The 54,791-nt window shown below is 64.1% G+C and carries 56 protein-coding genes and 1 tRNA gene (1 of these 57 only partly in view); 32 read left to right on the top strand and 25 right to left on the bottom strand.

Features of this window, described 5'->3' with window-relative positions; genetic code table 11:
- The first annotated feature begins 1,238 nt into the window (after positions 1–1,238).
- From DWB23_RS17925 to DWB23_RS17940, 5 genes are all read left to right on the top strand, one after another.
- Positions 1,239–1,877, top strand: coding sequence for an Era-like GTP-binding protein (locus DWB23_RS17925; RefSeq protein WP_121744138.1), 639 nt, complete (start codon positions 1,239–1,241; stop codon positions 1,875–1,877).
- A 6-nt stretch (positions 1,878–1,883) separates the two neighbouring features.
- Positions 1,884–2,288: a DUF2073 domain-containing protein gene (locus DWB23_RS17930; RefSeq protein WP_121744139.1), complete on the top strand. Its 405-nt coding sequence runs from the start codon at positions 1,884–1,886 to the stop codon at positions 2,286–2,288.
- Positions 2,288–3,307: an OapC/ArvC family zinc-ribbon domain-containing protein gene (locus tag DWB23_RS17935; RefSeq protein ID WP_121744140.1), complete on the top strand. Its 1,020-nt coding sequence runs from the start codon at positions 2,288–2,290 to the stop codon at positions 3,305–3,307. Before DWB23_RS17930 ends, DWB23_RS17935 begins: the two co-directional genes overlap by 1 nt.
- Before the next feature lie 435 nt (positions 3,308–3,742).
- A complete protein-coding gene (locus DWB23_RS24145) occupies positions 3,743–3,832 on the top strand; it encodes a hypothetical protein (protein ID WP_455429441.1) in 90 nt (29 codons plus the stop codon).
- The gene (locus DWB23_RS17940) at positions 3,832–4,614 is read left to right on the top strand and encodes a DUF7089 family protein (RefSeq protein WP_121744141.1); all 783 of its coding nucleotides are present in this window, start codon (positions 3,832–3,834) and stop codon (positions 4,612–4,614) included. Before DWB23_RS24145 ends, DWB23_RS17940 begins: the two co-directional genes overlap by 1 nt.
- A gap of 147 nt (positions 4,615–4,761) precedes the next feature.
- Here the strand turns inward: DWB23_RS17940 and DWB23_RS17945 are convergent, their stop codons facing one another.
- A complete protein-coding gene (locus tag DWB23_RS17945) occupies positions 4,762–5,340 on the bottom strand; it encodes a DUF7090 family protein (RefSeq protein WP_121744142.1) in 579 nt (192 codons plus the stop codon).
- 491 nt (positions 5,341–5,831) lie between these two features.
- Here DWB23_RS17945 and DWB23_RS17950 point away from each other — a divergent pair, with 491 nt between their 5' ends.
- Complete coding sequence (locus DWB23_RS17950) at positions 5,832–6,512, top strand: class I SAM-dependent methyltransferase (RefSeq protein ID WP_121744334.1); 681 nt, start codon at positions 5,832–5,834, stop codon at positions 6,510–6,512.
- Between the two features lie 358 nt (positions 6,513–6,870).
- Here DWB23_RS17950 and DWB23_RS17955 read toward each other — a convergent pair whose 3' ends face one another.
- Positions 6,871–7,455, bottom strand: a complete 585-nt coding sequence (locus DWB23_RS17955; protein ID WP_121744143.1) for a DUF1684 domain-containing protein — start codon at positions 7,453–7,455, stop codon at positions 6,871–6,873.
- 84 nt (positions 7,456–7,539) lie between these two features.
- The gene (locus DWB23_RS17960; RefSeq protein WP_121744144.1) at positions 7,540–7,782 is read right to left on the bottom strand and encodes a DUF7127 family protein; all 243 of its coding nucleotides are present in this window, start codon (positions 7,780–7,782) and stop codon (positions 7,540–7,542) included.
- 224 nt (positions 7,783–8,006) lie between these two features.
- Between DWB23_RS17960 and DWB23_RS17965 the strand changes: the two genes are divergently transcribed.
- Entirely contained in the window at positions 8,007–10,409 is a 2,403-nt protein-coding gene (locus DWB23_RS17965; protein WP_121744145.1) for an ATP-dependent DNA helicase, read from the top strand.
- Positions 10,410–10,491: 82 nt separating this feature from the next.
- Here DWB23_RS17965 and DWB23_RS17970 read toward each other — a convergent pair whose 3' ends face one another.
- Positions 10,492–11,631, bottom strand: coding sequence for a thiamine ABC transporter substrate-binding protein (locus DWB23_RS17970; protein ID WP_121744146.1), 1,140 nt, complete (start codon positions 11,629–11,631; stop codon positions 10,492–10,494).
- Positions 11,632–11,800: 169 nt separating this feature from the next.
- Between DWB23_RS17970 and DWB23_RS17975 the strand changes: the two genes are divergently transcribed.
- Together DWB23_RS17975 and DWB23_RS17980 are read left to right on the top strand one after the other, a co-directional pair.
- Entirely contained in the window at positions 11,801–12,919 is a 1,119-nt protein-coding gene (locus DWB23_RS17975; protein WP_121744147.1) for an AI-2E family transporter, read from the top strand.
- 105 nt (positions 12,920–13,024) lie between these two features.
- Positions 13,025–13,627, top strand: coding sequence for a DUF5518 domain-containing protein (locus DWB23_RS17980; RefSeq protein WP_121744148.1), 603 nt, complete (start codon positions 13,025–13,027; stop codon positions 13,625–13,627).
- Positions 13,628–13,666: 39 nt separating this feature from the next.
- Here DWB23_RS17980 and DWB23_RS17985 read toward each other — a convergent pair whose 3' ends face one another.
- The 4 genes from DWB23_RS17985 to DWB23_RS18000 form a co-directional block, all read right to left on the bottom strand.
- Positions 13,667–15,004 (bottom strand): ABC transporter permease, encoded by a 1,338-nt coding sequence (locus DWB23_RS17985; RefSeq protein ID WP_121744149.1) that lies wholly within the window; start codon positions 15,002–15,004, stop codon positions 13,667–13,669.
- Complete coding sequence (locus DWB23_RS17990; RefSeq protein WP_121744150.1) at positions 15,004–15,780, bottom strand: ABC transporter ATP-binding protein; 777 nt, start codon at positions 15,778–15,780, stop codon at positions 15,004–15,006. Before DWB23_RS17990 ends, DWB23_RS17985 begins: the two co-directional genes overlap by 1 nt.
- A 182-nt stretch (positions 15,781–15,962) precedes the next feature.
- Positions 15,963–16,391, bottom strand: a complete 429-nt coding sequence (locus DWB23_RS17995; RefSeq protein WP_121744151.1) for a DUF5788 family protein — start codon at positions 16,389–16,391, stop codon at positions 15,963–15,965.
- A 36-nt stretch (positions 16,392–16,427) separates the two neighbouring features.
- A complete protein-coding gene (locus tag DWB23_RS18000; RefSeq protein ID WP_121744152.1) occupies positions 16,428–16,727 on the bottom strand; it encodes a hypothetical protein in 300 nt (99 codons plus the stop codon).
- Between the two features lie 321 nt (positions 16,728–17,048).
- Here DWB23_RS18000 and DWB23_RS18005 point away from each other — a divergent pair, with 321 nt between their 5' ends.
- From DWB23_RS18005 to rpiA, 3 genes are all read left to right on the top strand, one after another.
- Positions 17,049–17,978, top strand: coding sequence for an ABC transporter ATP-binding protein (locus DWB23_RS18005; RefSeq protein ID WP_121744153.1), 930 nt, complete (start codon positions 17,049–17,051; stop codon positions 17,976–17,978).
- Positions 17,975–18,826: an ABC transporter permease gene (locus DWB23_RS18010; protein WP_121744154.1), complete on the top strand. Its 852-nt coding sequence runs from the start codon at positions 17,975–17,977 to the stop codon at positions 18,824–18,826. Before DWB23_RS18005 ends, DWB23_RS18010 begins: the two co-directional genes overlap by 4 nt.
- Before the next feature lie 164 nt (positions 18,827–18,990).
- On the top strand, positions 18,991–19,707 hold the full coding sequence (rpiA, locus tag DWB23_RS18015) for a ribose-5-phosphate isomerase RpiA (protein WP_121744155.1): 717 nt from the start codon (positions 18,991–18,993) through the stop codon (positions 19,705–19,707).
- 3 nt (positions 19,708–19,710) lie between these two features.
- On the opposite strand, the gene DWB23_RS18020 is transcribed toward rpiA, so the two are convergent.
- Both DWB23_RS18020 and DWB23_RS18025 read right to left on the bottom strand, forming a co-directional pair.
- Positions 19,711–20,133, bottom strand: coding sequence for a hypothetical protein (locus DWB23_RS18020; RefSeq protein ID WP_121744156.1), 423 nt, complete (start codon positions 20,131–20,133; stop codon positions 19,711–19,713).
- A 91-nt stretch (positions 20,134–20,224) separates the two neighbouring features.
- Complete coding sequence (locus DWB23_RS18025; RefSeq protein WP_121744157.1) at positions 20,225–20,659, bottom strand: hypothetical protein; 435 nt, start codon at positions 20,657–20,659, stop codon at positions 20,225–20,227.
- A gap of 126 nt (positions 20,660–20,785) precedes the next feature.
- On the opposite strand from DWB23_RS18025, the gene fni reads away from it, so the two are divergent.
- Complete coding sequence (fni, locus tag DWB23_RS18030) at positions 20,786–21,847, top strand: type 2 isopentenyl-diphosphate Delta-isomerase (protein ID WP_121744158.1); 1,062 nt, start codon at positions 20,786–20,788, stop codon at positions 21,845–21,847.
- A gap of 98 nt (positions 21,848–21,945) precedes the next feature.
- Here the strand turns inward: fni and DWB23_RS18035 are convergent, their stop codons facing one another.
- Positions 21,946–22,113 (bottom strand): DUF1931 family protein, encoded by a 168-nt coding sequence (locus tag DWB23_RS18035; RefSeq protein ID WP_005578700.1) that lies wholly within the window; start codon positions 22,111–22,113, stop codon positions 21,946–21,948.
- A 341-nt stretch (positions 22,114–22,454) separates the two neighbouring features.
- Between DWB23_RS18035 and larB the strand changes: the two genes are divergently transcribed.
- The 4 genes from larB (at position 22,455) to DWB23_RS18050 (ending at position 24,882) form a co-directional block, all read left to right on the top strand.
- Entirely contained in the window at positions 22,455–23,213 is a 759-nt protein-coding gene (larB, locus tag DWB23_RS18040; protein WP_121744159.1) for a nickel pincer cofactor biosynthesis protein LarB, read from the top strand.
- 128 nt (positions 23,214–23,341) lie between these two features.
- Positions 23,342–23,491 carry a DUF7563 family protein gene (locus DWB23_RS23140; RefSeq protein ID WP_162989864.1) on the top strand — a complete coding sequence of 50 codons (150 nt, stop codon included), beginning with the start codon at positions 23,342–23,344 and terminating at the stop codon, positions 23,489–23,491.
- A gap of 79 nt (positions 23,492–23,570) precedes the next feature.
- Positions 23,571–23,819 carry a GIY-YIG nuclease family protein gene (locus DWB23_RS18045; protein WP_121744160.1) on the top strand — a complete coding sequence of 83 codons (249 nt, stop codon included), beginning with the start codon at positions 23,571–23,573 and terminating at the stop codon, positions 23,817–23,819.
- A 94-nt stretch (positions 23,820–23,913) separates the two neighbouring features.
- Positions 23,914–24,882 (top strand): hypothetical protein, encoded by a 969-nt coding sequence (locus DWB23_RS18050; RefSeq protein WP_121744335.1) that lies wholly within the window; start codon positions 23,914–23,916, stop codon positions 24,880–24,882.
- Between the two features lie 116 nt (positions 24,883–24,998).
- Here DWB23_RS18050 and DWB23_RS18055 read toward each other — a convergent pair whose 3' ends face one another.
- Positions 24,999–25,592: an NADPH-dependent FMN reductase gene (locus tag DWB23_RS18055; RefSeq protein ID WP_121744161.1), complete on the bottom strand. Its 594-nt coding sequence runs from the start codon at positions 25,590–25,592 to the stop codon at positions 24,999–25,001.
- Between the two features lie 142 nt (positions 25,593–25,734).
- Between DWB23_RS18055 and DWB23_RS18060 the strand changes: the two genes are divergently transcribed.
- Together DWB23_RS18060 and DWB23_RS18065 are read left to right on the top strand one after the other, a co-directional pair.
- On the top strand, positions 25,735–27,135 hold the full coding sequence (locus DWB23_RS18060) for a phosphoglucomutase/phosphomannomutase family protein (protein WP_121744162.1): 1,401 nt from the start codon (positions 25,735–25,737) through the stop codon (positions 27,133–27,135).
- A gap of 70 nt (positions 27,136–27,205) precedes the next feature.
- Complete coding sequence (locus DWB23_RS18065) at positions 27,206–27,577, top strand: hypothetical protein (RefSeq protein ID WP_121744163.1); 372 nt, start codon at positions 27,206–27,208, stop codon at positions 27,575–27,577.
- 110 nt (positions 27,578–27,687) lie between these two features.
- Here the strand turns inward: DWB23_RS18065 and cysE are convergent, their stop codons facing one another.
- The 3 genes from cysE to DWB23_RS18080 form a co-directional block, all read right to left on the bottom strand.
- Positions 27,688–28,206, bottom strand: a complete 519-nt coding sequence (gene cysE / locus DWB23_RS18070; protein ID WP_121744164.1) for a serine O-acetyltransferase — start codon at positions 28,204–28,206, stop codon at positions 27,688–27,690.
- A gap of 226 nt (positions 28,207–28,432) precedes the next feature.
- Entirely contained in the window at positions 28,433–29,101 is a 669-nt protein-coding gene (locus DWB23_RS18075; RefSeq protein ID WP_121744165.1) for a metallophosphoesterase family protein, read from the bottom strand.
- A gap of 289 nt (positions 29,102–29,390) precedes the next feature.
- Positions 29,391–29,981 (bottom strand): IMP cyclohydrolase, encoded by a 591-nt coding sequence (locus DWB23_RS18080; RefSeq protein WP_121744166.1) that lies wholly within the window; start codon positions 29,979–29,981, stop codon positions 29,391–29,393.
- Between the two features lie 317 nt (positions 29,982–30,298).
- Here DWB23_RS18080 and DWB23_RS18090 point away from each other — a divergent pair.
- Positions 30,299–30,371, top strand: a tRNA-Gln gene (locus DWB23_RS18090).
- Positions 30,372–30,499: 128 nt separating this feature from the next.
- Positions 30,500–31,249 (top strand): rhodanese-like domain-containing protein, encoded by a 750-nt coding sequence (locus tag DWB23_RS18095; RefSeq protein WP_121744167.1) that lies wholly within the window; start codon positions 30,500–30,502, stop codon positions 31,247–31,249.
- A 20-nt stretch (positions 31,250–31,269) separates the two neighbouring features.
- On the opposite strand, the gene DWB23_RS18100 is transcribed toward DWB23_RS18095, so the two are convergent.
- Positions 31,270–32,628 carry an oxidoreductase gene (locus DWB23_RS18100; protein ID WP_121744168.1) on the bottom strand — a complete coding sequence of 453 codons (1,359 nt, stop codon included), beginning with the start codon at positions 32,626–32,628 and terminating at the stop codon, positions 31,270–31,272.
- A gap of 104 nt (positions 32,629–32,732) precedes the next feature.
- Entirely contained in the window at positions 32,733–33,776 is a 1,044-nt protein-coding gene (locus DWB23_RS18105) for an NAD(P)-dependent alcohol dehydrogenase (RefSeq protein WP_121744169.1), read from the bottom strand.
- 185 nt (positions 33,777–33,961) lie between these two features.
- On the opposite strand from DWB23_RS18105, the gene DWB23_RS18110 reads away from it, so the two are divergent.
- Complete coding sequence (locus DWB23_RS18110; RefSeq protein ID WP_121744170.1) at positions 33,962–35,026, top strand: amidohydrolase family protein; 1,065 nt, start codon at positions 33,962–33,964, stop codon at positions 35,024–35,026.
- Entirely contained in the window at positions 35,026–35,847 is an 822-nt protein-coding gene (locus DWB23_RS18115; protein ID WP_121744171.1) for an iron-sulfur cluster assembly protein, read from the top strand. Before DWB23_RS18110 ends, DWB23_RS18115 begins: the two co-directional genes overlap by 1 nt.
- Before the next feature lie 25 nt (positions 35,848–35,872).
- Here DWB23_RS18115 and cgi121 read toward each other — a convergent pair whose 3' ends face one another.
- Genes cgi121 through DWB23_RS18130 form a run of 3 tightly spaced genes read right to left on the bottom strand, consistent with a single transcriptional unit; the run spans position 35,873 to position 39,909 of the window.
- Positions 35,873–36,400 (bottom strand): KEOPS complex subunit Cgi121, encoded by a 528-nt coding sequence (gene cgi121 / locus DWB23_RS18120; RefSeq protein WP_121744172.1) that lies wholly within the window; start codon positions 36,398–36,400, stop codon positions 35,873–35,875.
- A complete protein-coding gene (locus DWB23_RS18125) occupies positions 36,400–38,793 on the bottom strand; it encodes an ATP-dependent DNA helicase (RefSeq protein WP_121744173.1) in 2,394 nt (797 codons plus the stop codon). The genes cgi121 and DWB23_RS18125 overlap by 1 nt, the downstream gene beginning before the upstream one ends.
- Positions 38,794–38,853: 60 nt before the next feature.
- Positions 38,854–39,909, bottom strand: coding sequence for a poly-gamma-glutamate hydrolase family protein (locus DWB23_RS18130; protein ID WP_121744174.1), 1,056 nt, complete (start codon positions 39,907–39,909; stop codon positions 38,854–38,856).
- 131 nt (positions 39,910–40,040) lie between these two features.
- On the opposite strand from DWB23_RS18130, the gene DWB23_RS18135 reads away from it, so the two are divergent.
- A complete protein-coding gene (locus DWB23_RS18135) occupies positions 40,041–40,286 on the top strand; it encodes a ferredoxin (protein ID WP_121744336.1) in 246 nt (81 codons plus the stop codon).
- A 184-nt stretch (positions 40,287–40,470) separates the two neighbouring features.
- Here the strand turns inward: DWB23_RS18135 and mdh are convergent, their stop codons facing one another.
- Positions 40,471–41,385: a malate dehydrogenase gene (gene mdh, locus DWB23_RS18145; protein WP_121744175.1), complete on the bottom strand. Its 915-nt coding sequence runs from the start codon at positions 41,383–41,385 to the stop codon at positions 40,471–40,473.
- A 190-nt stretch (positions 41,386–41,575) separates the two neighbouring features.
- On the opposite strand from mdh, the gene DWB23_RS18150 reads away from it, so the two are divergent.
- From DWB23_RS18150 to DWB23_RS18170, 4 genes are all read left to right on the top strand, one after another.
- Complete coding sequence (locus DWB23_RS18150; protein ID WP_121744176.1) at positions 41,576–42,040, top strand: TIGR00725 family protein; 465 nt, start codon at positions 41,576–41,578, stop codon at positions 42,038–42,040.
- Positions 42,041–42,203: 163 nt separating this feature from the next.
- Complete coding sequence (locus DWB23_RS18155) at positions 42,204–42,929, top strand: Sjogren's syndrome/scleroderma autoantigen 1 family protein (protein WP_121744177.1); 726 nt, start codon at positions 42,204–42,206, stop codon at positions 42,927–42,929.
- A 294-nt stretch (positions 42,930–43,223) separates the two neighbouring features.
- On the top strand, positions 43,224–44,081 hold the full coding sequence (locus tag DWB23_RS18165) for a phosphatase PAP2 family protein (protein WP_121744179.1): 858 nt from the start codon (positions 43,224–43,226) through the stop codon (positions 44,079–44,081).
- 340 nt (positions 44,082–44,421) lie between these two features.
- Positions 44,422–45,990: an HTTM domain-containing protein gene (locus DWB23_RS18170; protein ID WP_121744180.1), complete on the top strand. Its 1,569-nt coding sequence runs from the start codon at positions 44,422–44,424 to the stop codon at positions 45,988–45,990.
- A 49-nt stretch (positions 45,991–46,039) separates the two neighbouring features.
- Here DWB23_RS18170 and DWB23_RS18175 read toward each other — a convergent pair whose 3' ends face one another.
- Positions 46,040–48,532: a DEAD/DEAH box helicase gene (locus DWB23_RS18175; protein WP_121744181.1), complete on the bottom strand. Its 2,493-nt coding sequence runs from the start codon at positions 48,530–48,532 to the stop codon at positions 46,040–46,042.
- A 146-nt stretch (positions 48,533–48,678) separates the two neighbouring features.
- Between DWB23_RS18175 and DWB23_RS18180 the strand changes: the two genes are divergently transcribed.
- On the top strand, positions 48,679–49,185 hold the full coding sequence (locus tag DWB23_RS18180) for a TspO/MBR family protein (RefSeq protein ID WP_121744337.1): 507 nt from the start codon (positions 48,679–48,681) through the stop codon (positions 49,183–49,185).
- 26 nt (positions 49,186–49,211) lie between these two features.
- Here DWB23_RS18180 and DWB23_RS18185 read toward each other — a convergent pair whose 3' ends face one another.
- The gene (locus tag DWB23_RS18185) at positions 49,212–50,393 is read right to left on the bottom strand and encodes an MFS transporter (RefSeq protein ID WP_121744338.1); all 1,182 of its coding nucleotides are present in this window, start codon (positions 50,391–50,393) and stop codon (positions 49,212–49,214) included.
- A gap of 167 nt (positions 50,394–50,560) precedes the next feature.
- Here DWB23_RS18185 and DWB23_RS18190 point away from each other — a divergent pair, with 167 nt between their 5' ends.
- On the top strand, positions 50,561–51,496 hold the full coding sequence (locus DWB23_RS18190) for an ABC transporter ATP-binding protein (RefSeq protein WP_121744182.1): 936 nt from the start codon (positions 50,561–50,563) through the stop codon (positions 51,494–51,496).
- Entirely contained in the window at positions 51,493–52,323 is an 831-nt protein-coding gene (locus tag DWB23_RS18195) for an ABC transporter permease subunit (protein WP_121744183.1), read from the top strand. Before DWB23_RS18190 ends, DWB23_RS18195 begins: the two co-directional genes overlap by 4 nt.
- Positions 52,324–52,349: 26 nt before the next feature.
- On the opposite strand, the gene DWB23_RS18200 is transcribed toward DWB23_RS18195, so the two are convergent.
- Positions 52,350–52,940 (bottom strand): diacylglycerol/polyprenol kinase family protein, encoded by a 591-nt coding sequence (locus DWB23_RS18200; RefSeq protein WP_121744184.1) that lies wholly within the window; start codon positions 52,938–52,940, stop codon positions 52,350–52,352.
- A gap of 174 nt (positions 52,941–53,114) precedes the next feature.
- On the opposite strand from DWB23_RS18200, the gene DWB23_RS18205 reads away from it, so the two are divergent.
- Entirely contained in the window at positions 53,115–53,513 is a 399-nt protein-coding gene (locus DWB23_RS18205; RefSeq protein ID WP_121744185.1) for a hypothetical protein, read from the top strand.
- 127 nt (positions 53,514–53,640) lie between these two features.
- On the opposite strand, the gene glyS is transcribed toward DWB23_RS18205, so the two are convergent.
- Positions 53,641–54,791, bottom strand: partial view of a glycine--tRNA ligase gene (gene glyS / locus DWB23_RS18210; RefSeq protein WP_121744186.1) — the 3' portion only. It continues 688 nt past the right edge of the window; 1,151 of the gene's 1,839 nt are visible here — the last part of the coding sequence; its start codon lies off the right edge, out of view; its stop codon occupies positions 53,641–53,643.

A 54,791-nucleotide genomic window follows, 5' to 3' on the forward strand; every position in this document is an offset into this window, starting at 1 on the left:
TTCATGCAGCCGGCGCGGGTCCAGTTGATGCAAACGAAACAGAGGAAAACCATCGTATTAAATTCTTCCCTTCGTTCGACGGATCGGGTCAGTTCGATACTCGGTTAGGGCGTGTGATACCCTGAGAACGGGTGATTGGCGAAATACGAGCAGTTATCACGAGTCGTGACAGTGGACCCACGTCCGTTTCGAGTCGATTACGAGACGTAGTGGTGTACTACTGGTCGGTGCCGTCGGCGGGTCGCCGGTGAGAGTTGATAGATGTCGGATATCCAACAGCGGATCGCTGGCGAATAGTCCGCCCGCGGGCAATCCAGTACGAGTTCGGGAGAAAGAACTCGAGAAACGGATACGAGTTCACCGGTCGAGTGGCGTGAGCCCGCGAGTGAAAGTACGCTGGATCGGTGTGTTACCATCAGACAGCATCGAGTGGACGACATCGATCGACTACGTCCGGTGTGAGAACGTGCTCGGGAGTGTGAGTACAAGAACCGAGAAGAAAGAAAGGGATTGCCGCCAACCCCCCACCCCTTCGTTTCAGGTGGAACGTGACGAGAGAGGGGGAGGGGGGATGAGAGGTCTGTGGGATGGGAAGTTTTATTACCATGGCTGAGAAATTCGGTCCGTAGCACTAGCAAAACAGATATTTTACTAGAGATTGGTGTTACAGTTACTAGGACCTACTAGAAACGTCTCTATAAGCGACTCGAGTTACTAGAATGACTCTCGTTACCGAATTCGATCGGCTAACACCCTTCTCTATCCTTTTCTCGGTAGTAAAGAGACGATCTTTCCCCGATCCCAGCCGATTCCGTCGGTTCATCCACCCACCGGCTCGTCCATCTCCACTCGAAACGAAGGGGTGGGGGTCTCTCTTGTGGTGTGCTACTAGAACACATCTAATGAAAACTCATAAATTTGTTCCCATAATCAACCCTACTCATTTTCACATCCGATCACACCCATATTCTTCCAGTCTCCTCTTCACATCGTGATCGTCTCCCTTGATTGTCTCCCCTGGCCGTCTTCCCATAATCGTCTCTTCTGATCATCTCTCTTGACTGCCCCCTCCTCATCGTTGGTCATCGTTCTCTCCGCAATTTCGTTCAGCAGTTCGTGTCTTCGACCGGAACGAGGAACTCTCTCTCGTTGAATTGTCTACACGTCTGACGTAGGCTTAAGTGAGTTCAGTTTGTAGTACGCGCAACTGCACCCCGCGGTGCTGGAGGCCCCCAAGGATGGGACTGTTCACAGAACTCAAAGATAATATCTCTCGGGTTACGGATCGCCTGTTTTCCGAACAGGAGCCCAAACGAATCGGCATCTACGGTCCGCCGAACGCCGGAAAGACAACGCTCGCCAATCGTATCGCTCGCGACTGGACCGGTGACGCCATCGGCGCGGAGAGTCACATTCCCCACGAAACGCGTCGCGCACGAAGAAAAGAAGGCGTCGAGATCGAACGCGACGGCAAGTCGGTAACCATCGACATCGTCGACACGCCCGGTGTAACGACGAAAGTCGACTACGAGGAGTTCACCGACGAGATGGAAGAAGACGATGCGATCCGTCGGTCCCGCGAGGCGACCGAAGGCGTCGCGGAAGCGATGCACTGGCTGCGCGAGGACGTCGACGGCGTCATTTACGTCCTCGACAGCGCCAAGGATCCGATCACGCAGGTCAATACGATGCTGATCGGCATCATCGAATCCCGGGATCTCCCCGTTCTCATCTTCGCGAACAAGATCGACCTCGACGACTCGAGCGTCAAGCGGATCGAGGACGCCTTCCCACAGCACAAGACCGTCCCGCTGTCGGCGAAAGAAGGCGAGAACATGGACGAAGTGTACGAAAACATCGCGGAGTACTTCGGGTGAGAGAGAATGCCAAAAGCAACTAACGCGGACGACTCGGATGCTCCCGACGGCGTTCAGATCGATCTGATCAGCGGCGAGCGGATGGACGGGATGGCGACGATGGAGAAGATTCGGATGATCCTCGACGGCGTCCACGACGGGAACATCGTCATCTTAGAAGAGGGACTGACCCCCGACGAGGAGAGCCGACTCATCGAGGTAACGATGGCCGAGATCAGCCCCGACGAGTTCAACGGGATCGAGATCGAGACCTACCCGAAATCCGATACGCGTGATTCCTCGCTGCTCGGTCGCATCATGGGCGGCGGCGACGAGTCGGCGGCGAAACTGACGGTCATCGGGCCGGCGAACCAGATCGAAACGCTTCACAAGGACGAAACGCTCATCAGTGCGCTCGTGTCTCGAGACTAATGCCCCACGAATGTACGAACTGTGGCCGGACGTTCCCCGACGGCTCCAAGGAGATGCTGTCTGGATGTCCCGACTGCGGCGGGAACAAGTTTCAGTTCGCGCCCTCCGGACGGGCCGCGACCGGACCGGCCGACTCTGCTCCACAGGAAGCGACCGACTCGGCTGGCGACCCTGGCACCGACTCGACCGGTGACACCGGAACCGTCGAGCGCGCCGCAGAAACAGTTCGTGGATGGGTCTCATCCGACTCGACACAGTCGGACGAACTCGTGCAATCGGTAGACACCACCGCGGTCGACGCGAATCGCCACGACGGATCGGAGCAATCCTGGCCCTCGGACGACGAGACTCCCGAGACCGACTCGACGGCGGACTCGAGCGATGAAACCGGGGAGTTCACGGAATGGCCGGATACGGCGCGTCGACCCGAAGACCGAACGACCGCACCGGAGCAGGGCCGCGACGAACACGAGGGCTCTCGATCCGCATCCGACGCGGAGCCCGAATCTGAAATAACCGAACCGACGAACGCCGGAACGGACTCCACACACGCGAGCCCCGCGTCTTCGTCCGGGGCGTCCGCTGCCGGCGACGCTGCAACCGACTCAGCGGAATCGATCAGTGCCGTCTCGAGTTCGGACGACAGCGAAAACACGGCCCAGGCCGACGCTCGAAGCGACGTCGTTTCGGCGGACGAACTCCCAACTGGAGAGCAGCGTACTCCGGAGACCGTCGCTGACGCGGGTACCCGGGCGGACGGTCCGGAACCGGGAGCGGGCGACCAGCCACCGGAACACGGCCGGGTCGTCAGCGAACCGTCCGGTGACCAGCCCTCTATCGAAGAGCTCCGAGCGGAACTCAACGAGCAATTCGAGAGCATCAAGATCGTGAGTCCGGGCCAGTACGAACTCAACCTGATGGAACTCTACAACCGCGAGGAGTACATCATCTCGCTGCAAGAAGACGGTCGATACGTTATCGACGTACCGGAATCGTGGCACGCGGATGACGATTCGTAGCGTCGAGATCGTCGCTCTCAGTCCGGGATGACCGTTCTCGGTACTCGGAATGATGGCTCTCGGTCCGGAATGATCGTTCGAAGCAATTCTCGACTCGAACCAATCCCCGTCCCGAGCAGAATCAACACCCCTCTATTTCAACTGTAATCACTTCGTCAGGTACTGCTTGCGGAAGATATCGTCGTAATTGGGTTCCATGTGAAATGATGGCTATGAGGTACCGTCTCGAGAGCCGAGTAGTTCACCGCTAACCCGAGCGGGTTCAGTGGACCCCGAGAGTGCGTTTCCGGCGTCCGTCAGATCTCCTCGAGCGCTTCCGCCGCTCGGACGTGCGTCCGTGTCCGCCTCCACGTACGGGGGTGACTCCGGGTCGTGTCGGCCGAAATTACGGCCGAGAAAGATGGATTTAAGCAACGCGGCTGATTCCGTTCGCGTATGAGCACCCCAACCAAGATCGTCCTTACTACGATCGCCGTATCGGCGCTGCTGTCGCTGGTGGTCGTCTTCCAGACTGTTCTCGTCTGATGTTCGAGGTTCGCGACCCCTCGAGTCCGGTCGAGGCAGTCCGCGACGAGTACGCACCCGACGTACAGATACTCGACTGTGAGCGCGATTTCGAGACGCTGGACCCCGCACGGGCCGAAGACCTCGGACTCCTCGTCGACGCGCTCAAGCCGGCGAGCTATCCGGCTGGGTGGCTGCCCGACGACGCGCCGACGCTGCTGACCCGGTATGCGGGTCCACAACTGACCATCGGAATGCCCGGCGACGGCAGCGTCGTCTGGACGCGCCAGACCGAGCCGCCGATCGTTCTCGTCAAGGCTCGCGTCGCGGGCTCGCCGGAGTCGTTCGTTGACTTCCTGCTCGCCGAGGCGCTGGTCGAACTCGATCTCGAGGTGCCCGAGCACTTCCTCGGCTTCTTCGAGGACGACTATCTCGCGCTCGACGAGGCGACAGACCTCGACCCGAACAGCACCTACCAGGTTGCGGCGGCGCTGTACGACGGCTGGGTCGGACTCCAGACGCGAGACGTCTTCGCGGGCTGGCGGGACGACCACCCCGAACTCTTCGACGCCTGGCAGGACGCCGGGAGTCGACTCGAGGACCGCGTTTCCGGACTGCCACGCGCCGTCGCCCGCGGCGAAACGGATTTCGCGGACGCGACGGAGCTGGCGTGTGCGGCGATCAAGCACGGACTCGAGTTGCCAGCGCCGTTTGCGGCGCTCGATACGAGCGCGTACCGCGATCACGGCTCGGAGTACGCGGTCAAGTGGGCCGAGAAGACGTTCGACTCGCTCGTCGAATAACGCGATTTCCGTTTCGAGGTGGTGGTTTCGAGTACCCGATCACGAGCTATCCGTCCGGCACCGATCAGCGCGCGCCACCGTGGACGACGAGCCGAGAGCTCGAGACGTTGCTCTCCGCGAATAACCCGCAGGAAACGGGACCGGGAGCTAGAACTCGGCGTCGATGCTCCCGTCCTCGTCCAGATCGATGATCCCGTCGAACAGCTCGCGGAAGTCGTCGACGAGCGACTCGTCGTGGGGTTCTTCGGAAACGTGGAAGAGGCCGACCGCGTCGTGTTCCTCGAGCAGTTCCAGAATTCGCTCGATCGTCTCGAGGGCTTCGTCGTCGCCGGCGTAGTAGGCGAGTTCGGTCACGGAGTCGAAGCTGAGTCGGAGTTTGCCGTCGTGAGACTCGAGGAAGCCGTCGATGTGTTCGACGATGCCGTCGACGTCGTCGGGTGCGGCGACGTAGTGGACGGTGTCGCTCTTGCGGCGGGAGTAGCCGCGTTCGATGCTGAGGGTGTCGAGGATTTCCGCGCGCTCTTCGTCGACGTCGTAGTATTCGAGTTTCTGCCTGACCTCGCGGGCAGTGGTTCGCGTGGAGATGACGAGGAAGTTGTCGGTGTCGGTTTTGAGAAAATCGGTGTCGATGCGGTCCGTTTCGCCCGTACTCGGGTGAAGCAACAGGACACCTGTCCCGCCAGGTACCGTTTCCGGCGTCCCATCGATTGCAAGCGAATAGTCCATATTGACGTGAACAACTTTCGGCACCGACTTAATTGTCCCGTCTACAGTCGCCGCTATCGAACGTGACGGATTCGGGTGAACTCGGAGCGTCTGCTCAGGACCCAACGGTTCTTCTGACGGAAACTAACGCGTCGTCGACTACCGCCGAGACGGTCGGTTCCGATTGTGATGGTCGGGATACCTCTCCGGAGGAAGCTCACACGCGGAACTGCTCACGCGGACCTGCGGTCCGTTTCACACTGGTGCTGTGAAAAAGCGGCCGAGTAGGAGTTATCTGTTCGGCCTCGATCCGATGCCCACGGATTTCGGCCAACCTCAACTCCTCCAACCACTACTTTTTAGGCCACCCTAAAAAATCTGTCGGTCGCTCGAATGTCCGGGACGGTTGGATGTACATCGTTCGACGGAAACCTGACTCGCTTCGACCTGCGGTGCTCGCGCCGTCGGTTCGAGTCGAACGCGTTTTGCCCGCTGAGACTGACGACTCGTACATGAGCGTTCGCGAGGAGTTCGACGAGTGGGCCTCGAGCGGTCGGGATAGGGGCATGGAAGAACGGCACTGGCACACCGCAAAGCCCGCGCTCGCGCGCATGCCGATCGAACCCGGCGATACCGTGTTGGATCTCGGCTGTGGCAGCGGGTACGCGGGTCGCGCCCTCCGCGATACGAAGGATGCCGGGGTGATTTACGGACTCGACGGCTCGCCCGAGATGGCCCACAACGCCGCGGGCTACACGGACGATCCGCAGGTCGGCTTCCTCGTCGGGGATTTCGATTCGCTTCCCTTCCAGGACGACTCGATCGACCACATCTGGTCGATGGAGGCGTTCTATTACGCCGCCGATCCCCACCGGACGCTCGAGGAAATCGCGCGTATCCTTCGACCCGGCGGGACCTTCTACTGCGCCGTGAACTACTACGAAGAGAACGTCCACTCCCACGAGTGGCAGGAGTTCATCTCCATCGAGATGACCCGCTGGGACCGCAGGCAGTACCGCGAGGCCTTCCACGACGCTGGTCTCTTCGTCGCCGAGCAGGACAACATTCCCGACCGCGAAACCACGATTCCACCGGAAGCAGCGTTCCCGACGGACGAGTGGGAGAACCGCGAGACGATGGTCGAACGGTATCGCGAGTTCGGCACGCTACTCACCGTCGGCGTGGCACCCTGACTACTCGCCACTGGCCTGGCTTTCCAACTACTCGCTATCGGCCCAACTTCCCAACTACTCGCCGTCGGTTTGGTTCTCTCATTCCTCACTTCCGCCGAATTCACCTCGTTTACCCACCGTCGACGATCGCCCCCGTTTCGACTCGAGTTGGCTACCGGCTGGCAACCCCCTCGCTTCGACTCGAGTCGGGCTTCCCGCTGCTGATTTCTGGCCTGTGATTCGAGTCGAAGCCACCCATCGTACTCGAACGGGTACCTCCCGATCGCTCGATAGTTCTACTGCTACTACTCGAACGACAGTAACCAGTGGACAACGAGAGTAGCCGGTGGCCGTCGACGCAGATCAGATCGCTGCGCTCTCACTCGAAGCGTTCGCCCGCCGGAATCGTCACCTCGAGCCAGTTTTCTTCCGGCGGTAGCGGGCAGTCAAACGTTTCGCTGAAGGCACAAAACGGCGAGTAGGCGATGTTGAAATCGACGACGATCTCGTCGCCGTCCTCGAGTTCGCGCTCCGACGATAGCTCCATGTAGCGACCGCCGTCGTAGGTCTGCTGGCCGGTCGTCTTATCGCGGAAGGGGACGAACAGCGGCTCCTCGTTCGGACTCTCGAGTTGGTACGCCGCGAGTTCGAAGGTGCCGTCTTCCAGATCCTCGTCCTCGCGGTCGAGATCGAACTCGAGGGTGGCAACGCGGAGATAGCGCATCTCTCTGCCCGCGGTCGTTTCCATCAGTACGACTTCCGGATCGTCGTGAACCTCGGCGGTCGCGCTCACGCGGTAGGTCGAATCCGGTTCGAAGTAGTCGAGCCCGTCGAACTCCTCGCGATCCTCGGGCGGGATCGGCGACTGCGGATGGTCCGCGAAAAATTCGTCCTTCTCGGCGCGTTTCGCCTCGAGTTCGTCGCGCCAGCGGTCGACGTCGATGGCGTCGTCAGAATCGCTCATACCGGTCCTACCGGCGCGGGACGGGAATGGGTTGTGTTTCGCTCGAGGGACGCCTCACGTGTGCATTGACTTTCAGTGGCTACTCTATTCCTCGATCGTCAGGACGCCGTTGCGAACCGAGACGTCGCTTGCCTCCGGCGGCAGTTCGAACTCGAACTGTCGGTCACCGGCGACGATGATCGCGGTCGAATCGACGATATCGATCTCGACGTCGGCGGCGGCGGTACCGAAATCGACCGCGATGACGCTCCCGTCATCGTACTCGAACGTACGTAAGACTGCGTCGTCGTCTCGATCGACGTTTTTGAGGGATCTGGGGACCTTCATGTGCTAGTATTGGGGCGCAGCCAAGTAAAGGGGCACGCCGGCAGCGGCCGGCCGACCGTGGCCACGGATATCCGGATTCCGTCCGCCGATCAGTGTCCAACGATCGCGTCTGTCGATCAGTGCGTAACAATCGCGTTCGTCGATTATCGCGTACATTTATCACTCACGGCGCGGCCAACACAGTCCGTCAACGCTATGCACGACCGACGACGAGTACGGTACCCATGACGGACTGGCGACCGGTGTTCGGCCACGACCGACCCTACGACGAGCAAGTCGACGGTATCGAAACCGCGATCGACACCGCTCGAGACGGCGGCTACACCGTCATCGAGGGCGCCTGTGGCACCGGGAAGACGATGATCGCACTCACCGCGGGGATCGACCTCGTGCGCGATCCGGACACCGACTACGAGCGCGTCTTCGTGCTCACGAGCGTCAAACAGCAACTGCGCCAGTTCGAAGCCGACCTCGAGACGATCAACGAGAACCTTCCGAGCGACTGGAATCCGGTCTCCGGACTCACCCTCGTCGGCAAAGCCGACGTCTGTCCGTACAACCGCGAGGGTGCGGCGGGGTTCGACGACGGCAACGTCTACGACCGCTGTGAGACCCTGCGGGATCGAACCCGCGACCTCACCGGCGAGGCCGGCGAGACGACCGCCCAGAACCTCGCCGCGCGCGCCCGAAGCCAGCAGATCGGCTTGGCCGACAGCGGCGGTCGCGGCGCTGCCAACAGCGCCTTCCTCGAGACCGCGGACGAGCCGACACCGTACCCGCCCGACCTCCCGGAGTACGGCGACGGCGGCCCCGTCGGGGCCGAGACCGAGTACTGTCCGTTCTACGCGCAGTACCTCGAGGACCTCCCCGAGGAGGGAGGTGACGGCGACGCGAGCGGGCGCAGTTCGCGAGCCGAAGCCGTCCCGTACGACTTCACCGAGGCCGGGATGATCACGCCCGAGGACCTCGTCGCGCGGTCGGTGAAACACGGCACCTGTCCGCACTCGGTGATGGGTGCCGTTCTGGGTCACGTCGAGGTCGTCCTCGGAAATTACTACCACGCGTTCGATCCCCGAACGACCGGCTCCTTTACCGGCGCGTTGCTCGACGACTCCACGTTCGTCGTCTGCGACGAGGCCCACATGTTGGAGCCGCGCGTGCGCGACCTCGTAAGCGATGGCGTCGCCGATACGACCCTGAGGGACGCCGAAACCGAACTCTCGAGGGTCATCCAGCCGATCACGTTCGAGCGCGAGGGACGACGGGCCGAAGGCGGCTCGAAAACCGCCGACGCCGACCTCGTGCGCGCGGAACTCAACGACACCGACGTCTCCTTCGAGGAACTCAGTCGGACCCTCGAGTTCATCCGGGACCTCCGCGGCGAACTCGATCGGCGGGTGAGCGGCTACCTCGACCGGAACCACAAGGGGTGGCAGTCGAACCTGAACGAGCTCCCGGATGCCGAGATTCCACTTCGCGATCCGACCGAACCCGCCGAGGACGAACTCACGGCGTGGGCCAGAGACGCGGGGTACGGCGACGCCAACTGGGTCCGCGCGGAATCCGTCGGTGCCGTCGTCGAACGCGTGCTGAACGAAGCCGAGGAAGAGGACCGAACGCGCGCGGCCCCCGCCGTCGGCCGCGTCCTCGGCGAGTGGTACCGCCGCGATCACACGGATTACTTCCGAGAGATCGAACTCGAGCGCACGTGGAACGACACCGAACCCGCCGATTCGTGGCGGCGAGTCTACGCCGCCCGACTCGCACTGCACAACTGCGTGCCGAGCGACGCCATCGGCGACCGACTCGCCGCCTTCGGCGGCGGCATCCTCATGAGCGCGACCCTCGAGCCGATGGACGCCTTCACCGACGTGACCGGCCTGCAGTACCTCGCGAGCGAGGAAGACAGACCGGTCGTCGAGCGACGGTACGGGCTCCACTTCCCCGACAAAAATCGCGAGAGCTTCGCGGTCTCCGCCCCGAAATTCACCTACGATAATCGCGGCAGGGCAGGGGAAACGAACCCGACCAGAGCGGCCTACATCGACGCGATCTCGAAGGTCGGCCGCCTTCCGGGCAACGTTCTCGTCGGGATGCCGAGCTACGCCGAAGCCGAGTGGCTCGCCGGGGCGCTCGAGGGCTGCCTCGAGAAACCCGTCCTGCTCGACGCCGCAAGCGACGACGAGACCACCCAGTCGCTCAAACGCGAGTTCTTCGCGGGCGAGGGGAAGGTGCTCGTCACGAGCCTTCGGGGAACCTTGACCGAAGGCGTCGACTACAGCGGCGATCGGCTCTCGGCGGCGGTCATCTGTGGCGTCCCGATCGTCAACACCTCGAGCCCGCGGACGAAGGCGGTCCGGCGGGCCTACGACGACGCGTTCGGCGACGGATTCACCTACGCGCTCACGATCCCCGCGGTCAGAAAGGCCAGACAGGCGATCGGTCGCGTCCTCCGCTCGCCGGAGGACGTCGGCGTCCGCGTGCTGTTGGACGAACGCTACGCCCGCGATAGCTGGGATTCGGTCCAGCAGTTCCTCCCCGACGACGGCGAGTTCCAGACGGTGAGCCCCGACATGCTCGAACTGGGTCTCGAGCGGTTCCGGGATCGACTCGGGGCGGAAAACTGATACTCACGGCCCGATACGCGACCTGACGAGGCCAGTGTCACCCGTTCCCACGCGGAGGAACGACTGAAGGCACCGCAGGATGCTACTCGTCCTCGAAGCGGCCGTCGAACCGCTCGGTCCAGTCCTCGAGCCACCCGCTCAGGTGACCGCGGAGTTCGGTGTAACTCGTCGTCACCGGCTCCGCGGGTTGGCGTGTGGCATCGCTCAACTCCGGCGAGAGACTGACGTCTTCGACGGCCGGAAACTGGACGTTTCGGCGCGCGAGTTCGTGCTGTGAGTCGACCGAGAGGACGTGCTCGAGAAACGCGTAGGCCAGATCGGGCTCTTCGCTTCCCTCGAAAATCCCCATGCCTTCGGGGAGTGCGTACCCCTCGTCGTTCGGGAACGCGACTCGATGGCGATCCGCCGCGTCCTCTTCCGCGGCTGCGAACATCGGATCGGTCGAGTAGGAGACGATCATCGGCCGCTGGGCGTCCGCGTAGGCACCGCGGTAGGCGTCGCTCCAGGAGTCGTAGATCTCGATCCCGTTCGCCACGAGTTCCTCCCAGTAGTCGAATGCGGTCTCCGCGTCGGTTCGTTCGATCGTCCACAGCAAGAACGCCTGGCCGGGCATGGAGGTGACGGGATGCTGGGCCAGCAGCGCGTTCTCGTAGGCCGATCCGAGCAAGTCGTCGAAGCTCTCGGGCCTTCCGAGGACGGTTTCGTCGTAGACCAGGCTGACGTATCCCGTGTCGTAGGCGAGCGCGCGGTTGTGTGGATCGCCGAACTCGAGGTCGTCGCGGATGCGCTCGACGCCGTCGATCCGATCGAGATTGAGTTCGCGGAGGAGCCCGCCCGAACCGATTCTGTCGTCGATCCGCGCGAGATCGCCCACGGTAAAACCAAAGCAAACGTCGACGTCGATTTCGGCGTCGTACCGGCCGCGTTGGATGTAGTGTTCGATCCCCTCGTCCGGGATGACCCACTCGATTTCCGCGTCGGGATAGGCGTCCTCGAACGTCTCTTCGAGCCACGGTCCCGCCGGGTCGGGACCGGTGACCATCGACCGGTAGGTGGCGATCCGCAACGCCCCCTCGTAACTGGGCTCGTCCGGTTCTGGATCGCCGTCCTCGGGTCCGTCCTCTGGACCGTCGTCACCGTCGCGCGTCAGACAGCCGGCGAGACCGGCGACTGCGCCCCCGCCGATGCCACCGAGGGTTCGAACGACCGTCCGGCGTTTCATTCATCGGTGCTATGCCGCGTGGACATAAGTCTCGTTCCCAAAATTCTGGTATCCTAACAGGTGTCCGAACTACGCGCCGATCGTACAGCTGTCGTGCGATTGTACGCAATCTCATTCGGGCGACTACGATAGTCCGAAGGGTTTTACAGTCTTGGTGTGATTCACCGGTGTGACAGCGAACGCAACGGCGAACAGGAACCGCCGATACGTCCTTGCCGGCGTCGTCACGGTACTCGGACTCGTTACCGGTGGTATCCTGCTCGAGGTTCTCGGGACGATCCTGTTCGCGCTGACGGTGGCGTACGTTCTCTTACCCGTTCAGGGCTGGTTGGTGAGACGTGGCCTTTCCGAGTGGCTGTCAGCAGTCGCGGCGACCCTGATCGGGTTCGTCAGCGCTATCGTCGTCTTCTCGCCGATTTTCATCACGCTCTACTTCCGGATGGATCAGATGATCGCCATCATCGAGGATATTCCTCGAGAGATTCCGGTGACCGCCTTCGACGTCTCGTACACGATCGACGTCGCCGAGGTGCAGTCGCTCGTGCTCGACTTTCTCAGCGATGCCGCCGTCTCGTTCGCGGCGGCGCTGCCGGTGCTCGCGATCAAGTTTGCGCTCTTCGTCATCCTCCTGTTCGCGATCCTGTTCAAGGGTGATGCCGCCGGTCGAGCCGCGATCGCACCGGTTCCGCACGAGTATCGCGACATCGTCTACGCGCTCGCTCGACGCGCGCGTGAAACGCTGTACGCGATCTACGTGCTGCAGCTTGCGACGTCAGTTGCGACGCTGCTCATCGGCTACCCGCTGTTCTGGGTACTCGGTTACGAGGCGGCGTTTACCCTCGCGATCATCGCTGCGATCCTCCAGTTCGTTCCGATTATCGGCCCCAGCATGCTCATCGCGCCGATCACGCTCTATCACGTCGCCGCGGGCGACCTCGTCGCTGCCGTCCTCATCGGCGTCCTCGGGATCGGGCTCGTCGCGTGGTTCCCCGATATCGGCGTTCGACCGCGGCTCGCTCAACGTTCGGCGGGTCTTCCGGGCAGCCTCTATTTCGTCGGCTTCACCGGCGGGCTCTTTACCCTCGGCGCGATCGGTATCGTCGTCGGCCCGCTGATCGTCGCCGTCTTCGTCGAAGCCGTCGATCTTCTCGCGGACGAGATCAACGGCGAGATCACGTTCTCCGAACTCGCCGAGTCCGAACTCGAGGGACCACCGGAGGAGCGGACCGGAACTGAGACGACGATGACGTCGCCCGCCGAATCCGGTACGTCATCGTCCGACGACTGACCGTCCGAGACGCGACCTCGGCAACCGAGTTCACGGTCCCGATGAAGCCTCCCCGTCACCTGTGCGACCACCGTCGCTTTTCTTCGCTCCCCCCGTTCATTCGGTATGGTCACTTCCAGAACGCTGGTCAACGCGCTCGTTGGTGCCGTCGTCGGCGTCATCCTCTCGTTCGTCCCGTTTTCGACCGTCATCGGCGGCATCGTCGCGGGCTTTCTCGACGGACCGGACGTCCGCGAGGGAGCCATCGTCGGCGCGCTCGCGGGTGCGATCACGTTCGTTCCGATCGCCGGTTTCGCGATCTTCGGGCTCGGAATTCTCGGATTCGGGATGGGGATCGTTGCGGCCCCGTTTGAGGGATTCGCGATCGTGGCATTCGTCGTCGTTGCCGCCGTTGCGGTCCTCTTCCTCTACACCGTCGGACTGTCGTTGCTCGGCGGCTATCTCGGGGCGTACCTCGCACGAGAGTACCCGGAACGACGCGCCCGAACCCGGGAGGCGATCGGACTATCGTCGTCGAATCGATCGCGGTCGGTCGAATCGACGCGACCCCCGGGGCCACAGTCGGACTCGTCGGTGGTACGCGATCGAGGGACCGACAGACTCGACGCACGCGATTCGGGACGGGAACACAAGCCCGGTCGATCCGACGCGGACGACTCGAGACGCGACCGCGATACCGAGCGGTACCGCGACACCGAGCGAGACTGATACTGCCGAGTTCGAGTGCGTCGCCGGTCGATCGCGAGGTCATTCGTATCTGAGCGCGTCGATCGGATCCGTCCGCGCCGCCCGCCACGCCGGATACAGTCCGGAGCCGATTCCGACGAGAACGCCGACGACGATCGCGAGCGCGACGTACTCGTAGGGGTAGACCAGCGGGAGATCGATGTACCACGCGCCCAGGTACCCCGCGGCGAGTCCGAGTAGCGTTCCGAGGATCGCCCCGACGATGCCGAGGATCACCGCCTCGGCGAGGAAGAGGCCCAGTATCTCCCGGTTCTGGGCCCCGATGGCCTTCATGATGCCGATCTCTCGAGTCCGTTCGGTCACCGAGACGAGCATGATATTGGCGATGCCGATCGATCCCACCAGCAACGAGATTGCCGCGATGCCGACGATGAAGTTCTGCAGGAGATCCAGCACGTCCTCTAACTGCTGGAGCAACTCCGCGCTTGTCTGGAGGGTTATCTCGAGGTCGTCGCCCAGCAGGGAACTGGCGTCAGAGTCGTCGCTCTCGAGGTACGCTATCGCGCTCTCCTGGGCGCGATCGACGGCGGCGTCGTCTGCGGATTCGGCTTCGACGACGATCGCGAGGAAGAGCGCGTCGTCGCCCATACCCGTCTCGTTGCCGTCGGCGTCGGTCCCGTTTTCGCCGCTCTCGTTGGGGTCGCCTTCTTCGCCACCCGCCGTGCCCCCGCCCGGGACGGCTCCCGCTGCGTCCTCGGTGTAGAACGGATCCGTCGGAACGTAGACGCGCGGCGAGGGCTCGAACCCCTCGAACGGACTCAGTCCCTCGGACGATTCGGTGATCCCGACGACGGTGACGGTCGTTCGCTGGCCGCCCTGTAACGCGATCGTCAACTCGTCGCCGACGGTCACGTTCTCCTCGAACTGGCCCGCGACGGCCGGGTTGATGACCGCCTCGCGTTCGCCCTGCTCGAACTGCCTGCCTTCGGCGAGGGTGTTCTCTCTGATGTACGACGGCCCGGCGGCGACCAGCGCGTCGCTCTGGGGCGATATCTCGTCTTCGTACACGAGCGCCTGCGTGGATAACGGCATGTAGCCGTAGGCCGCGTCGATATCGTCGTCGTCGGAAAGCGCGTCGAGGTCGTCCTGACTGAAGACGGGCTGAGCACCCGCGAGCGGGCCGCCTTCGGTACCGGGTTCGGCAGCCCAGCCGTAGCTGTTGCGCTGATCGTCTGGGCTGATGTCGCCGATGACCCCCGCCTGCAGGCTCGCACCCAGCGTGACGAACGCGATCACCGCGGCGATACCGATCACGATGCCGAGCGTCGTCAGCGACGAGCGCAGCTTGTGGCCGCGGATCGACCGCCAGGAGAGGCGCAGACTCTCGAGGAGTCGCATCAGTGATTCGCCCCGCTAGATCTGTCGATGTCACCGACGTTCGAGGGATCGACGCCTTCGCCGTCGAGGTTCTCGATGTGCTCTATTTCGCCGTCCAGTAGGTGGATGATCCGTTCCGCTCGCTCCGCGACGTGACGTTCGTGGGTGACGACGATCATCGTCGTTCCGCCGTCGTGAAACTCACCGAAGAGGTCGAGCACGTCGGATTCGGTATCGGTGTCCAGATTGCCCGACGGCTCGTCGGCGAGCACGATGGCGGGATCGTTGACCAGCGCTCGAGCCAGCGCGACCCGCTGGCGCTGCCCGCCCGAGAGCTCGTTGGGCAGGTGGTCCGCACGATCCGCGAGACCGACCCGGTCGAGTAGCTCCCGCGCCCGGTCGCGGCGCTTCGCCCGGCCGACGTTCTGGAACAACTGCGGGAGGGCGACGTTCTCGAGTGCGGTCAGTCGGGGCATGAGGTTGAACGTCTGGAAGACGAAGCCGACCGTCGTTCCCCGGAGCGTGGTTCGCTCGCGGTCCTCGAGGGCCGCCACGTCCTCGCCGTCGACGACGACGGTTCCCTCGGTGGGCGTGTCGAGACAGCCGACGAGGTTCATCAGCGTCGACTTGCCCGACCCGCTCGGCCCCATGATCGCCGTGTACGAGCCTTGCGGAATCTCGAGGGAGACGCCGTCGAGCGCGTGAACCGGTTCGCCGAGCTGGTAGGTCTTGCGGACGTTCTCGAGGCCGACCGCCGTGCCAGTTCCGGGACTATCCCCGGTTGCTGGTGGTGTCATGTGAAGTCAACCACAGCCCCGACAAAAAAGGTATCAGCGGATCGAAAGCGGAGATCGTGATGTCGACAATCGCTGACGACCTGCGAGAGCGCTCCGCTGGTACCGACTGAAACAGTCACACCCGTCGTCCAGTCGTCGTCTGAGTCGGCGTGAAGTGGCGTTCACTGGCGACGACGGCACGCCTACCGCCGAATCGAGTCCATGAACTCGAGCCACCGCTTGTGATCGTCGAGCGACGCCGACTGCGTCTCGGCGGCGAAGCCGTCGCGACGGAGGCTCCGGAGCGCGTTCAGCGCGCGGTCGATGCCGACGATCGTCTCGACGATTCGCTCTCCGTCCTCGCGGTCGATCGGGGCCGTCTCGAGGCGCTCGACGAGGCGCGCTCGTTCGGCGGTCAGTTCCCGTTCGGTCTCCCTGACTAGCGCCTTCGCATCGTCGGGAATACCCTCGACTTTCCGGGTCTCGATCAGGAACTCCTCGAGCGGGAGGTCGTCGTCCCCGACGGTGATCGTCTCCGAGAGCGTTTGTCCGATGGTCGCGCTCTGCCGATTGGCGCGCTCGAGGAAGTCGCGTCTCTGAGCGGTGGTCAGTTCATTATCGGTGGATACCATACTGAAATAGTTCGAGAAGGGCACTCGTCGTCCAGGCTACCAGTCACCGGCGGTCGACTCGTCCTGAACCGGTTCCGTAGGCGTTTCGTCGCTTCGGATGATGAAATACGCGACCACGGCGACGATTCCCGCCGGGAAGAACAGAAACAGAAGACCGCCTGTTCCGATTGCCCAGAGGACTTCGTTGTTCTCGCGTTTGGACGCGTCCTTGTAGACCCAGTACGCGATACCGACTGCGATGAGGATTCCGATCAGCATACCACCGATCATGACTATCGGATCGACAGCGAACTCCTCACCGCTGGTCTGTAACGGAACGAGCACGGACGAGATCATACACCGACCACCCGTCGACGACCTGTTTGAGCCCTGTAGCGGGGCTGTCGATCGAGTTCGCGGAGATCGGTTCGCTGCGGGGATACTGTAGTCATGTGTTTTCTCCAGCTAGAACACTATAGATAACGAATATATTTCTTTCGTTCGTTTCGACCGGAACGTGATCGACAAAATCAACCATTTGCTCGAGTAGCCGACTTCAGCGCTACGCGAATCGCCAGCAGTAACGGCGGAAAATTCGGGACCGAGACGTCACCTGTGTGAACATATTCCACAAAACAAATTATATCTGTGTTGACCAAAAATAAGGGAGTAACTACCGTGACTGCTATTGAGACCTCCAGCGTAACGAAACGGTACGGCGACGAAACGGCCCTCGACGGGTTGAACCTCACCGTCAACTCCGGCGAGGTGTACGGCTTCCTCGGCCCGAACGGCGCGGGGAAGTCGACGACGATCAACCTCATTCTCGATTTCATTCGTCCTACCACCGGCGAAGTTTCCGTGTTCGGCCTCGACGCGCAGGACGATACCCTCGAGATCCGAAACCGAACCGGAATCCTTCCGGAGGGCGCGACGTGTTACGATCGACTGACCGGCCGCAAACACGTCGAGTTCGCCATCGAGTCGAAAAACGCCGACGACGATCCCGACGAACTCCTCGAGCGAGTCGGCATCGCCGACTCGGCCGACAAAAAAGCAGGCGGCTACTCGAAGGGGATGGCCCAGCGGCTCATGCTCGCCACGGCGCTCGTGGGCGAGCCCGATTTGCTGATCCTCGACGAACCGTCGACGGGGCTCGACCCCAACGGCGCCCGCGAGATGCGTGAAATCATCCGCGAGGAGAACGCTCGCGGCGCGACCGTCTTTTTCTCCTCGCACATCCTCGGACAGGTCGAGGCCATCTGCGACCGCGTCGGAATCCTCCGAGACGGGCACCTGATCGCGGAGGACACCGTCGAGGGCCTCCGAGACTCCATGCCGAACCAGACCCGCCTTCGCGTCCAGATCGATCGGGTTCCCGAGAACTCGTCGGCCGCACTCGAGGCGCTCGAGTCGATCGACGGCGTCTCGGAGGTCTCGGCCGACGGGACGACGGTCGTCATCACCTGTGCGGACGAGGCGAAGACGACCGCCCTCCGGACGATCGAAGAGTACGCCACGGTCGATGACTTCGCGACCGACGAATCGTCGCTCGAGGACCTGTTTATGGCGTATACGACGGGCGATTCGAGGAGGGTGGTCCAATGAGTGCGATCACCGTCGCGAAGAAGGACTTCGCCGACGCCGCCCGCTCGCGCAAGCTGATGGCGCTGACGGCCGTCTTCGCGCTCTTTACGTTCGGCGGCGCGTTTCTGGCCTCGTGGATCGGCGATCTGTTCGCCGAGATGGAAGGCGAAGGTGCGGAGACGACGATAGACCTCGTCGTCGCCTTGCAGACGCCCGCGAGTTATCTCGTGCCGATCATCGCACTGATACTCGGCTACGCCGCGATCGCCGGCGAACGAGAAAGCGGGAGCCTGAAATTCCTGCTCGGACTTCCCCATACGCGTCGCGACGTCGTGCTCGGGAAGATCCTCGGCCGGTCGGCGGTCGTCGCCGTCTCGATCCTTATCGGCTTCGGCGTCGGCCTGATCGGCCTGTTCGCGTTCGTCGGTTCGGTCTCGATCGTCGATTACCTCCTGTTTACGCTCGTGACGATCCTGTTCGGGTTCGTCTACATCTGTATCGCCGTGGGACTCTCCTCGATGACCCGATCGACGACCACGGCGGGAGCCGGCGCGTTCGGGTTGATCGTCTTTCTCTGGTTCGTCTGGGGTGTCCTCGCGATGGGCGTGCTCTACCTCGTCGAAGGCGAGTTGTGGATGGAATCGCATCCGGACTGGTACATCAGCCTCCTCTCGCTGTCGCCCGACGCCGCCTACGGCTCCGCGATCGCGGCCGTCTTCGGCGAGGGGCAGTTCACCATAGCTAGCGCGTACGGCGTCGAGAACCCGCCGTTGCTCGCCGAGCCCTGGTTCGGCTTCGTCGTGCTCGGGGTCTGGGCGCTCGTCCCGCTGGGGATCGGTATCGTGTTGTTCAACCGCGCCGATCTCTGATCGGCTACGGTGAGCCGGTGGGTCCCCGGTGTGCTCCGTCGTCCCGTTTTCGTCCTCCCGTTCTCCCGTCGGTCGACCGTTCCGCCGGTGGGCTATCGCCATCCGTCGTATCGGTCGCTACCGAGATTGCAACGTTTTTCCCGCCGCCGCCCGCCCTACTAGCCATGAAGACGGCAGGCGGTTCCGACGCGGCGAAACGGCGGGCCGGCGAACGAGCAGCCGAGGAGGTCGAAGACGGGTTCACCGTCGGACTCGGGACCGGTTCGACGACCGCCCACGCGATCCGGGCGATCGGTCGGGCCGTCGACGACGGCCTCGACGTTCGGGGAATCCCGACCTCGTTCCAGTCCAGACGGCTGGCGCTCGAGGTCGGAATTCCGTTGACGACGCTCGACGCGGTCGACGGCGTCGATCTCGCGATCGACGGCGCGGACCAGGTCGCCGACGATCCGAGCGATCCGAACGCGGCGGGAGACGGCACGCTGATCAAAGGCGGCGGTGGTGCGCACGCGCGCGAGAAACTGGTCGACGCGGCGGCCGACCGGTTCGTCGTCGTCGCCGATCCGTCGAAACTCATCCCGACGCTCGAGCGACCCGTGCCGGTAGAAGTGATTCCGGACGCCCACAGCGTCGTCGCCGACCGAATTCGTGCGCTGGATGGCGAGCCGACGCTTCGCGAGGCCGAGGGCAAGGACGGTCCGGTCGTCACCGACAACGGGAATCTGGTGCTGGACTGCGCGTTCGGACCGATCGACGACCCCGGGCAACTCGCGCCGTGGCTCTCGGAACTTCCGGGCGTCCTCGAGCACGGGCTGTTCGTCGACCTGGCGGACGCGACCTACGTCGGCAGCGAGGACGGGGTCGAGGTCCGGGAGTACTGAGGCTCAGGTATCCGCCGCCGCCGGCTCGTCCGCCGTCGACCGTCCGGCTGTCCGCACCGCTCGCAGGCCGACGATGAGGTAACACACGCCCAGGAGACGTGTCGCCGGTGCGATCCACGGCTTCACCTCGAGTTCGTCGGGATTTTCGTAGGCGAGATCGAGACCAACTGCGAGGGCCTGCCGGGGAACCAGCGACATGACCAGCCCGAGAACGGTGAGCGGTCGTTTGAGTATCGACGCGTGCTCGGGGTGGCGACCGAGCAGCCAGACGAAGAGCACCCCCTCGAGTCGGGCTATCGGAATCGTCTGCGGTCGCAGTCGGCCGGTGTCGGGATTCTCGAAGGCGAGTCGCTGGGCGGACTCGACGATTCGATTCGGTGCGATGAGCATCGCCAGTCCCACTACGAGGGCGAGCGGTCGTTGCATATCGTCCCTATGCGAGCCGTCGCCAAAACGGTTGGTCGTGGCGCTCACCGCCGCCGGTGCGAGGGTCCGTTCGCCGACGCTCGCACTCGAGCTACGCCGTCTCCACGGTAGTCTCGGCCGCCATCGATTCCTCCGCGGTTGGCTCGTCGCTTCGCTTCGAGAGAACGACGACGAGCAGGTAGAGCCCGCCGAGCGCGCGGGCCGCGGGTTTCACCCACGGCCGCAACTCGAGGTCGTCGGCGTTCTCGTACACCAGTCGCTGACTGAGGTCGATGATCGGCTCCGGAAGCGCAACGAGGATCAGTCCGGCCAGCCCGAGCAGCGTGCTGACGAGCGTCGATCCCGCCCTGCCGCGGACGAGCAGCCAGACGAAGACGAGTCCCTCGAGCCGGGCCCCCCAGAGCGCGTGCGGTCGGAGTCGGGCCTCGGTGGGATTCTCGAGGCCGATGCGTTCGCAGGCGTCCATCACCGGCTGGGGCTTGACGATCTCGAAACAGCCGAAGGCGATAAGGAGTTTCCTGAGCATGCTGGCCGAAGTACGCCAGCCAGCGTGAAAAAACACGAGCTTGAAGCCAGCTGATACGTCGGCCGCGTGGCGTCGATGGACACCTTTTCAACGGTCTCACACCATCCGTTGCGTAGAGACAATCCGATGCCCGAGACATCCGACAGAAAAGACGATCACATCCGCATTATCGAAGAAGAGGACGTCGAGACGTCGGGAGCGGGATTCGCCGATATCGACCTCGTTCACGAGGCTCTCCCGGACGTTCACCGCGACGAGATCGACACGACGACGACGCTGTTCGGGCACGAACTCGCCGCGCCGATCGTCATCGAGAGCATGACCGGCGGCCACCCGAACACGACGAAACTCAACCGCGCGCTCGCCGAGGCCGCCCAGCGGACGAACGTCGCCATGGGCGTCGGAAGCCAGCGCGCCGGACTCGAACTCGAGGACGAAGCCCTCCTCGAGTCCTACACCGTCGTTCGGGACGTCGCCCCCGATGCCTTCCTGTACGGCAACGTCGGCGCGGCTCAACTCCTCGAGTACACCGTCGACGACGTCGAGGCGGCCGTCGAGATGATCGACGCCGACGCGATGGCGATCCATCTCAACTTTCTCCAGGAGGCCGTCCAGCCCGAGGGCGACGTGGACGCCCGCGGCTGTCTCGAGCGAATCGAGCGGGTCGCCGACGACCTGTCGGTTCCGGTCATCGTCAAGGAGACGGGGAACGGGATCGCTCGAGAGACGGCACGTCGCCTCGCCGACGCCGGCGTCGACGCGATCGACGTCGCCGGACAGGGCGGGACGACCTGGTCGGGCATCGAATCCTATCGAGCGGCTGCCGTCGGTGCGTCGCGACAGGAACACGTCGGCAAACTGTTTCGCGCGTGGGGCGTTCCCACCGCGGTCAGTACGCTCGAGGCCGCCGACGTCCACGACTGCGTCATCGCGAGCGGCGGGGTTCGATCGGGGCTCGACATCGCGAAAGCGATCGCGCTCGGCGCTCGCGCTGGCGGACTCGCGAAGCCGTTCCTTGCTCCGGCGGGGCAGGGAACCGACGCCGTCGTCGATCTCGTCGAGACGCTGACGCTCGAGTTACGGACCGCGATGTTCGTCACCGGTTCGGCGTCGATAGCCGACCTCCGGGCGGCCGATCACGTGATTTTCGGACGGACGAACGCGTACGTCGAGCAACGACGTCAGTAGTCGACGGCTGCTGGCACTTTTACTGGTAGCGAGACGCTCGAGGCGAGCCGGCGGCTACCCGACGTGGCGTCGATAAAAATACGTCCAGGTGCCGTTCCTTACAGGTCGCGCGGCTGGACCGTCTTCCGGTCGTTTGCTTCTGCACGTCGGGCTGCGTCTTCGAGGAGCTCGTCGACTTCCTCGTCGAGCGCTTCGTAGAAGTCCGAGGCAACGTTTTTGTCATCGAGCGCTTCCTTTACGGCGGCTTTGACGATAAGGTCTGCCATACGATATACGGGTTTCCCGTTACCCAATATAAGGGTTTTGGTTACTCGTCGGAATACGGGGCTTGCAGCGGTTGACCCGCCTGTTTCGATGGCCGGCACCACCGGAAAGTATATGTCTGATGAATTATTGACTCGAATTCCTCCCCCGTTTCCGGGTGTAATCCTGCTCGCGCGCGGTGCTGTGTCCGCTCGTGTGCGCTTGCGCCGTCCGGAGTCAATCGATCTATTCTCGCCGCCGTCGGCTCCCTCGCGATAACCGATCTCGTTTGTGCGCCGATCGACGATCCACACGCTGCCCGTCGGGTCGACGGATTCGAGTATGTCCGTTCCTGAGGGGGTGTATGCGCGAACTCCTCGAGGCCGTTGCCGACGGCTCGTTGTCGCCGGCGGCAGCCGAATCTGAGCTCAGAGGCTACGTAACCGGTGAAGCGGGCCGATTCGACGCAGCCAGAAAGCAGCGCCGCGGAATCCCGGAGGCGATCCTCGCGGAAGGGAAGTCAGCGGCACAGGTCGTCGCCCTCGCAGAAACCGCCCTCAAGACCACCGGTCGGGCGCTCCTCACTCGCGTTTCTGACCGGCAGGTAGAGGCCCTCGAGACCAGTCTCGAGGAGCGATTCCCCGACGCGACCCTCGAGCGCCGAGGGTCGACGGTTCGTCTACTGGCGGCCGCCTACGACCAGCCGACGCTCGACGCGACGGTCGGAATCGTCACGGCGGGGACCGTCGACGGACCCGTCGCCGACGAGGCCGAAGTCGTCTGTACGGATGCTGGGGCGACGATCGACCGGATCGAAGACATCGGCGTCGCGGCGCTGGACCGAACGCTCGATCAAGTCGACCGGCTCCGCGAGGCGGATGTCTTGATCGTCGCCGCCGGTCGAGAAGGCGCTCTTCCAACCGTGATCGCCGGCCTCGTCGATACGCCGGTTATCGCCGTTCCCGTCTCGAGCGGCTACGGACACGGCGGCGACGGTGAGGCGGCACTCTCCGGGATGCTCCAGTCGTGTACCGTCCTCTCGGTCGTAAACATCGATGCGGGATTCGTCGCCGGAGCGCAGGCGACGCTGATCGCTCGAGCGATCGATAACGCTCGCGAGTGAGATTCGAACAACGGATTTGGAAATATAATCTTGCTTCACCGGAACGTCGAACGGCATTTAGAGAAGGTTATTTACCTATTCGCCGGGTAGAGTAGTGTACCGGCTTCGGCCGGTGTGACCACAGCCCAATGCCCAAGTGTGACCACTGCAGCGCGCACGTGTCCGAGCGCTTCGCGCGCGTCTTCGCCGACGAGAACGGCGAGATCCGTGCGTGTATCAGTTGCTCGGCAAACGCCGGGATCGCGGAAGCCGCTCGAGACCGTGCACGCGGCACCTGATTCGATCGGGAATCACGATCAACGACCACGCGCCCCCATCACGTGCTGATTTTTGTGCGTCCGTTCCCATTGATACGCCATGGTCGACCACGCCGTTTACGTACTCGAGTGTGCCGACGGCTCGCTCTACACCGGCTACACGACGGACCTCGAGCGACGGGTCGCCGAACACGATGCGGGCGAGGGCGCGAAGTACACTCGCGGACGCACGCCCGTCGAACTGCGGTATCACGAGCGGTTCGAGTCGAAATCGGCCGCGATGTCCCGCGAGTACGAGATCAAACAACTGACCCGCCGAGAGAAGGAACGACTCGTCGGTCTCGAGTGACGCCATCGGTCCGGCTTCGTCTCGAATCGTCGTAGTATTCCAACCATACCGTTCCAAAAAATAAATGCTTCTCGAGATCCTCTACCGAGACGATATGGACCTCGATATCGTCGACGATCTCAAACAACCCGAATACACCGGCGAGAATCGGTGTGAGCCGTGTACGATTCTCAACCTGGCTATCGCTGCGGTGGTCGGGTCGCTCATCGCGCGCAAGTCCAGACTCGGCGGGGCGCTCGCGATCGGTCTTTCGATCGCCCTCATCTATCTGCGAGGGTATCTCGTTCCGGGAACCCCGACGCTTACGAAACGGTATCTCCCGCCCGCGGTCTTGGAGTGGTTCGGGAAGGAGCCGGAACCCGAACTCGCCAGCGGCTTCGGCGGCGTCGATACCGAATCGAGAGACGACGCTCGCGGCGGGGAATCGACGGGTACGGAGTCCGTAGCCGGATCCGGGCACGGGGCCGACGACGCGAGCGCGGCCGAAGTTCCCGCCGAAACCGCTTCGCACGACGAGTCCGAGACGACCGACGAACGCGAACCGCTCGATCTCGAGGCGTACTTCCTCGAACACGACGTCCTCGAGCCGTGTGCCGACAGAGACGACCTCTGTCTCACCGACAAGTTCGAGCGCGCCTGGCTCGAGGGGATCGAGGCGCTGGACGAATCGGGTATCGACGCCGGGGATGCTGCGGACGCGTTCGGATTCGACGTCGATCCCGAGGACTTCGAACTCGAATCCCGCGACGACGCCCAGTTGCTGCGCTCCGACCGGGGCGTCGCCGGCCGCTGGCCGTCCCGAGCCGCACTGATCGCCGATATCGCCGCCAGCGACGTCCTCGAGACGTGGACCCCCGACTGGGAGGCACAGGCGTCCGAGACGAAAGGGCAGGTCTGCAACGGGCTCAGGATGTTCCTCGAGACGTGTCCGTCCGGCGGTGCGGTGAGCATGGACGAGGAGGTCGTCGAATCGTGCTGTAGCTCACACGACGTGGTCGCCGTGACCTGCGAGGAGACGGGCGAACGGCTGTTCGAGCAGCGACTCGACGCCGTCGGTGCCTGAACGTCCGTTTCGCGCCGTCGAGTGCCTGGCCTCGAATCCCGACGCACGTCGTCGGCCGACCGTTGTTCTCTGCAACTGCTCTGTCCTCGTTCGGCACCCGAGTACTGCCGACAGTGTCAGTTGTCGGCTGCGGTGGATCGCGCCGACGTGACGCTCGGCTCGATGAACGCGTACTCGGCGAGGTTTCGACCCAGCTTCTCGACTCGCTCCTGAAGGCCCGGGTCGCGAAACCGACGACCGTCGATGGCGTCGGGATCCGCCTCGAACTTCTTGGAGGCGTTTCGAACTCCGACCTGATGGGGCAGAACCCAGCCGTGGACGCCCCGAACGGTAATTCGCAGGTGATCGAGCGTCGAGCCGTAGCTGCCGCCGCCGGCGGTCGCCAACAGCCCGACGGTCGTGTCCTCGTACTCGTCGAACCCGCAGTAGTCGTGGAAGTTTTTCAGCACCCCGGAGTAGGAGCCGTGATACACCGGCGTTCCAAGCGCGACGGCGTCGGACTCTCGAACGCGTTGCATCGCGTCCTCGACGTCGCCTCGCTCGCCAACGTCGGGATCGTACACCGGAATCTCGTGCTCGCGCAGGTCGAGCAGCGTCGTCTCCGCACCGGCGTCGGCGGCCGCCCGAAGGACGTACTGCAGCGCCGTTCGCGTGTAACTCGTTTCGCGAAGACTTCCGCTAACGGCGACGATGGAGGGTGATCGGGTCATGGGTGTGATATCGTCGGCAGCCCGGAAAACGCCGTTGCAATCTCTCAGTGGGGCGTCCTCGCGTCGCCGGTGGTCGGGCTGTTTCCGCTCCCCGCGTGTGCGACAGCGTCGCCTTTTTCGCCGGTGACGTAGACGGACGCGTATGGAGACGATCAGCTTCGGTACCGACGGCTGGCGGGCGACGCTCGAGGAGTTTACGACGCCTCGGGTTCGGATGGTTGGACAGGCTGTCGCGACGTACCTCCACGACGAAGGGCTCGAGGGGACGGTCGTCGTCGGCTACGACGCTCGCGAGACCTCCCGCGGGTTCGCCGAGGAGGTGGCGCGGGTGCTGTGTGCGAACGGCTTCGACGTCATCGTGCCGGAGCGCGACCGGCCGACGCCGCTGGTCGCCCACGCGATCGTCGAGCGGGACCTGGCGGGCGGTCTCGCGATCACGGCTTCCCACAACCCGCCGGAGTACAACGGCGTGAAGTTCATTCCCGAGGACGGCGCGCCGGCCCTCCCGGACGTGACGGACGCGATCGCGGATCGACTGGCCGAGCCCGACCCCCGTCCCGAAACCGAACACGGCACCGTTCGCGAGGTCGATCTCGTTACCCCCCACGCCGATAGCGTCCTCGAGTTAGTCGAGACCGTCACCGGCAGTGCCGACCTCTCGGATGCGGACCTGACCGTCGCCTACGACGCCATGCACGGCAGCGGTCGGGGAACGACCGACGCGTTGCTCGAGCGGGCCGGGGTCTCAGTCGAACGTCTGCGCTGTGAGCGCGACCCCGAGTTCGGCGGGGGCGCACCCGAGCCCGCTCCCGAAAACCTCGAGGCGCTGATCGAACTCGTCACGGACGACGAAACGGCCCCGGAACTCGGCATCGCGAACGACGGCGACGCGGACCGAATCGCCATCGTCACGCCCGAACGCGGCTACCTCGACGAGAACCTCTTTTTCGCCGCGCTCTACGACTCCCTGCTCGAGGACGATTCGGGATCGGTCGTCCGGAGCGTCTCCACGACCTACCTGATCGACCGCGTAGCTGACGCTCACGGCGAGACCGTCCACGAGGTTCCGGTCGGCTTCAAGTGGGTCGCCGAGGCGATGGGTGACCACGACGCGCTCGTCGGGGGCGAAGAGTCCGGCGGCTTCACCGTTCGCGGTCACGTCCGCGAGAAAGACGGCGTCCTGATGGCATTGCTCGCGGCCGTCATGCACGCCGCGGAGCCGATCGATTCGCGGGTCGACCGCCTGCTCGAGGCGCACGGCGCGGTCGTACAGGACAAGCGAAGCGTGCCCTGTCCCGACCACGAGAAGGCCCGAGTACTCTCCGAACTCGAGGACGAGATTCCCGAGACCGTCGCGGGAACGGCCGTCGAGGGCGTCAACACCGCCGACGGGTTCAAGCTCCAACTCGCCGACGGCTCGTGGCTGTTGATCCGCCCCAGCGGGACCGAGCCGGTGTTGCGGGTCTACGCCGAGGGGGCGGACGAGCGTCGGGTCGGCGAGTTGCTCGAGGCCGGCCGGGAGTTAGTCGAACCGCTCGTGTGACCGACGAATCGGTTCCAGGGTTGCGATCTCCGGGTCCCTCTTTACCAGTGTCGATCCGTAGCATACAGACATGAGCGAAGGCAAGCGCGAGGACGCCGCGTACACGGAACTCACCCCGGACTCGTGGCACCAAAACGACGACGGCAACTACTACATCGACTGTCCGGAGTGTGGCTCCGCGGCGACGCTGATGAACGTCGTCGCACACGGTCGGTGTAACGGCTATCTCAACCAGCAGGAAGGCGAAACCGAACTCGACGAGGAGGCGTTCGACTGCACGGCGAAGCTCTGGTTCGAACTAGGTTACACGTCGGAACCCGAGGCGGAAGCGACGGAGTCGGACGTCGAGCAGTCCGCCGAAAGCGTCACCACGGGCGAGGGCGTCCCGGCCTCGGATCAGCCGCCGGGCTCGGACGGCACAGTGAGCGAAGAACAGCAGTAAGCGATCCTCCTTCTCGAGTGGCGACCGTCGTACGGTCTGCTGTAACGATTTACCGGTGCAACCGAGGGATAGGTCCCGGCTGCACCGGAAATGACTTACAGCGGACCGTATCAGTCGACTCGCTCCGCCGGCACACCGACGACCGTCGATCCGGGCTCGACGTCTCGAGTGACGACCGACCCGGCACCGACGGCCGCGTCCGTTCCGACCGTGATATCCCCCAGCAGCGTCGCGTTCGCACCGATCCGGACGCCTGATTCGACGGTCGGGTGTCGCTTGACCGGCTCGTTCGTGTCGCCGCCGAGCGTGACGCCGTGGTACATGTGGACGTCGTCGCCGACCTCGGCCGTCTCGCCGATCACGACGCCCATTCCGTGATCGATCGTCACCCGCCGACCGATCGTCGCGCCCGGGTGGATCTCGACGCCGGTGAGCAGGCGAACCAGGTGGGAGAACAGCCGGGCGAACAGTCGAGCGCCGGGGGCGTCGGCGTTCCAGAACCGGTGGGCGATCCGGTGGCCCCAGACCGCGTGGACGCCCGGGTAGGCGAGCGCAACTTCGAGACACCGCTTCGCGGCGGGATCGCGACTGCACATCGCCCGCGTATCCTCACGCAGTCGGTCGAACATCTCTCACCCATCGGATCGCGGCGGTTGTGACGCGACGCCCTCGAGAACCGGCGCGGCGAGCGCTCGAGGGACAACACCGGCCGGCGAGGCGACGAGGAGCGTTCCTGTCGATACACGTGAGATAGCCGGTGGATACCATATCCGAACGTACCGGCGAAACCGCCTAAAAGGGTTCGTTTCCCGTCGATCGATCCGCCCGCTCTCGTTCCCCGATCTCCGCTTCGACTCATTTCCCGCGGGCGAGTCGGCGGCCGATCCGCTCGGGGAGTCCGGCCTCGCTGACGGCCTTCTGGACCGTCTCGATATCGTACTCGACGCGGTCGGTGTCCACGGTCATCGCCTCGAGGTCGACCACCGCGTAGCCCGCTCGCGGATCGCCGTCTCTCGGCTGTCCGACGCTGCCCGGATTGACGACGATTCCCTCCGCGTACCGTTCGACCCCCTGAACGTGGGTGTGGCCAAGCGCTAGCACGTCCTCGTCTTCGAGGAGCCGCGGCGAGAACTCGTCCGGGTAGGTGTAGCGCGTGTACCGCTCCGGATCGTCCGGGTGGCCGTGGACGAGTTTGACCCGTCCGTCGCACTCGAGGCGTTCCTCGGGCAGCGACTCGAGCCACGCGAACTGGTCGTCCGAAAGCTGCGTTTTCGCGTACTCGACGCCCGCCCGCGCCATCCCGTTGAACCGGAACGCGGTGCCCTCGACGACCGCGGCGTCGTGGTTGCCGACCACCGTCGGAACGCCCCGCTCCCGGAGCGCGTCGACGCACTCGGCGGGCCAGGGATTGTACCCCACGACGTCGCCCGCACACAGGAGCCGATCGACCGGTGGCATGTCCTCGAGGACAGCCTCGAGTGCGACCCGATTGCCGTGGACGTCGGAGATGAGCCCGACTTTCATACGCCGAGGCTAACGCTCTCGAGAGGTTTGTAGGTTGGTTGGAACGGTGCTACTCGACCGACGTTCGTGAACGAACCGCCTCGAGGGCGACGACCGCACTGATGCCGAGGATTCCGCCGAGACCGAAACTCGTCGGGAGGACGACGGGAATCTCGAGTCGGGCGCTGGCGGAATTGATCTGTGTACGTGTTCCGCTCGTAACCGGTTCGGGTCCCCGTTCCGAACTGCGGCCGATCGACTCTCGTCGCAGTCCGATCCCCTTCGTGACGGACTCCGATGGCGGTAGCGGTCAGTCGCCGTTCTCGATCGCCGTCTCGAAGCCGTCGTCGGTTCGGGCGACGCCGGCCGCACAGACCGCGTGTTCGAACTCGAGATCGTACACCTCGCTCGCGGCGGCGTCGGCGCTCTCGGCCGTGAGATCGATGGTTTCGGGGGAGTCCTTCTCGTAGGTCGCGACCAGCGTCGGTTCCTCGACCGTTTCGACCAGCAGGGCGTCCTTTCGGACGGTCCCGATCAGCGCCTCGCCGTCGCCGCCGATCGTCGCCGCGATCCGGGGCGTGTTGTAGTCGTCCTTCTCGTAATCCAGCGCGAGTAGACTCTCAGCGAGGGCGTCTCGAGCGGGATAGCCCGACTCGAGTTTCTCCGCGATCGGATCGACGTGCGAGCCGTTCCCGAAGGCGGCCGTCTCGCCCGTCGGCGTCTCGACCACCCGCAGGCAGTTGTACGACACGTAGGGATTGTCCGTCTCGGGGGCGTCCTCGGTGGGACCGACGGTGAGGGCGTCCTCGCGGGCGGTGATCTTTCGATTCGGGAACGAACGCGAGGAGACGCGGTAGGCTCCGACCTCGGGACCGACGACGACGAATCGTCCAACGTACATGCTCGAACGTGTGGGGGTGGCGGGAAAAGGAATGTCGGTTCGCGCTCGAACGGCCGTTTTCGCCGACACCGTGGCGGGTGGTGGGGCGAGGATTTATACGTGAGAGCGAGGCGAACGAGGGCGTGACGACGGAAAGGGCGTGTCTCGAGGCGTTGTGGGAGGCCGCCGATCGCCTGGGCGGATCGCCGACGAAAGCGCAGTACGAGGGGGTGGGGCCGATGCCGGCCTCGATATCCGGTCCAGTTCGTAACACTCTAATATGGACACCCACTACTGAGGTGTACGTCGTCGGTAGCCGAGACCGGCGAAACATATCCAGTCCATTAGGGTAGTGGCCAATCCTGAAGCCTTCTGGGGGCTTCGACGCTGGTTCGAATCCAGCATGGACTATTCCACCGTTCTTTCATCTCGAGAATTATACTAGCTCCGTCTCCACATTTCCAGTCGAAACAAAGGGGTCAGTCCGACGAGTTGACCAACCAGAAACCATATTGAAGCGCGAGCCCTACTCTGCGTCAATGAATCGACGGCAGGTTCTCACGGCAGGGGCGGCGATGGCCGCTACGGTTGTCGCCGGCTGTCTCAGTGGTGACGGCGATGTCGAGCAGGGCGACGGATACGGTCCGGAATCGGATACCGTCCCCGACGAGCGGTCGATCGATACCGACGCCTACGAGACGCAGACGTTCGAGGGCGTCGAGGTTCCACTTGCACCGATAACGGACGTCTACTACTGGTATCAGCGACGGGAGTCCCGTATTGCCGATGCGCGAGGTGCTGACCAGTTCAAGGAGAGTCGCATCGTCGGTGCAGCGTTTAGCAAAGCGCCCGACGGTGTCGACGACGATCCGACCGACGACTGGGCCACCGACGATCGGATCGTCACGTACTGCGGGTGTCCACACCACCTCTCCGGACTGCGTGCTGCGTCGCTGATCGACGACGGCTACGAGGAGGTGTACGCGCTCGACGAGGGGTTCCAGGCGTGGATCGATCAGGGCTATCCGATCGAGGGAACGGAGGTCTCGTCCGAGCGGGTGAGCTACGAGATACGAGGACAGTCGGATCCCGCGTACGCCGGGGAGATGGTCTGGCTCGAGCAACTCGACGCGGATCGGGCCGAAGCCGCGCCGATCGCCGACGACGGCTCGTACACGCTCCAACTCCACTACGCGGGCTCGACCGACTCCCCCTTCAGAGTCGAGGCCCCCGACTACGCGACCGAGGGAACGCTCGAGGAACTGACGAGCGACACGATTACGGTCTGATCCCGGACCCGAAAGACGCGTCAGGTCCGTTCGTACGCCCCGTTTCGCTCGAGTTCGCCGCGCTTTCGAAGCACGTCCGGCGTCCGGCAGATTCCTGGGGCACCGGTCACCTGCGGCACCGTACAGTTGTTACAGCTCTCACAGAGCACGCGCGAGCCGTCGTCTTCAGACCCAGTCTCGAGTAGTCGCGCCCCTAACCGCGGTTCGGCGTAGAAGGGCCGGGCCATGCCGACCATGTCGCAGGCCGGCGACTCCCCCCCGTCGCTGGATTCACCGCTCGAGTCCCCCAGCAACCGATCCATCCGCGCTCGCTCGCGGACCCCGCCCTCTGCCAGCACGGGTATCGACACCCGTTCGCGAACGCGCCGGCAGAAGTCCGCGTTCCACGCGGGTTCGAAGTCGTACTGCAGCGACTGGACCCGATTCGCCACCGAGACGAGTCGCTTGTGCGTCGGACCGCCGAAGGCCGCGTCGTACTCCGCCTGCAGTCCCTCGTTCGCCCACGCCCGCTCGGGGTACTCACCGCGGACGATGCTCATATCCCAGACGACCGACGTCTGGACGGGAACCACCGCGTCGTAGCCGATTTCTTCGAGTCGGCGGGCGATTTCGATCCCGTCCTCGAGCGACAGTTTCCGGCGAACGAGCGGCGACGGCGGCGCGGGCGTCTCGGCGGGCACCTTGGTCATCAGGGGGACGTCACCGGCGCGCTCGCGGATCTCCTCGTGGACGAGCGCGAGAAACTCGAGTCTGGCCTCGGGACTCCCACCGAACTCGTCGTCGCGGCGGTTGTAGAAGGGCGAGAGAAACTGCTGGACGATCCCCATGTTCGCGCCCGAGAGGTGGATGCCGTCGTAGCCCGCGTCGACGGCGTACTCGGCCGACCGGCCGAAATCGGCCGCGAGGTCGTACACTTCCGCAGTCGTGAGGACGTGCGGATCGTACTCGAGGAACCCGAGCCGATCGAGTGACTGCAACTGCCACGGCGGCTCCGAGACGGCGAGTTGCTCGAGGTCCGGATGCTCCCGTCGGTACTCGGCGTGCCAGGTCTCCATACTTCGGAGCCCGCCGTGCTCGAGTTGGAGGAAGATCCGGCTCCCGTGGTCGTGAATCCGGTCGGTGAGCCGCGAGAGCCGCGAGACGAACTCGGGGTCGTGGACGCGGGTCATCCCCGGCGCGGCACAGCCGCCGTCGCCGCGGACGATCGTCGCGCCTTGGCAGAGGAGTCCGACGCCCGACGCTGCGGCCGGCTCGAGGTCGTCGATTAGTGCGTCGACGGCGTCGGGGCCGTTGCCCGCACATTCGAGCAGCGGCGCGCGATAGAGCCGGTTCGGAATCGTCGTGCCGCCGATCTCGATGGGATCCTCGAGGGTGACCATGCAGGGGGTATCATTCGGCTCTACAAGAGCGTAGTGCCGTGCCGGATCGCGGTTCAAATCGTCGCGATTGACACGCCGATCCCGCGACGCCAGGGGCGGACAGATTACGGCGGCAAGATAACCGCCCTCCCCTCGATCTCGTTGTGCTCGAGCCGTTCCGCCACCGTGTTGATCTCGTCCAGGTCGTGGCGTTCGGTGCGCAGTTCGACGTCGCCGCGGTCGACGAGCGCGACGAGTTCCTGCAGTTCGGCGTACTTGCCGACCAGTGTTCCCCGGAACGCGAACTCGCCGTTGACCAGCGCCTGACTGGGTTCGTGGACGTGACCGCCGTAGCCGACGACGTGGTGGTCGCCACCGGCGGCGACGATCTCGGGCGCGAGTCCGGTCGTCTCGTCGCCGCCGACGAAGTCGATTACCTGCTGGGCCCCAACGTCGTCGGTTAGATCCGCGATCACGCTCGCGATATCCTCGTCGGCGGAGTTGACGGTGTGACGCGCCCCTAAATCGTCGGCCAGTTCGAGCGCCTCGTCCTTGATGTCGGCGGCAACGATATCGGCGGCGCTCATCGCGTCGAGACACTGCAGCCCGATGTGGCCGAGGCCACCGACGCCGATGACGACGCAGGTGTCACCCGGATTCAGCTCGTCGACCGCTTTCTTCGCGGCGTGGTAGGCCGTGATCCCTGCGTCCGCGTGGGGTGCGATCTCGGTCGGATCGACGCCGTCGGGCAGCGGAATCACTGCGCGCTCGTTGGTCTGGAGGTACTCGGCGAAGCCGCCGTCGGTCGTGAGTCCGTTGAACGCGCTGTTCTCGCAGTACATGTCCTCGCCGAGTCGGCAGGGCCGACAGATACCACAGGTCTGGACGGGGTGGCAGACCACCGGATCGCCTTCTTCGACCAACGTTACCTCATCGCCGGTCTCGGCGACGATCCCGGCGTTCTCGTGTCCGAGCGTCATCGGTAGGTCCTGGGGTGCGTAGTCGGTCCACATTCCTTCGATGATGTGATTGTCCGTCTGACACCACCCCGCGCCTTTCACCTCGATCAGCACCTGATCGGATCGCTCGAGTTCGGGTTGGTCGACGTCGTCTATCGAGAGCGCTTCGCTCATCTCGTCGGTGTACTCGTGGAGTCGGGCTGCGTGCATGGTAGCACGCCCCACTTCACCGCCCTCGATGAAAACTATCGCCCTACCTATCGAACGCCGTGAATGTGGCGGACATGATACACGTTCCGGAGAACACTAATCCAACGACTATCGTGTTCCCCACTACGTATATCACACGTCCCTGAATAAGTATAATGTTCTATGATAACGTTTAACTCCCCACGATGTATCAGCACGACGGCGAGGACATCTTCGTCATCGACGGCCACGTTCACCTGTGGGACGCGACCGAGGAGAACATCATCCACGACGGCGGGGAACAGTTTATCCAGTGTTTCTACGATTATCACACGACGTTCACGCCAGCGGAGCGCCAGTGGAGCATGGACGAGTATCGGGAGTACGGCGCCGAGCGGATGATCGACGACCTGTTCTCGACCGCCGCCGTCGATATGGCAATCTTCCAGCCCACGTACCTCACCGACTTCTACGACGAGGGGTTCAACACGACCGAACAGAACGCCGAGTTGGCCGACGAGTATCCGGACCGGTTCGTCCTCAACGGCTCGTTCGATCCTCGAGACGCCGACCCGGGAATCGAGTACCTCGAGGAACTCCACGAGACGTACGACATCCCGGGCGTGAAACTCTACACCGCCGAGTGGCGCGGCGACTCGAAGGGGTGGCGACTCGACGACGAGGACGCGTTCCGCTTCCTAGAGAAGTGCGCCGATCTCGGTATCGACACCGTCCACGTCCACAAGGGGCCGACGATCCGGCCGCTGAACCGCGACGCCTTCGACGTGAAGGACGTCGATGACGCGGCCTCGTCGTTTCCCGATCTCAACTTCGTCGTCGAACACGTCGGTCTGCCTCGTCTCGACGACTTCTGCTGGATCGCCGCGCAGGAACCGAACGTCTACGGCGGGCTCGCGGTCGCCGCGCCGTTCGCCCAGAACCGGCCGGGTAAGTTCTCGGAGATCCTGTCCGAACTCCTCTGGTGGCTCGGCGAGGACCGCGTGCTCTTCGGTTCGGACTACGCGATCTGGAATCCCGACTGGCTCGTCGAGGCGGTTCTCGAAGCCGAACTCACTCAGGAGGATCGCACGGAGTACGGCGTCGAATGGGACGTCGAAACGAAAAAGAAGGTGATGGGCGAGAACGCCGCCGAACTCTACGATATCGACATCGAGGCAAAGCGACGGGCGTTTCGGGACGACCAGATCACCGACCGGTTCGATCTCGGAGAACACTACGCGGGTGAGGAATCCGCGACGGCGGACGACTGATGACCGCAGATCGTTCCGACGGCCCGACTCGAGCGGCCGTTCGCGATCGGCTGGATCGGGTCACCGATCCGGAACTCGACCGTTCGATCGTCGACCTCGAGTACATCGATGCGATCGAGATCGACGGCGAACGCGCCAGCGTCGCGTTCACGCTGCCGACGGCGTGGTGCTCGCCGGCGTTCGCCTGGATGATGGCGGTCGACGCTCGCGACGCAGTCGAATCGCTGCCGTCGATCGAGACGGCCTGGATTACGCTTTGCGAGCACATGCACGACGACGAGATCAATCGCGGCGTGAACGAACGACTGTCCTTCGGTGCGGCGTTTCCGGATGCTGACGGCGACATCGAGGCAGTTCGTGCGGAACTAGACGAGAAAGCGCGCGTTGCACGGCAGTACGACGCCGTCGAGACGCTACTGGACGCCGGACTCGGGGCGGGTGTCCTCGTCGAACTTCGGCCTCGGGATCTCGACGGTATCGACCTCGCTCGAGCCGTCGACGATCAGCCGACCGCCACCGAGGCGGAAGCCGATCCGGTCGACGGACTCTCCATCTACGTTCGCGATCGCTCGTTTGCCGTCACCGTCCCTGCGGAACCGATCGAACGCTACCTCGAGAAGGCTCGTGAGACAGGCCTCGTCTCGGAACCGGACGAGATCCTGTTCCGAACTCCCGAGGGCGACCCGATCGACGCCGAGTCGTTCGACCTCGTCCATCGGCGTGGACGACTCGCACGGGTCAATATGTCGAGCCAGGGCGGAATCTGCGACGGCCTTCGGGAATCCAGAGACGGTCGCCGCGAGGAAGCCGCGGACGACTGACGGGCGTGATGGATGGAGCCCGCCGCTACTTCTCGACGTTGAGCAGCGCGACGCGCTCGTGGACCAGCGCGGCGAGCGAGGCGTCGGTCGCCCCGCGTTCGGCGTCGGTGATCTCGAAGAACGCACACAGCGTCGCCTCGTTCTGGCGCTCGAGCGTCGGCCCGGTCGCAACGACGGCGTCCAGTTCCGCGAGTTCCTCGAGCGTAGCTGTCTCGGCGTCGTCTCGAACCCCCTCGTTTCCGGTGGAGACATCGGTAACAAGGATCACGGCCTGAGTTTCGCCCTCACTGACGCCCATCTCGAGGGCGCGATCGATCTGTCGGCGACCGGCGGCGTACAGCAGGATTTCGACGGCGCGGTCCCGAGCGACGTTCTCGCCGCGGGCGATGGCGCGGTCGGCCAGTTCGACGCTCCGCTCGAGGTGGGTGCGATCGGCGACGTATCGGGCATCGAACGCCTGGATCGTCGTCTCGTGGCGGTCGCCGATCTCGCCGATTCGGGCGACGAACGCGTCCAGATCGTCGATCGCGAGCGTACACTCGAGTACCCGCATCAGAAATCACCCAGACTCGCCTGACTGTCGTCGTCGTCCGCGTCCGCAGTCGACGGGTCGTCTCCACTGTTCGGCTTTCCCCCTCCGTCGGCGCTCGCCGCCGATTCGGTCGGTTCGACGCCGTCCATCGCCGGATCCTCTCGGCCGGCGTTCTCGAGGATGGTTTCTGCCGTCTTCTCGCCTTTGAGCACGCCGAGGACGACGCCCTTGTCGGCGGTGCGAAGGTCGGCCGGCTGCTCGATACCGGCCTCGTAGAGTCGCCGGGCGCGCTTGCGGCCGACGCCGCCGACCGATACCAGCTCGAGCAGTTCCTCGCCGACGCCGTGTTCGACGCGTGCGCGGGCTTCGCGGACGGCCACGGTCCACTCGCTGTCGATCTCCGCGGCCAGCGACTCGGCCGCGCCGAGGAGCCACTCGGCGGTGTCGGTTTTTCCCCGAAGATCGCCGGGACCGATCTTGTACCGACCGGTCAGCCGTTCCTCGTCGTCCTCGCTGGCCCAGTCCTCGAGCAGTTTGCCCGTCTTGAGCGCGGCCAGCCAGTCCTCGAAGCGTTCGTCCTCGAACTCGCTTGGCGTGTCGCCCAGCAGTTCGGCCTCTCGCTCGTAGTAGAGTCCGCCGTACGTCTCGTCCTCGCCCGAGCGCAAGTAGAGTTGGTACATGTCGGGCGTCCGCGAGACGAGCTGGTAGAGCCCGAGCGCAGTCGGGCGTTCGTCGGCGCGCTCTAACCCGTGGACGATCTCGGCGGCGCTCATGGGGTCGAGGTAGAGTCGGGAGACGGTGTGGCCGAGGCTGGTCGCCTCGAGTTCGGTGTCGCCCCGGGCGGCCTGTTGTTCGGCGAGGTCGGCCGCGGAGGTGAACGCGCCGGCGTCGGCGGCCGCGTCGCTCTCGCGCTCTCGCGATATCTCGCTCGAGCCGTCCGAGGCGCGTGGCGTCTCGCGCTCGATGAAGTCGTTCGATTCCAGATACTGCAGGACCGTCTCCGTTACGGTCTCGAGTCGCCCCGCTTCGCTCGACTGGCTCGCGTAGAGCGTCGCTTCGAGGAACTCGAGGAGACCGTCTTGCGTGCGCGCGAAGCCGGAGGCGATGGTCGCGAGCACATGGGTCCGCAGGGCGGGTTCGGCCGCCAGTTTCGAGCGGACGGGTTCGGGATCGGCCCAGACATAGCGGTCGAATAGCTCCTCGCTTTCCTCGTGGCTCTTGGCGAGCAACACGGCCTCGCCGTAGGGGTCGAGCCCGGGCCGGCCGGCCCGCCCCATCATCTGGTGGACTTCGAGAACGTCGAGCGGTGCCATCCCGCCCGCGCTCGGGTCGAATCGCCGCCAGTCGCGGACGATGACGCGTCGGGCCGGCGTATTGACGCCGGCGGCGAGCGTGGGGGTGGCCGAGATGACCTTCAACAGCCGGTCGCGAAAGGCGTCCTCGACGAGCGTTCGCTGCGTGCTCGAGAGCCCGGCGTGGTGGAACGCCGCGCCCTGTTCGACGCACGCGGCTAGGTCCGTGCTCGTCTCGGTGTCGCTGTCCTCGCGAATCTCGTCGGCGAGGGTCGCCAACTCGGCTCGCTCGTCGTCGGTGAGTTCGTTACTCGAGACCCCACCCAGCCGCCTCGCGGCGGCCTCGGCGTTTCGCCGGGAGTTGACGAAGACGAGCGAGGAACCCCCCTCCTGGAGGATGTCGCGGACGAGCGCGGCCTCCTGCTTTTCGCTGCCCTCGACGGGAACCTCCCGCGTCGAGCCGTCGTCGAAGTTCAGGGCGTTGCCGTAGTGGACGCCCATCTGAAGGTCGATCGGCCGCCAGTCGGTGTCGACGAGCGAGGCGTCGAGCCAGTCGGCGATTTCGTCGGCGTTCCCGACCGTTGCCGAGAGCGCGACGACCTGCATGCCCGGGTTGAGTTTCCGGAGTTTGGCGAGGGTCACCTCGAGCGTCGGCCCTCGATTCCGGTCGTCGATGAGGTGGACCTCGTCGCTGACGACGCAGGTGAGGTCCGAGAGCCAGTTGGCCCCGTTTCGCACGAGCGAGTCGACCTTCTCGCTGGTCGCGACGATAATATCCTTCGTGGCGAGCCACTCGCTGGTGCTCTCGTAGTTCCCCGTCGTGACGCCGGTCGTCGCGCCGAACTCCTCGTAGGCCTCGAACTCGGCCTTTTTCTCGCTGGCGAGCGCTCGCAGGGGGACGATGTAGAGCGCCTTTCCGCCGCGTTCGACCGCCGACAGCATCGAAAGCGCGGCGATCATGGTCTTTCCGCTGGCGGTGGGGACGGCGGCGACGAGGTTCTCCCCGTCGGTCGCGCCGCGCTCGACCGCCTCGGCCTGTGGCGGGTAGAGCTCCTCGATGCCCTCGTTCCGGAAGTGCTCGCGGGCACCGGCTGGGAGCCCCGACAGCTCCTCGATATTCATTACTCGTCCTTGGCGCGTCCCGCGGTTTAAAGTATCGTCTCGATGCGATCGGACGCGGAATTACGTCCGGATCTCTTCGAGCGCTTCGGTGACGCCGTCGGCTACTAACGCCCAGTCGGACTGCCTGACGTCGGTCGGCTGCTCGATCTGGATCGTCTGTCCGACCGTTGCGAGGTGATTGAGCACGTTCGCGGGATTCGCCCCGGTGTACTCCGTGGCGTCACGTTCAACTATCCTGACCGTTCGCTCGGGCAACTGCTCGGAGATGGCGTCCCTCATGATGGCCTTGTCTTCCGTGTCAGCAGTGCCGCCGACGAGGATTTCTCCATTCGAGTAGCCGTGAAAGGCGACGCCCCAGCCAAAGCGCTGATCGAGCAACGAGTCCAGTCCGGGGAACGACCGCCGATGGATTTCCGTGGAGTAACTGTGCCAGCGGGTAAACGCACCTCCGCCTTCGTTGAACCCCGAACAGATCCACCCCGTTCCATCGATCGCTTCGGCGACTCGAGTGGCCTGAAAGTCCGTCCCGTATTCGATGTAGCCCCCGTGCGGGGCGATCACGATTACGTCGTCGCCTTCGACGACGTATTCGACGTACTCGTCGTTCAGTTCTCCACCCTGTCGGGTATTGTAGCCCGGATGGACCGCCCGGGGACCGATCGTCGCTGTCGCTGACTCGCTCGCTCCGATCCGATCGAGACCGCTCGCCGTCAATCGAAGCGTATCGTCTTCGTGTTCCGAAGCGACGGTGTACACCGCGTTTTCGAACTCGCCGGCTTCACCGCTTCCCACCCTGATCTGCTGGCCGATCGTCAACTCGTCGGTGTTGGTCAACGTACACGGAACCGAACAGTACCTGCTCGGATCCGACCGCGCGCTCCAGTTCTCGTTGGCCTCCTCGAGCGTGACTCCCCAGTGATCGACGTCCTCACAGCTGTTCGCGTACACCTGTTGGCCGGTTCCGCTCGGTAGTTCGTCCTGCGAGCGAACGATCTGCGTCTGTGCGCCGGCCGCCAGAACGCCGGTCCCGACGATTCCGACACCGGCTGCGATGACTCGGCGTCGTGAATGGCCGCGTTCCGTCGTTCGTTCTGTTTGACATAATTCCTCTTCCATAACCGTAATTCCAACGCGATCCTAAACTCATTTTAATCTACTGGTACACGTGCGTTTTGTCCGTCTCGTCGCCCGCCGATCACTGGATTTGGTCCGGAAGCGGTATGTCTGAGACTCCCGAACCCTCGAGCATGAGAGTCGAGTTCGACGAAGACACGTGTATCGGAATGTACCAGTGTGTCGCCGAGTGGGACGCCTTCGAGAAGGACAAAGCGGCCGGGAAAGCGACCCTCGAGGGCAGCGAAGCGGTAGAGGACGGCATCTTCGCTCGCGAGATTCCCGAGGACGCGGAACTCGATGCGAAGTTCGCCGCCCGAACCTGTCCCGTCGACGCGATCAGGATCTACGACGACGACGGTGAGCAGTTGATTCCGTAACTGATCACCCGTCTGTACTCCCGGTTTTAGCGTCCGAGCGCCGCATCCACGAGTTCCGATTCGATCGTCCGAAGCACCGTTGACGCTGCGCTCTCCGAACAGTCCAGTTCGGCCGCGACCCGCTGCTGTTTTCGTTTTTCGTGGCTGGGAAAACGAAGGACCGAACGCCGTCGGACTGCCGGCGTCAGCTGATTTTGTCGTACTGCTCGGAGAGTTTTTCGGCGGCCTCGCCGAGTTGGTTGCGCTCGAATTCGGTGAGATCCCACTCGACGACCTCCTCGACGCCATTGGAACCGAGCTTGGCGGGGACGCCGAAGGCGGTTTCCTCGTGGCCGTACTCGCCCTCGAGCGTCACGCTCGCGGGGAGCACTTCGCCGGTGTCGCGCAGGACGGCTTCGACCATGTGGCCGACGCCGGTGGCCGGCCCCCACTCCGTGGCCCCTTTCTTCTCGATGACGTTCATCGCCGAGGTCTGCAGCTCCTCGAGCAGTTCGTCTTTCTCCTCGTCGCTGAACTCGAGGTCCCGGCCGTTGACGCGGACCTTCGAGAACACGGGGACCTGGGCGTCGCCGTGTTCCCCCAGGATGGTCGCGTCGACGTTCTGGACGGGGACGTCGTAGCGCTGGGAGATGACGTAGCGGAACCGAGCGGAGTCGAGTCGACCACCGAAGCCGATGACCTGCTCGCGTGCGCGGTCACCCGTTTCGTAGAGGTGACGGTTGAGCAGGTCGACCGGGTTCGACGTCGTCACGGTGATGAAGTCGTCGTTGTACTCGGCGATCGAGGAGCCGATATCCTCCATGATCGGCGCGTTGTCGCCCGCGAGGTCGATGCGGGTCTGGCCCGGCTGGCGCGGAATGCCGGCCGTGATGACGACGACGTCCGACCCTTCGGTCGCCTCGTAGCCGCCCTGTCGGATCGTCGTGTTCGAGTCGTAGGCTGCGCCGTGGTTGGTGTCTGCAGCCTGTCCGATCGTGTCGTCTTCCTTGTCCGGAATGTCGACGAGCACGAGTTCGTCCGCGATGTCCCGAAGCGCGATGTTGTAGCCTGCGGCGGCCCCGACGGTCCCGGCCGCGCCGACCACGCTAACTTTCGTCATACCGCGTAATGCTTCGCCATCCCACGCGTTAAATCCGTCGGAACCTACACTCTCGAACGATCCGACGAGATATCTTTCGACAGCTGCCGAAGACAGTCACGGCACTCGAGCGGTCCGTCTGAACCCGCACTCTCACCGGGCGGCCGTGGAGACCGAACCGGTCATTATCGTGCTCACCAGTTGCTCGTGTATGCGTGTCAGCGTTATCGGCGGCGGTGCGATCTCCGACGAGCAGGCGACTCGAGCCGAAGCCGTCGGTCGAGAACTCGGCGCTCGCGGCCACACGGTCGTCTGCGGCGGCCGCGGCGGGACGATGGAAGCCGTCTGTCGCGGTGCGAAGGCGGAGGATGGAACGACGCTCGGGATCCTTCCCGGCGAACGCCCCGAGGACGCAAACGAGTACGTCGACCACGCCATCGCAACCGGTCTCGGTCACGCGCGCAACGCGCTCGTCCCGATGAACGGCGACGCGGTCATCGCGCTCACCGGCGGCGTCGGCACGCTCTCCGAGATCGGGTTCGCCGGCATCTACGACCGGCCCGTCGTCGGGCTCGAGACGCACGACGTCTCCGATCTCGGGATCGATCTCGAGACGGTCGACACCCCCGAAGCGGCCGTCGACGCGGTCGAGGCGGCGCTCGAGCGCTCGGACTGAACGCGACCGTCGCGGTCGCTCGGAGGACACCGAACCGATTTCGAGGAATTGCGGCTCGCCGCGAACGGACTGTCTCGACAACTCGAGGGGAGCACTCCGCCGGTCCGTTTTCGAGCCTCGATTCTTCGTAGCCTTTTCGACGGTCCATCGCATCTAGCCGGGTATGAGCGACTTCGACAAGGAAGCCGAACGCGAGAAGCTTCGGGAGAAGTACGAGCGCGACCGGGAAGAGCGACGAACGACCCAGCGCATGAGCGATCTGTTGCTCAAGGGTGCGACGATGACGAACGCCCACTGCGGGACCTGTGGCGACCCGCTCTTCCAGCAGGACGACACCACGTTCTGTCCGAGCTGTCACGGCAACCCCGACGCCGTTCGCGGAACCGATCTCGAGGCCCAGCCGGCCGCGGAGTCGGCCGACGAGGCGGACTCCGAGACGGCGTCCGAACGCACCGCGGATCGCGAACCGTCGAGTCGAACCGCCGAGACCGAGTCCGCGGCGACCGATGGCAGCAGCGCCGACGCTGCAAAACCGGACCGTCAACGGAGCCAACCGTCCGACGCGGATACTGCGGACGACCCACAGCGCTCGAGCACGGACACGGCGGCAGCGTCCCCGTCGCGTGCTGTCGAACCGTCGCCCGGCCAGTCACCGCCACAGACCGACTCCGCTGGCCGCGACATCGCTCGCCGGTCGGCCGCTGACGATCGCCGTCGCGCATCGTCCTCGCAGCCTGCAGACGGCGACCTCGAGGCTTCCCGCGCCTCGCTCCGGCAGGCCCTGAAGAAGTTCGCGAGCAAAGCCGCTGCGACGGACGACCCGCGCTACGCGAAAGACTGTCTCGAGGCCGCTCGCGAGGCGAGCGAGACGCTCGAGACGCTGCGCTGAGTCCGCGACGACGCGATAATTTCTCTCGTTCCCGTTGTGAGGCCGCGCTCGAGGTCGTCGTCGAAGATCGGCTCGATTCCACGTGTTACTGCGCACTCGACCCGGACGACCGGTTCGGTTTCGATTCGACAGCAGCCCCGCGTGACGCTGCTCACTGGAATCCGTTCCAAACGACAGTCCGATCCGGTCATGTCTCTTCGAGTGAACGGTGTCCGTTTATGTCGATCCACGTGTACAGATATAAATAAGACGAGAGATATTACAATTTCTAGAAGAACGAGGTAGATACCATATATGGCATTAGCACCTGTTGTGATCGTGACCGCCCTCGCCGTCTGTACCGGACTGACGATGACGTGTGCTCTCTGTGTCCAGCCCCGACAGTTTCGACGAACCATCGGTGAACTCGATCGTCGACTTCTGGATGTCGCGCCTTATCTCGGCGCTGCGGCGCTGTTCTTCCTGCTGAAGCGAGCAACGCATAAGTACAGTCTGGAGATCTCGTATGCGCTTGACTGGGACATTACCGACGAACTCTACGCCGTCGAAGGCGAGTTCGTCGCCTACCTTCAGGACATCGTTCCCGAGGCTACGATAGGTTTCTTCTCGGCGATGTACATGTTCGGGTTCCCGTTCCTCCTGGTGACCGCACCGATCCTCTATTTCCTGTGGTCGTCCCAGCGCCACCTCAAGGAGTTGCTCATCGCGTACCTCTTCAATTACCTGCTCGGTTCGATCTGTTACACGTTGTTTATCGCGTACGGACCCCGCAACCACCTGTCGACCGTCGATGGCTTGATGTACTCCTTCTATCCGGAGACCCAGGAACTCACGTCGGCGGTCTCTGCGAACACGGACGTGTTCCCGTCGCTTCACACGTCGCTGTCGATCGTCGTCTTGCTGTTTGCCTGGCGGTCGCGCCGGGAGTCCCCACGGTGGTTCCCGATTGCATCGTTCGTGGTCACCTGTGTCGTCTTCTCGACGATGTACCTCGGCATTCACTGGTTACTCGATGTCGTGGCAGGCGTCGCACTCGGGGTCGGATCCGTCCTCGCGGCCGAACGGGTCGTCGCCCGCGTGGAAGGCGATGCTGACCGGGTTTCCGTTCCCGACGAGCACGAGGACGGAATTACGTCGGACGTCGGCGACTGAGTCGTATCTGCCGATCTTGTACCCGTGTGGTTGCTTCGGTACCTTCCTGACTCCGCCCGACCGACCCCGTTCCGACGCTAGCACGGTTTTTGTTCCCGATCCGTGACTTCAGCGAGCGGGTCGATCGTCTCGTCTCCACCTTCGGTATGGCGTTGCGACGGCCGTGTCGTACCGTCGCGCTATCCGTTGCTCCCGCGCTCGTACGTATCAATAGCACAAAACTTATACCTGGTTCATTCACATCTTCTCTCATGTTCCCCGCCGAGAAGTGACGTGAACCGATCGGGAGGGCGGCTCCCTGCGGCAGTCACACGGCCTGGCTAGGGATGACCCGAGAACCATGGGCGGAGAGCTAAAACCGACACGAGGCCAATCGGATGCCGAGACCGTTCGGTCTCTCGAAGCCCGACTCGAGTCGGTACGCGGAAGGGTTCGGTCGCGCTTCGAGATCGATACGCGCGCCCTCGCCACGCTCCGTATCGCACTCGGTCTGATCCTCTTCGTCGATCTGCTCCATCGGGCACGGCATATCGGGTACTTCTACACCGATGACGGCGTCTATCCGGTTGCCGTATACGAAGCGACGTCTATCCTCTACGACGGTCATTCGATTCACGGTCTCTCCGGCGAGCTGTGGTTTCAGCAGTTGTTGTTCGCGGTCGCCGCGGTGTTTGCGGTCGCGCTGATGCTGGGATATCGAACGCGGCTGGTCGCGTTCGTCTCGCTGTTGTTGCTGGTGTCGTTACAGGTGCGAAACCCGCTGGTCCTCAACGGTGCAGACCGGTTGCTCCGAGTCCTCCTGTTGGTTTCGATCCTGGTTCCGCTCGGGGAACGATGGTCGATCGACGCACTCCGTCGTGGCACGGTGCGGACTACCGTGGTCGGGTTTACGACCGCCGCCATGCTCGTTCAACCGGTCGCTGTCCTGACCCAGAACGCGGTTCTCAAACACGGCGGGGAGACCTGGTACGCCGGCGACGCGCTCGGAATCGCCCTTGCGAACGACGTGATGACGATCCACCTCGGCAACCACCTCGGCAATTACCCAGCGCTCCTGGAGCTTCTCAACTGGATCTGGGTGACCTTACTGGCCGGTTCGGTCGTGTTTCTCCTGATGACCACCGGGCGGGTGCGAGCGGTCTTCGCCCTCGCGTACATCGGTGCGTTCCTCGGAATGCTACCGACGATGGCCGTCGGGCTGTTTCCACTCGTTTTGATCGCAGCGGTCCTTCCGTTCCTCACGACTCCCTTTTGGGACGCGGCCGCGTCGCTGTTCCCGTCTCACCGATGGAGCAACCGACTCCCGACTGCAGCACACCTCGGCCCGATCGGCCGGCCGCCCGTAGAACGGCGCGTGCTCGAGGCCCTTCGTCGTCGGGGTCACGAATCGGGTACCTCGTTCGTTGTCGCGTACGGCCGGTCGCTGAAGACCATCGTCGGTATCATCTTTCTCGTCTGGATCCTGCTATTTAGTGCGAGTCACGCCACCGGGATGGCCGTCCCGGACGAGATCGAATCGAACTTCCCCGACGAACAACGATGGGGGCTGTACACTCCCGATCCGTCCGAGTCGTACAGCTGGTACGTCGTCGAAGCGGAGATGGAAGACGGATCGACCCTCGACGTCTTCACCGGCGGCGATGTCGTACACGATCGACCGCCGGACGCCGCACAGGAGTACGAGACGTTCCGCCACCGGAAGTACATGGAGTCGGTCCACAGCTCCGCGAGCAACGATCCGAACGGGATGATCTCCGAAGAGTACACCGACTGGCTCTGCGAGACGGCGACGGACGAACACGGCGACGAGGTCGAGAAGATAACGGTCTATCGACACATCCAACAGAGCCCGGTCGACGGTGAGTACGAGGAACCGAATTATTTCACGCTCATCGACCAGAAGTGTTGAGCGGCCTAACGGAGGGCGTCGAGTCGACACTACCGTCCGGCTGAACGACTCACTTCGAGCCCGTATACTCGTTCCCGATAACCTCCCGCATTCGCTCGGCCGTTACCTTCCCGACGCCGTCTGCGTCCTGTAGCTCCTCTTCGGTCGCGATCATCACCGCCTCGACGGTCCCGAACTCTTCGAGCAGCGATCTCGCGGTGACGGGGCCGATTTCGGCGATGGAGGAGACGACGTACTCCTGTTGTTCGGCGATCGTTTTGGACTGCTTTTCGCCGTGGACCGACACCTCCCGGTCGGCGGTTTCTTGCTCGCGGCCCGCGATCACCGCGAGCAGTTCCGTCGTGTCGTCCTCGCTCTCGGTTCGCAGAATGCTCGCGCCGAAATCGACGGCCAGACTCGAGAGCGCGCCGCGAATCGCGTTCGGGTGGATATCCCGCTGTTCGTACAGGCCGTCGCCCTCGACGATCACGATCGGGCGCGAGTAGTGTCTGGCCATCGCGCCGACCTGCTCGAAGACCGACCGGTCGCCCCCGACGAGCGAGTCGACGAAGTCCGCGACCGACTTGCGTTCGACGACCACGCGATCGGAACAGACGTAGTCGCCCACGTCGAGCGTCTCGAGTCGGATTTCGATCTCCTCGCGCCTCGAGAGATCGCGAGCGATGTTGGCGTCCATCTCGCGCTGGTCGGCGACGATTTCGATCTCATCGCCTTCCGCGTGTGGTTCGTGCGTTTCGACGGACTCGTCCTCGCTTTCGGCTCCGTCGTCGCTCGACTCGTCGTCCACAGCGTCGGCTTCATCGGTGCTCGACTCCGAGCTGTCGCCCGAGAAATCCTGCAGTCCGGGCTGTGTCGAAACCCCCTCACTTCCACTGGAAGACCCGCCGACTGCGCCGGGATTTTTCGTTTTCCCGTTTACATTCACTTCGCGCTCGCCGTCGCCCCCGAAGTCGGTCAGCGCCTGCTGGGAGTCGTCCAGTTCCGCTTCGAGATCGTCGGCGACACCCTTCAGGTCGCGCAGTTCCGACTCCATCTCCTTCTCGCGACGCTGGGAGATCCAGAAGTACGCCTCGTCGCGGGTGTCCTCGGCCATGAGGACGACAACGCGTCCCTCCGACTGGCGGCCCGTCCGTCCCTTCCGCTGGATGGACCGAATCGCCGTGGGGACGGGTTCGTAAAAGAGCACGAGGTCGACTTCGGGCACGTCCAGGCCCTCCTCGGCGACCGACGTCGAGACCAGCACCTCGAACTCGCCGGCCCGGAACTCGTCGAGGACCGCCTGTTGTTGGGTCTGGGTCATCCCGTCCGATCCCTCGCGGTCGCCCTGGCCGACGAACCGCTTGGCGTCGAAACTCTCGCTCAAGAACTCCGTCAGCGCCTCCGCGGTGTCACGAGACTCCGTGAAGATGATCACCCGCTCGCCGCCCTCGAGCCCCAGCGTCTCCGCGAGGAGCATTCTGGTCTCTCGGTACTTGGGATGCAGTTCGTCGAAGCTCTCGGACTTCCGCATGGCCTCGCGAACCCGCGGATCGGAGACCATTCGCTGGCTCGCCTTCGACGCGCCCGACGACCGGGCTTGATTGCGCTGGCGGTCGAAGTACCGCCGCACCGCTTCGACGCTCTGGGTTTCGACGAGCGTGACGGCCTGGCGGAGCTTCATCACCTCCGCGTGGATGGACATCCCCTTGAACCCCTCCGACTGGTCGTTGTTGATCAGCTGCTGAAGTTCGGCGCGCATTCGGTTCAGATCCTTCTGGGACTGGTCGGGCTGGGTCGAGCGCGCGACGCCCATCTCCTTTAACTTCTCGAGGCGGTCTTTGACCACCTCGTTCAGCGTGTCCCGGATCTCGAGGACCTCCTCCGGAAGGTCGATGCGCTTCCACTCGACGTCGGTGTCGTGGGTGAACTCGGAAACGTCGGCGTCCTCCTCGGTCATCACCTCGACCTCCTGTAAGCCGAGGTTCTCACAGACTTCGAGGATGGCTTCCTCGTCGCCGCCGGGCGATGCCGACATTCCGGTTACGAGCGGCTGGTCGGCGTCGGGGTGGTAGCGCTCCGCGATGTAGTTGTAGGCGTAGTCGCCGGTGGCGCGGTGGCACTCGTCGAAGGTGATATGGGTGACGTCCGACAGGGAGATCCGGCTCCCGACGAGGTCGTTTTCGATCACCTGCGGGGTCGCCATCACGACCCTCGCCTCCTTCCACATCTCGGCTCGGTCGTCCGGGCTAACGTCGCCGGTGAAGACCACGATCTCCTCGTCGGGGATCTGCAGGGCCTCGCGATAGAAATCCGCGTGTTGCTGGACGAGCGGCTTGGTCGGGGCGAGCATCAGCGACTTGCCGCCGACCTCGTCGAGCCGTCGTGCGGTGACGAGCAGGCTGACGGTGGTTTTTCCGAGGCCCGTGGGAAGGCAGACGAGCGTGTGGTGGTTCGCCGCTGTGCCGGCGAGTTTCAGCTGGTAGAGCCGGCGCTCTAAGAAGTTCGGCTCGAGAAGGGGATGCTCGATGGAGGGCGGACCTGCGCCCTCGTCCGTTGCTGCCATTGCCGCTGGTTCGACGCGGTCGCGGTTAAGGATTGAGGAAGTACGGTGGAAGTGAAACGCGATCGCTCTACGAGGAGTTCCGACGCGAGCGATCGCTTGATGGTGTCGGCATCATCGCTTTCCGGACTCGCGTCGTTCGTTCCGCTATGGTCGCGAACCACACCCGGTCGCCGGGTCGATTACCGGACGGCGGGGCGCTCGTTCGACTGGTCGGCTTCGTCGTGCTGATAAACGTGATCGGGAGCCTTCCCGGCGTCTTCTCGTCGCCCGACACGGCCTGGTTTCGGAGCCTCGAGAAACCGTGGTTCTACCCGCCCGAAATCGCGTTTCCGATCGTCTGGACGCTGCTCTTTACGCTACTGGGCGTCGCGCTCTGGCTCGTCTGGCGCAGCGACGCGTCGGGTCGACGGCTCGCGCTCGGCCTCTTCGCCGTCCAGATGGCATTTAACGTCGCGTGGTCGCCCACGTTCTTCACGCTCGAGGCACCGCTGGCCGCTCTCGGTATTATTCTCGCCCTCTGGGTGCTGGTCGTCGCGACGATCGAGGCCTTCCGGCGCGTCGACCGCCGCGCCGCGGCCCTGCTCGTTCCGTATCTCGCCTGGGTGACGTTCGCGGCCGTCCTCAACTTCGACCTCTGGCGACTGAACGCCTGATACCGCTCGTCTGACCACTCTGACCGTCACGTTTCAGTACCTTCCGGGAGCCAGCGAATGAGCGCCATCGCTACGACCGCGAAACCGGCCAGTACGAAGTACCCCTCATCGAAGAACCCGCGATCGGCGAGCGCGCCGAACAGGACCGGACTCGCGGCACCGATGGTCATGTAGAACGTTCGCAGGAACCCCAGTCCCGTCCCCTTCATATCCGCCGGAAACGCTGCGGTCATGTACGGCAGGGTGATCGTCCCGTAGCCGAGGATGCTCGAGAGAACGACGGTGCCCGCAACGATCGGCCAGAACCCCTCGAGAAACGGCAGCGCGACGAGGCCGACCACGACGACGCCTAGCACGGCCGGGAGCGACCGCTTGATACCGAACTGATCGTAGAGCCGTCCGGTCAGCGGCTGGACGACGATCCCCATCGCGAAGAACGCGCTGAACAGCGCCGTCGCCAGCGCCTCCGAGAACCCCTTCGTCTCGATCAGGTAGGTCGGGTAGAACCCCGTAAACGCCTGCCAGATACAGTACGTGAGGATCTGGATCGCCGTCACGACGACGATGGACGGCTGGCGCACGTGGGACGCGACGTACCGAACCGTCTCGAGCGAGAGGCTGTCGACGGCGCTCGTCGATCCGGAGGTTCGTGCGGGCACGACGAGCCGGAGCAAGAGGGCGACGAGGACGAATATCGGAACGGCGAGCCCGAAGCCGTACTGCCAGGCGAGGGCGGCCGCGATGCCGCCGGCGACGAGCGGAATAACGGCGTTACCGACTTCGCCCGCGGCCATCGTGATGCCGATCGCCGTCCCGTCGTTGTCCGGGAAGACGTCCGAGAGGATCGTGAACCTGGCGACGCCGTAGAGTGCCGTCCCGAACCCGAAACACGCCGTCGCGAGGAAGACGACGGAGACCGTTCCCGCCGCGGCGACGAGTCCGAGCGCAACTGCCGAGATGAGCGTACTCACGACGAGGATGTTCCCCTCCCCGAATCGATCGGCGAGAACCCCGCCGGGAAGCTGCCCGAGCGCGTACGCGAACCAGAGAACCGTCAACAGGAATCCCGCCGTCGTCAGATCGAGCCCGTAGGCGTTCTGCACGAACGGGAGCAACACTGGGTACGCAAGTCGGACGCCGATCGAGAAACACCAGCCGGTCGCGACGGCGAAGAGAATCTTCCCGCGGCCGTCGGCGAGTGCCGTCATCGCCGTCGACGAGTCGTCGAAACCCAACAGCCGTCTCACGGTGATTGCGCATCCGACGGCGGCAGCCATGACCGCTCCGTTCCGAGACGGTGTTGCCGATATCGGAACCGCCCGACCGCACCGAACTGATCAAAAGACTAATAGTTGTTTGCTAAGACGTTCGCTACATGCCCGCTATCGAACTCCGCGGCGTGACCAAACGCTACCACCGCCGCGGGCTCTTCAGGAGCCGGTCGGTCACCGCCCTCCACGACGTAGACCTCACCGTGCAATCCGGGGAGGTTTTCGGGTTCTTGGGCCCGAACGGTGCCGGGAAGTCGACGACGATCGACATCCTGCTCGACTACGCCGCCCCGACCGAGGGCTCGGTCCACGTTCTCGGAAACGACGTTGCGACCGAGAGCACCGCGATCCGAGAGCGCGTCGGTATCCTTCCGGACGGCTACGGAGCTATCGGCGAACGAACCGGCCGTGAGCACGTCGAGTTCGCTATCGACGCGAAAGACGCGGACGACGACCCGGCCGAACTCATCGAGCGCGTGGGGATGAGCGGCCTCGACGCGTACCCCATCGCGGAGTACTCGAAAGGGATGGCCCAGCGACTCATGCTCGCGATGGCACTGGTCGGCGAACCCGACCTGCTGGTCCTGGACGAACCCTCGACCGGACTCGATCCGAACGGCGCTCGGACCATGCGCCGGATCGTCCGCGAGGAAAACGAACGCGGCGCGACCGTCTTCTTCTCGAGCCACATCATGGAGCAAGTCGAAGCGGTCTGTGACCGCGTGGGGATCTTGGACGGCGGCGAACTCGTCGCCGTCGACACGATCGACGCGTTGCGCGAATCCACCGGCGGGACGTCGACGGTGACGCTCGAGCTATCGACGGTTCCCGAGAGCGCGATGAGCCGCGTCCGATCGCTCGAGGGCGTGACCGGCATCAAAACCGACGGATCGACCGTCGTCGTTGCCTGCGAAAACGCCGCGAAGGCGTCCGTTATCGCGACGCTGTACGACTCCACGGCCGAGGTGACGAACGTCACGACGAGCCAGACGTCGCTCGAGGACCTCTTCGAGCGCTACACGCGGGGTGTTGCACAGTGACCGACCTCCCCTCCCTCGCACTGTTCGTCCGCGAGGACGTTCGCGATACCGTCCGCGAGCGCCAGCTCCACCTGCTCGTCGGTCTGTACGTCCTTCTCGGAGCGCTCGTGACCTACACCAACGGTCGGTTGTCGGCTTCCGGGCCGGAGTTGGTTCCGCCGCTGCTCGCCATCTTTACGATGTTGACGCCGCTGCTCGCGCTCGGATTCTTCGCGTCCGCGCTGGTCGAAAAGCGCACGACCGGCGCGCTCAAGGTCGTACTCGGGCTCCCGCTCTCTCGAGGCACGGTTGTGCTCGGGACGTTCCTCGGGCGAACGCTCGTCATCTGTACGGCGATCTTCGCGTCGTTCCTCGCCGCCGTTCCGCTGGCGCTCCTGATGGGCGTGACCGTCGATCCCGTCAGATTCGTCACCGTGGCCGCGTTGCTCGCCGTTCTCGGGATCACGTTCACCGCGCTCGCCGTCGGCGTCTCGGCCGTCGTTCGAACGGCGACGCGGGCGACGGTCTCCGCGTTCGGACTCTTCGTCCTCTTTTTCTTCCAGCTCTGGACGCAACTGCCGCGGGCCGTGCTCTACGTTCGCCACGGCTTTTCGTTCCCTGAGACGAGCCCGGAGTGGGTCGAGTTCGTCGCAGCCGTGAACCCGGTCGCCGCCTACGCGCACCTGATGGGCAGTTTCTTTCCGGATCTCAACAACGGCACGTTCATCCAGCCGCCGTCCGATCCGGCGTTTTACGAACGACCAGCGTTCGCACTCGTCATGCTCGTCGGCTGGATCGTCGCCTCGGTCGGCGTCGGCTACTGGCGGTTCAGGTCGACTGACATCTGACCGGCCGCCGGCCGCGTACCAACCGCTCAGACCGGCCCGAACTCGAGAACCAACCAGGCCAAAACCCCCGCGTAGATGGGGATCGTCAGGTTGTCGTCGACGATGTAGTCGCCGACTTTGAGTTTGATTCCGTCGGCGAGGGTCGCACCCAGCGCCGCCGCGACGACGGCGAGCGGGTGCTCGTAGAGGAACGCCGCGGCGATGATCGCGCTCACGACGAACATCGTGACGAGCACCTTCGGCCCCTTGACGAACTTGAGGCTGTCGTCGGAGACCGCGCCGCTGATCGGATCGCCGATGGCGAGCATCAACATCGACGGGAGGGCGATTTCGGGCTCGAAGAGGAGGACGACGATCGTCATGCTAACCATGTAGTAGCCGTAGCCCGCGAACTTGTGCTGTTCGTACTCGCGCGTCAGTTTGTCGTACAGCTGCCAGTCGAGTCCGACCTGCAGCCGGAGGAACTCGAGGACGATCGTTCCGAGCGCGAGAACGACCATCAGGACCCGAAACCGGGGCCACGTCAGTCCGAAGTCAAAGGCGTCGGAGAGGAGGTAAAGTGCGACCAGCCCCGCCCCGCTCGAGTGGACGAGTCGTCGCTTCAGTTCGTCAGCCATCACGTTCCCCCTCGGACAACGGGGCCTTCAGTCCGTCGGTTGTGTGTGCGCCGGCGGGTCGTCGGTTGCGGTCATCGGTGAGCCCTCGAGCGATCGCCCGAAGCCGGTTCCGGCGGAGCTGTTGCGGAACCGATAGCTATTCCGTCCGGCTGCGATAATCGGGACTCGAGAGGGATGCTACGCTGGTACGGGTTCTTTCCGAATCGGCCGCCGACGAAGGGCGACCTCGTGAGCGCCGTTTGTGGTATCCTCCTCGTGGCGCTCAATGCGTCCACTGTCCACGACTGGCGCTGGGTCGCCGTCGGCGTCGTCGTCGGTGCGATCGTGCTGGGACCGCTCGCGCAGTCGCCGGTCGGTCGACGGGTCGAAGTGTCGTTCCGCGATCTCGGAATCGACGGGCGCATTCTCGTCCTCGTAGTCGGAATTGTCGCCGTGCTGGCGCTCCTGTTTCTGTCGCCAATTCCGATCGAAATCGCCGTCGACGTTCTGGTCGGTGTCATGATCCTGGTTCCGTTCTACGTTCTCGCTCACTTGCTCGTCGCTCGCGATATCGGCGACTGGAGCCCGGACTGAGACGGACGTCCGTGCGTCGTTCTCGATGCGACAGCGATCCGTCTGCGATTGTGCCGGTACGTCTGGACGGCAATCTGTACGAAGCCGTCTCGGAACCCGAACGAACGCAGAAACTGATCCCGAACCGCTACAGTTCGTCGAACTCGAGGTCTCCCTCCCGAATTTCGGCCAGCGTCTCCGCCAGGCCGTCGACCGGCAGTCGCTTCTGGTCGGTCGTGTCTCGCTCGCGGACCGTGACGGTCGTCTCCTCGTCTTCTATCGTCTCGTAATCGACCGTCAGGCAGAACGGCGTGCCGACCTCGTCCTGGCGGCGGTACCGACGACCGATGTTGCCCGAGTCGTCGTACGTGACAGACAGGCCGGCCTCGCGCAGGGCCGTGGCGATCTCCTCGGCCTCTGCCTCGAGTTCGTCGTCGCTTTGTAGCGGGAAGACGCCCACGAAGGTCGGGGCGACTTCGGGATCGAGACCGAGGTAGGTCCGCTCCTCGCCGTCGACCTCGTCCTCGCGGTAGGCGTGGTGGAGGACGGTGTAGACCAGCCGATCCACGCCGAAGGAGGGTTCGACGACGTGGGGAACGATGTGCTCGCCGGCTTCGGTCTGCTCCTCGACCGCGAAGCCTGTCTTCTCGAGGGGGAGTTCGTGGGTCTCGCCCTCGAGTTCGATCTCTACGGTGTCGCCCTCGAAAGCCTCTCGATCGCGGCCCGCGAGGGTCTCGAGTTTCTCGACCACGTCCTGTGCCGCACCGCCGAACTCCGGACCGAGGTAGCTCATGTCGGGATCGACCGTGGCGCGTTCGACGGTTTTGGGCTCGTCGTACTGCTTGAAGACCGTAAAGCGGTCGCCGGAGTGCTCGGCGTGTTTCGAGAGGTCGTAGTCGCTGCGGTAGGCGAATCCGGCGAGTTCGATCCAGTTGCCGTCGATTTCGCCCTCCGCGTCCCAGCAGTCCGCGGCGTAGTGGGCCCGTTCGCCCGAGAGGTGCTGGCGGAACCGGAACCGGTCCATGTCGACGCCGACGGCGTCGTACCACGGTTTGGCGACGCCGAGGAAGTAGGCGACCCACGGGCTGGTGATGATCCCTTCCTCGACGGCCTCGCCGATGGTCGTCTCGATCTCGCTGCCTTCTCGCGGCTTCGCATCGTCGCCGCTCGCTTCCTCCGCGGCGCGTTGCGCCGCGCTCTCTTTGTTCTGCTCGCTGGCCGGGTAGAGCGTCACCTCGACGTCTTCGATCTTTGTCAGGTCCGGCTCGTCCGTCTCGGGATCGATGAAGTACTCGAGTT

It is taken from the genome of Natronorubrum halophilum (genome assembly GCF_003670115.1).
Classification (GTDB): domain Archaea; phylum Halobacteriota; class Halobacteria; order Halobacteriales; family Natrialbaceae; genus Natronorubrum; species Natronorubrum halophilum.

Excerpts from the sequence above, each read along its gene's own strand:
- DWB23_RS18065 (WP_121744163.1), top strand. The coding sequence starts at position 27,206 with ATGAGCGAAGGCAAGCGCGAGGACGCCGCGTACACGGAACTCACCCCG.
- DWB23_RS24145 (WP_455429441.1), top strand. The coding sequence starts at position 3,743 with ATGAGCACCCCAACCAAGATCGTCCTTACTACGATCGCCGTATCGGCG.
- DWB23_RS18095 (WP_121744167.1), top strand. The coding sequence starts at position 30,500 with ATGAATCGACGGCAGGTTCTCACGGCAGGGGCGGCGATGGCCGCTACG.
- DWB23_RS18165 (WP_121744179.1), top strand. The coding sequence starts at position 43,224 with ATGGCATTAGCACCTGTTGTGATCGTGACCGCCCTCGCCGTCTGTACC.
- DWB23_RS18200 (WP_121744184.1), bottom strand. The coding sequence starts at position 52,940 with ATGGCTGACGAACTGAAGCGACGACTCGTCCACTCGAGCGGGGCGGGG.
- DWB23_RS17940 (WP_121744141.1), top strand. The coding sequence starts at position 3,832 with ATGTTCGAGGTTCGCGACCCCTCGAGTCCGGTCGAGGCAGTCCGCGAC.
- DWB23_RS18075 (WP_121744165.1), bottom strand. The coding sequence starts at position 29,101 with ATGAAAGTCGGGCTCATCTCCGACGTCCACGGCAATCGGGTCGCACTC.
- DWB23_RS18190 (WP_121744182.1), top strand. The coding sequence starts at position 50,561 with ATGCCCGCTATCGAACTCCGCGGCGTGACCAAACGCTACCACCGCCGC.
- DWB23_RS18175 (WP_121744181.1), bottom strand. The coding sequence starts at position 48,532 with ATGGCAGCAACGGACGAGGGCGCAGGTCCGCCCTCCATCGAGCATCCC.
- fni (WP_121744158.1), top strand. The coding sequence starts at position 20,786 with ATGCCCGAGACATCCGACAGAAAAGACGATCACATCCGCATTATCGAA.
- DWB23_RS17935 (WP_121744140.1), top strand. The coding sequence starts at position 2,288 with ATGCCCCACGAATGTACGAACTGTGGCCGGACGTTCCCCGACGGCTCC.
- DWB23_RS18100 (WP_121744168.1), bottom strand. The coding sequence starts at position 32,628 with ATGGTCACCCTCGAGGATCCCATCGAGATCGGCGGCACGACGATTCCG.
- DWB23_RS18170 (WP_121744180.1), top strand. The coding sequence starts at position 44,422 with ATGGGCGGAGAGCTAAAACCGACACGAGGCCAATCGGATGCCGAGACC.
- DWB23_RS18125 (WP_121744173.1), bottom strand. The coding sequence starts at position 38,793 with ATGAATATCGAGGAGCTGTCGGGGCTCCCAGCCGGTGCCCGCGAGCAC.
- cysE (WP_121744164.1), bottom strand. The coding sequence starts at position 28,206 with ATGTTCGACCGACTGCGTGAGGATACGCGGGCGATGTGCAGTCGCGAT.
- rpiA (WP_121744155.1), top strand. The coding sequence starts at position 18,991 with ATGAAGACGGCAGGCGGTTCCGACGCGGCGAAACGGCGGGCCGGCGAA.
- DWB23_RS17960 (WP_121744144.1), bottom strand. The coding sequence starts at position 7,782 with ATGAAGGTCCCCAGATCCCTCAAAAACGTCGATCGAGACGACGACGCA.
- DWB23_RS17990 (WP_121744150.1), bottom strand. The coding sequence starts at position 15,780 with ATGACACCACCAGCAACCGGGGATAGTCCCGGAACTGGCACGGCGGTC.
- DWB23_RS18110 (WP_121744170.1), top strand. The coding sequence starts at position 33,962 with ATGTATCAGCACGACGGCGAGGACATCTTCGTCATCGACGGCCACGTT.
- DWB23_RS18060 (WP_121744162.1), top strand. The coding sequence starts at position 25,735 with ATGGAGACGATCAGCTTCGGTACCGACGGCTGGCGGGCGACGCTCGAG.
- mdh (WP_121744175.1), bottom strand. The coding sequence starts at position 41,385 with ATGACGAAAGTTAGCGTGGTCGGCGCGGCCGGGACCGTCGGGGCCGCC.
- cgi121 (WP_121744172.1), bottom strand. The coding sequence starts at position 36,400 with ATGCGGGTACTCGAGTGTACGCTCGCGATCGACGATCTGGACGCGTTC.
- DWB23_RS17965 (WP_121744145.1), top strand. The coding sequence starts at position 8,007 with ATGACGGACTGGCGACCGGTGTTCGGCCACGACCGACCCTACGACGAG.
- DWB23_RS18025 (WP_121744157.1), bottom strand. The coding sequence starts at position 20,659 with ATGCTCAGGAAACTCCTTATCGCCTTCGGCTGTTTCGAGATCGTCAAG.
- DWB23_RS18050 (WP_121744335.1), top strand. The coding sequence starts at position 23,914 with ATGGACCTCGATATCGTCGACGATCTCAAACAACCCGAATACACCGGC.
- DWB23_RS18180 (WP_121744337.1), top strand. The coding sequence starts at position 48,679 with ATGGTCGCGAACCACACCCGGTCGCCGGGTCGATTACCGGACGGCGGG.
- DWB23_RS18035 (WP_005578700.1), bottom strand. The coding sequence starts at position 22,113 with ATGGCAGACCTTATCGTCAAAGCCGCCGTAAAGGAAGCGCTCGATGAC.
- DWB23_RS18205 (WP_121744185.1), top strand. The coding sequence starts at position 53,115 with ATGCTACGCTGGTACGGGTTCTTTCCGAATCGGCCGCCGACGAAGGGC.
- DWB23_RS18185 (WP_121744338.1), bottom strand. The coding sequence starts at position 50,393 with ATGACGGCACTCGCCGACGGCCGCGGGAAGATTCTCTTCGCCGTCGCG.
- DWB23_RS17950 (WP_121744334.1), top strand. The coding sequence starts at position 5,832 with ATGAGCGTTCGCGAGGAGTTCGACGAGTGGGCCTCGAGCGGTCGGGAT.
- larB (WP_121744159.1), top strand. The coding sequence starts at position 22,455 with ATGCGCGAACTCCTCGAGGCCGTTGCCGACGGCTCGTTGTCGCCGGCG.
- DWB23_RS17930 (WP_121744139.1), top strand. The coding sequence starts at position 1,884 with ATGCCAAAAGCAACTAACGCGGACGACTCGGATGCTCCCGACGGCGTT.
- DWB23_RS17995 (WP_121744151.1), bottom strand. The coding sequence starts at position 16,391 with ATGGTATCCACCGATAATGAACTGACCACCGCTCAGAGACGCGACTTC.
- DWB23_RS18115 (WP_121744171.1), top strand. The coding sequence starts at position 35,026 with ATGACCGCAGATCGTTCCGACGGCCCGACTCGAGCGGCCGTTCGCGAT.
- DWB23_RS18000 (WP_121744152.1), bottom strand. The coding sequence starts at position 16,727 with ATGATCTCGTCCGTGCTCGTTCCGTTACAGACCAGCGGTGAGGAGTTC.
- DWB23_RS17925 (WP_121744138.1), top strand. The coding sequence starts at position 1,239 with ATGGGACTGTTCACAGAACTCAAAGATAATATCTCTCGGGTTACGGAT.
- DWB23_RS18105 (WP_121744169.1), bottom strand. The coding sequence starts at position 33,776 with ATGCACGCAGCCCGACTCCACGAGTACACCGACGAGATGAGCGAAGCG.
- DWB23_RS18130 (WP_121744174.1), bottom strand. The coding sequence starts at position 39,909 with ATGGAAGAGGAATTATGTCAAACAGAACGAACGACGGAACGCGGCCAT.
- DWB23_RS18155 (WP_121744177.1), top strand. The coding sequence starts at position 42,204 with ATGAGCGACTTCGACAAGGAAGCCGAACGCGAGAAGCTTCGGGAGAAG.
- DWB23_RS18150 (WP_121744176.1), top strand. The coding sequence starts at position 41,576 with ATGCGTGTCAGCGTTATCGGCGGCGGTGCGATCTCCGACGAGCAGGCG.
- DWB23_RS17945 (WP_121744142.1), bottom strand. The coding sequence starts at position 5,340 with ATGGACTATTCGCTTGCAATCGATGGGACGCCGGAAACGGTACCTGGC.
- DWB23_RS23140 (WP_162989864.1), top strand. The coding sequence starts at position 23,342 with ATGCCCAAGTGTGACCACTGCAGCGCGCACGTGTCCGAGCGCTTCGCG.
- DWB23_RS18080 (WP_121744166.1), bottom strand. The coding sequence starts at position 29,981 with ATGTACGTTGGACGATTCGTCGTCGTCGGTCCCGAGGTCGGAGCCTAC.
- DWB23_RS17970 (WP_121744146.1), bottom strand. The coding sequence starts at position 11,631 with ATGAAACGCCGGACGGTCGTTCGAACCCTCGGTGGCATCGGCGGGGGC.
- DWB23_RS18055 (WP_121744161.1), bottom strand. The coding sequence starts at position 25,592 with ATGACCCGATCACCCTCCATCGTCGCCGTTAGCGGAAGTCTTCGCGAA.
- DWB23_RS17985 (WP_121744149.1), bottom strand. The coding sequence starts at position 15,004 with ATGCGACTCCTCGAGAGTCTGCGCCTCTCCTGGCGGTCGATCCGCGGC.
- DWB23_RS18045 (WP_121744160.1), top strand. The coding sequence starts at position 23,571 with ATGGTCGACCACGCCGTTTACGTACTCGAGTGTGCCGACGGCTCGCTC.
- DWB23_RS17980 (WP_121744148.1), top strand. The coding sequence starts at position 13,025 with ATGGTCACTTCCAGAACGCTGGTCAACGCGCTCGTTGGTGCCGTCGTC.
- DWB23_RS18135 (WP_121744336.1), top strand. The coding sequence starts at position 40,041 with ATGAGAGTCGAGTTCGACGAAGACACGTGTATCGGAATGTACCAGTGT.
- DWB23_RS18010 (WP_121744154.1), top strand. The coding sequence starts at position 17,975 with ATGAGTGCGATCACCGTCGCGAAGAAGGACTTCGCCGACGCCGCCCGC.
- DWB23_RS18020 (WP_121744156.1), bottom strand. The coding sequence starts at position 20,133 with ATGCAACGACCGCTCGCCCTCGTAGTGGGACTGGCGATGCTCATCGCA.
- DWB23_RS17955 (WP_121744143.1), bottom strand. The coding sequence starts at position 7,455 with ATGAGCGATTCTGACGACGCCATCGACGTCGACCGCTGGCGCGACGAA.